This window comes from Mesorhizobium sp. CNPSo 4661, from assembly GCF_057784215.1.
Map to the genome: position 1 here is coordinate 1 of NZ_JBWGIO010000028.1, position 46,255 is coordinate 46,255.

The 46,255-nt window shown below is 59.2% G+C and carries 41 protein-coding genes, 1 tRNA gene and 4 pseudogenes; 19 read left to right on the forward strand and 27 right to left on the reverse strand.

Features of this window, described 5'->3' with window-relative positions; all coding sequences use genetic code 11:
- From AC0YKC_RS30050 to AC0YKC_RS30060, 3 genes are all read left to right on the forward strand, one after another.
- The coding region (locus AC0YKC_RS30050) for a shikimate kinase (RefSeq protein WP_488513658.1) at positions 1 to 2,961 on the forward strand (2,961 nt) is incomplete at its 5' end.
- Between the two features lie 482 nt (positions 2,962 to 3,443).
- Positions 3,444 to 3,519: transfer RNA gene (locus AC0YKC_RS30055), tRNA-Thr, on the forward strand.
- 71 nt (positions 3,520 to 3,590) lie between these two features.
- Positions 3,591 to 3,968, forward strand: coding sequence for a hypothetical protein (locus tag AC0YKC_RS30060; RefSeq protein ID WP_488513659.1), 378 nt, complete (start codon positions 3,591 to 3,593; stop codon positions 3,966 to 3,968).
- 164 nt (positions 3,969 to 4,132) lie between these two features.
- Here the strand turns inward: AC0YKC_RS30060 and AC0YKC_RS30065 are convergent, their stop codons facing one another.
- From AC0YKC_RS30065 to AC0YKC_RS30095, 7 genes are all read right to left on the reverse strand, one after another.
- The gene (locus tag AC0YKC_RS30065) at positions 4,133 to 5,155 is read right to left on the reverse strand and encodes a transketolase family protein (protein WP_488513660.1); all 1,023 of its coding nucleotides are present in this window, start codon (positions 5,153 to 5,155) and stop codon (positions 4,133 to 4,135) included.
- Complete coding sequence (locus AC0YKC_RS30070; protein WP_488513692.1) at positions 5,152 to 5,991, reverse strand: transketolase; 840 nt, start codon at positions 5,989 to 5,991, stop codon at positions 5,152 to 5,154. Before AC0YKC_RS30070 ends, AC0YKC_RS30065 begins: the two co-directional genes overlap by 4 nt.
- A gap of 19 nt (positions 5,992 to 6,010) precedes the next feature.
- Positions 6,011 to 6,763, reverse strand: coding sequence for an SDR family NAD(P)-dependent oxidoreductase (locus tag AC0YKC_RS30075; RefSeq protein ID WP_488513661.1), 753 nt, complete (start codon positions 6,761 to 6,763; stop codon positions 6,011 to 6,013).
- Positions 6,764 to 6,803: 40 nt separating this feature from the next.
- A complete protein-coding gene (locus AC0YKC_RS30080) occupies positions 6,804 to 7,697 on the reverse strand; it encodes an amidohydrolase family protein (protein ID WP_488513662.1) in 894 nt (297 codons plus the stop codon).
- 63 nt (positions 7,698 to 7,760) lie between these two features.
- Positions 7,761 to 8,723 (reverse strand): substrate-binding domain-containing protein, encoded by a 963-nt coding sequence (locus AC0YKC_RS30085; protein WP_488513663.1) that lies wholly within the window; start codon positions 8,721 to 8,723, stop codon positions 7,761 to 7,763.
- A 22-nt stretch (positions 8,724 to 8,745) separates the two neighbouring features.
- Complete coding sequence (locus AC0YKC_RS30090; RefSeq protein WP_488513664.1) at positions 8,746 to 9,750, reverse strand: ABC transporter permease; 1,005 nt, start codon at positions 9,748 to 9,750, stop codon at positions 8,746 to 8,748.
- Entirely contained in the window at positions 9,747 to 11,279 is a 1,533-nt protein-coding gene (locus AC0YKC_RS30095; RefSeq protein WP_488513665.1) for an ATP-binding cassette domain-containing protein, read from the reverse strand. The genes AC0YKC_RS30090 and AC0YKC_RS30095 overlap by 4 nt, the downstream gene beginning before the upstream one ends.
- Positions 11,280 to 11,386: 107 nt before the next feature.
- Between AC0YKC_RS30095 and AC0YKC_RS30100 the strand changes: the two genes are divergently transcribed.
- Positions 11,387 to 12,382: a LysR substrate-binding domain-containing protein gene (locus AC0YKC_RS30100; protein WP_488513666.1), complete on the forward strand. Its 996-nt coding sequence runs from the start codon at positions 11,387 to 11,389 to the stop codon at positions 12,380 to 12,382.
- A gap of 116 nt (positions 12,383 to 12,498) precedes the next feature.
- Here the strand turns inward: AC0YKC_RS30100 and AC0YKC_RS30105 are convergent, their stop codons facing one another.
- From AC0YKC_RS30105 to AC0YKC_RS30115, 3 genes and pseudogenes are all read right to left on the reverse strand, one after another.
- Positions 12,499 to 13,767, reverse strand: a complete 1,269-nt coding sequence (locus AC0YKC_RS30105) for a type II toxin-antitoxin system HipA family toxin (RefSeq protein WP_488513667.1) — start codon at positions 13,765 to 13,767, stop codon at positions 12,499 to 12,501.
- Entirely contained in the window at positions 13,745 to 14,014 is a 270-nt protein-coding gene (locus AC0YKC_RS30110; protein ID WP_488513668.1) for a helix-turn-helix transcriptional regulator, read from the reverse strand. The genes AC0YKC_RS30105 and AC0YKC_RS30110 overlap by 23 nt, the downstream gene beginning before the upstream one ends.
- Before the next feature lie 227 nt (positions 14,015 to 14,241).
- Positions 14,242 to 14,488: pseudogene (locus AC0YKC_RS30115) on the reverse strand (helix-turn-helix transcriptional regulator).
- 183 nt (positions 14,489 to 14,671) lie between these two features.
- Here AC0YKC_RS30115 and AC0YKC_RS30120 point away from each other — a divergent pair.
- Positions 14,672 to 15,044: pseudogene (locus AC0YKC_RS30120) on the forward strand (DUF1403 family protein); the annotation flags it as partial.
- A gap of 2 nt (positions 15,045 to 15,046) precedes the next feature.
- A pseudogene (locus AC0YKC_RS30125) lies at positions 15,047 to 15,400 on the forward strand (SMC-Scp complex subunit ScpB); the annotation flags it as partial.
- A 199-nt stretch (positions 15,401 to 15,599) separates the two neighbouring features.
- Here the strand turns inward: AC0YKC_RS30125 and AC0YKC_RS30130 are convergent.
- Together AC0YKC_RS30130 and AC0YKC_RS30135 are read right to left on the reverse strand one after the other, a co-directional pair.
- On the reverse strand, positions 15,600 to 16,097 hold the full coding sequence (locus AC0YKC_RS30130) for an RES family NAD+ phosphorylase (RefSeq protein ID WP_488513693.1): 498 nt from the start codon (positions 16,095 to 16,097) through the stop codon (positions 15,600 to 15,602).
- 4 nt (positions 16,098 to 16,101) lie between these two features.
- On the reverse strand, positions 16,102 to 16,452 hold the full coding sequence (locus tag AC0YKC_RS30135) for an MbcA/ParS/Xre antitoxin family protein (RefSeq protein WP_488499292.1): 351 nt from the start codon (positions 16,450 to 16,452) through the stop codon (positions 16,102 to 16,104).
- A gap of 401 nt (positions 16,453 to 16,853) precedes the next feature.
- Here AC0YKC_RS30135 and AC0YKC_RS30140 point away from each other — a divergent pair, with 401 nt between their 5' ends.
- Complete coding sequence (locus tag AC0YKC_RS30140) at positions 16,854 to 17,252, forward strand: hypothetical protein (protein WP_488513697.1); 399 nt, start codon at positions 16,854 to 16,856, stop codon at positions 17,250 to 17,252.
- Between the two features lie 200 nt (positions 17,253 to 17,452).
- Here AC0YKC_RS30140 and AC0YKC_RS30145 read toward each other — a convergent pair whose 3' ends face one another.
- The 11 genes from AC0YKC_RS30145 to AC0YKC_RS30195 all read right to left on the reverse strand — a co-directional run bounded on the left by AC0YKC_RS30145 (position 17,453) and on the right by AC0YKC_RS30195 (position 25,833).
- Entirely contained in the window at positions 17,453 to 18,490 is a 1,038-nt protein-coding gene (locus AC0YKC_RS30145) for an EscU/YscU/HrcU family type III secretion system export apparatus switch protein (RefSeq protein ID WP_488513669.1), read from the reverse strand.
- Positions 18,487 to 19,305: a type III secretion system export apparatus subunit SctT gene (sctT, locus tag AC0YKC_RS30150; protein WP_488513670.1), complete on the reverse strand. Its 819-nt coding sequence runs from the start codon at positions 19,303 to 19,305 to the stop codon at positions 18,487 to 18,489. The genes AC0YKC_RS30145 and sctT overlap by 4 nt, the downstream gene beginning before the upstream one ends.
- 6 nt (positions 19,306 to 19,311) lie before the next feature.
- On the reverse strand, positions 19,312 to 19,560 hold the full coding sequence (locus AC0YKC_RS30155) for an EscS/YscS/HrcS family type III secretion system export apparatus protein (protein ID WP_488513671.1): 249 nt from the start codon (positions 19,558 to 19,560) through the stop codon (positions 19,312 to 19,314).
- A gap of 29 nt (positions 19,561 to 19,589) precedes the next feature.
- On the reverse strand, positions 19,590 to 20,255 hold the full coding sequence (sctR, locus tag AC0YKC_RS30160) for a type III secretion system export apparatus subunit SctR (RefSeq protein WP_488513672.1): 666 nt from the start codon (positions 20,253 to 20,255) through the stop codon (positions 19,590 to 19,592).
- Positions 20,248 to 21,264 (reverse strand): type III secretion system cytoplasmic ring protein SctQ, encoded by a 1,017-nt coding sequence (sctQ, locus tag AC0YKC_RS30165; protein ID WP_488513673.1) that lies wholly within the window; start codon positions 21,262 to 21,264, stop codon positions 20,248 to 20,250. The genes sctR and sctQ overlap by 8 nt, the downstream gene beginning before the upstream one ends.
- 87 nt (positions 21,265 to 21,351) lie before the next feature.
- Positions 21,352 to 21,888: a hypothetical protein gene (locus AC0YKC_RS30170; protein ID WP_488513674.1), complete on the reverse strand. Its 537-nt coding sequence runs from the start codon at positions 21,886 to 21,888 to the stop codon at positions 21,352 to 21,354.
- The gene (sctN, locus tag AC0YKC_RS30175; RefSeq protein WP_488513675.1) at positions 21,864 to 23,222 is read right to left on the reverse strand and encodes a type III secretion system ATPase SctN; all 1,359 of its coding nucleotides are present in this window, start codon (positions 23,220 to 23,222) and stop codon (positions 21,864 to 21,866) included. Before sctN ends, AC0YKC_RS30170 begins: the two co-directional genes overlap by 25 nt.
- Positions 23,219 to 23,842 carry a type III secretion system stator protein SctL gene (gene sctL, locus AC0YKC_RS30180; protein ID WP_488513676.1) on the reverse strand — a complete coding sequence of 208 codons (624 nt, stop codon included), beginning with the start codon at positions 23,840 to 23,842 and terminating at the stop codon, positions 23,219 to 23,221. Before sctL ends, sctN begins: the two co-directional genes overlap by 4 nt.
- 1 nt (position 23,843) lies before the next feature.
- A complete protein-coding gene (locus AC0YKC_RS30185; RefSeq protein ID WP_488513677.1) occupies positions 23,844 to 24,452 on the reverse strand; it encodes a nodulation protein NolU in 609 nt (202 codons plus the stop codon).
- A 13-nt stretch (positions 24,453 to 24,465) separates the two neighbouring features.
- Complete coding sequence (sctJ, locus tag AC0YKC_RS30190; protein WP_488513678.1) at positions 24,466 to 25,332, reverse strand: type III secretion system inner membrane ring lipoprotein SctJ; 867 nt, start codon at positions 25,330 to 25,332, stop codon at positions 24,466 to 24,468.
- A 9-nt stretch (positions 25,333 to 25,341) separates the two neighbouring features.
- The gene (locus AC0YKC_RS30195; protein WP_488513679.1) at positions 25,342 to 25,833 is read right to left on the reverse strand and encodes a nodulation protein NolB; all 492 of its coding nucleotides are present in this window, start codon (positions 25,831 to 25,833) and stop codon (positions 25,342 to 25,344) included.
- 188 nt (positions 25,834 to 26,021) lie between these two features.
- On the opposite strand from AC0YKC_RS30195, the gene AC0YKC_RS30200 reads away from it, so the two are divergent.
- Both AC0YKC_RS30200 and AC0YKC_RS30205 read left to right on the forward strand, forming a co-directional pair.
- On the forward strand, positions 26,022 to 26,720 hold the full coding sequence (locus AC0YKC_RS30200) for a secretin N-terminal domain-containing protein (RefSeq protein WP_488513694.1): 699 nt from the start codon (positions 26,022 to 26,024) through the stop codon (positions 26,718 to 26,720).
- A gap of 298 nt (positions 26,721 to 27,018) precedes the next feature.
- A complete protein-coding gene (locus AC0YKC_RS30205; protein WP_488513680.1) occupies positions 27,019 to 28,896 on the forward strand; it encodes an HrpF/NolX family T3SS translocon protein in 1,878 nt (625 codons plus the stop codon).
- Positions 28,897 to 29,866: 970 nt separating this feature from the next.
- Here AC0YKC_RS30205 and AC0YKC_RS30210 read toward each other — a convergent pair.
- Genes AC0YKC_RS30210 through AC0YKC_RS30220 form a run of 3 tightly spaced genes read right to left on the reverse strand, consistent with a single transcriptional unit; the run spans position 29,867 to position 32,617 of the window.
- The gene (locus AC0YKC_RS30210; protein WP_488513681.1) at positions 29,867 to 30,427 is read right to left on the reverse strand and encodes a CpaD family pilus assembly lipoprotein; all 561 of its coding nucleotides are present in this window, start codon (positions 30,425 to 30,427) and stop codon (positions 29,867 to 29,869) included.
- Positions 30,428 to 30,441: 14 nt separating this feature from the next.
- Positions 30,442 to 31,899: a type II and III secretion system protein family protein gene (locus AC0YKC_RS30215; RefSeq protein WP_488513695.1), complete on the reverse strand. Its 1,458-nt coding sequence runs from the start codon at positions 31,897 to 31,899 to the stop codon at positions 30,442 to 30,444.
- 31 nt (positions 31,900 to 31,930) lie between these two features.
- A complete protein-coding gene (locus AC0YKC_RS30220; protein ID WP_488513682.1) occupies positions 31,931 to 32,617 on the reverse strand; it encodes a response regulator in 687 nt (228 codons plus the stop codon).
- A gap of 938 nt (positions 32,618 to 33,555) precedes the next feature.
- Between AC0YKC_RS30220 and AC0YKC_RS30225 the strand changes: the two genes are divergently transcribed.
- The 7 genes from AC0YKC_RS30225 (at position 33,556) to AC0YKC_RS30255 (ending at position 38,327) form a co-directional block, all read left to right on the forward strand.
- Positions 33,556 to 34,041 (forward strand): hypothetical protein, encoded by a 486-nt coding sequence (locus tag AC0YKC_RS30225; RefSeq protein ID WP_488513683.1) that lies wholly within the window; start codon positions 33,556 to 33,558, stop codon positions 34,039 to 34,041.
- Between the two features lie 197 nt (positions 34,042 to 34,238).
- On the forward strand, positions 34,239 to 35,396 hold the full coding sequence (locus AC0YKC_RS30230; protein WP_488513684.1) for a TlpA disulfide reductase family protein: 1,158 nt from the start codon (positions 34,239 to 34,241) through the stop codon (positions 35,394 to 35,396).
- Positions 35,397 to 35,683: 287 nt separating this feature from the next.
- The gene (locus AC0YKC_RS30235) at positions 35,684 to 36,205 is read left to right on the forward strand and encodes a DUF269 domain-containing protein (RefSeq protein ID WP_488513685.1); all 522 of its coding nucleotides are present in this window, start codon (positions 35,684 to 35,686) and stop codon (positions 36,203 to 36,205) included.
- 20 nt (positions 36,206 to 36,225) lie between these two features.
- Positions 36,226 to 36,429: a CCE_0567 family metalloprotein gene (locus AC0YKC_RS30240; RefSeq protein WP_488513686.1), complete on the forward strand. Its 204-nt coding sequence runs from the start codon at positions 36,226 to 36,228 to the stop codon at positions 36,427 to 36,429.
- A complete protein-coding gene (gene fdxB, locus AC0YKC_RS30245) occupies positions 36,426 to 36,743 on the forward strand; it encodes a ferredoxin III, nif-specific (RefSeq protein WP_488513687.1) in 318 nt (105 codons plus the stop codon). Before AC0YKC_RS30240 ends, fdxB begins: the two co-directional genes overlap by 4 nt.
- 120 nt (positions 36,744 to 36,863) lie before the next feature.
- Positions 36,864 to 37,085 carry an exopolysaccharide production repressor protein gene (locus AC0YKC_RS30250; RefSeq protein WP_488513696.1) on the forward strand — a complete coding sequence of 74 codons (222 nt, stop codon included), beginning with the start codon at positions 36,864 to 36,866 and terminating at the stop codon, positions 37,083 to 37,085.
- 228 nt (positions 37,086 to 37,313) lie between these two features.
- Positions 37,314 to 38,327, forward strand: coding sequence for a 1-aminocyclopropane-1-carboxylate deaminase (locus tag AC0YKC_RS30255; protein ID WP_488513688.1), 1,014 nt, complete (start codon positions 37,314 to 37,316; stop codon positions 38,325 to 38,327).
- A 115-nt stretch (positions 38,328 to 38,442) separates the two neighbouring features.
- Here AC0YKC_RS30255 and dcd read toward each other — a convergent pair whose 3' ends face one another.
- On the reverse strand, positions 38,443 to 39,009 hold the full coding sequence (gene dcd, locus AC0YKC_RS30260; RefSeq protein ID WP_488513689.1) for a dCTP deaminase: 567 nt from the start codon (positions 39,007 to 39,009) through the stop codon (positions 38,443 to 38,445).
- 1,020 nt (positions 39,010 to 40,029) lie between these two features.
- Between dcd and AC0YKC_RS30265 the strand changes: the two genes are divergently transcribed.
- The 3 genes and pseudogenes from AC0YKC_RS30265 to AC0YKC_RS30275 all read left to right on the forward strand — a co-directional run.
- Positions 40,030 to 40,224, forward strand: a complete 195-nt coding sequence (locus AC0YKC_RS30265; RefSeq protein WP_488513690.1) for a hypothetical protein — start codon at positions 40,030 to 40,032, stop codon at positions 40,222 to 40,224.
- 46 nt (positions 40,225 to 40,270) lie between these two features.
- Positions 40,271 to 40,405 carry a hypothetical protein gene (locus AC0YKC_RS30270; protein WP_488513691.1) on the forward strand — a complete coding sequence of 45 codons (135 nt, stop codon included), beginning with the start codon at positions 40,271 to 40,273 and terminating at the stop codon, positions 40,403 to 40,405.
- Between the two features lie 646 nt (positions 40,406 to 41,051).
- Positions 41,052 to 46,255, forward strand: a pseudogene (locus AC0YKC_RS30275) (hypothetical protein); the annotation flags it as partial.

Below are 46,255 nucleotides of genomic sequence, written 5' to 3' on the forward strand. Positions count from 1 at the left end.
CTGCAACATTATCCGCGCGGCGAGCAAGTGGCGGATGAGGCGCGAGAGAAAGCCATGACCTGGCTCGAGAGCCGACAAGGCCAAGAGCTGTCGGCTGAAGATCTGTTTCGCACCGTGACCGCCGGACATATCGACGGTCCCGGTGCGGTAGCCGTACCCTCCAGTGATGAGAGTCTCCATGTGCCGACGCTCAAGAGCGAGACCTTGACGGGGACGAGCGGCGTGCTGATCGGGCGCTCGCCCTATGACAAGCCGAATCTGCGCCCGTTTGCGGCCGAACGAGTCAAGTCGGCCGTCGAAGGGGATCCGACCGCTGTGTTTCTCGACAACTGCACGGCCATCCAATACAGCTTCAACGTCGCCCAGAAGCAGGGGAACGAACTGGCGGCCGACGATCCGACCTTTTTTGCCAAAGGCATTCTGATCGTTGTGCCGGATAAGATGTGGCCGGCCACCTACGCCGACCGGGGTCTGGTCCTGTCTGCCGAGGACGTCAAGTCCCATTCGAGCTGGACCTCGGGCAAGGACCGCGTCAAGGAGGACACGCCGCTCGACTGCGTCGGCATCCTGCAGGCGACCGAGGTGTTTGCCCCGGGCTCGCTCATTGCCGTGCCGACCGGTGAACAGAAAAAACTTGACGGCGACTTCGATGGCGACACCGTGGTCATCGTCGGCGATCGGCCGCAGCTTTATGAGCATGTGCGCGACTTTGACCGCAAGGAACAAGCTCTCGGACTTCCGTCGCTGAAGCCGCCAAAGTCGCATACCCCAGCGCTTGAGGGCGACAATTATCAGTTCGGGCGCGTCCGTCAGATCCTCGCCGCCACGCAGGACGTCCTGGAGATCTATAGCTGCTTGCAGCGAAACTTCCTGGCTCAATCGCATGAAGCCCGACGCTGGTTTGCCGAGCGTGCCGTCTTCGGCACCTACGAAGGCGTTCACCACGAACTCCGGCGAGAGATCGGTCAGCTGCTGAACCAGGAAGAGGTGAGGGATCAGGATATCCGGAACATGTTTGCGAGAGCGAGGCGCGATATCGAGGTGGCCAAACATCCGGCCGCACGCGAGATGGCCGAGTTGCTTGTCGCCGAGCTCGAGGCGTGGGCCGCGAGGCTGGATAAGCAAGTCCCGCCCGCAACAGCCGCCAGCGTGAGCAAGTCACAGCTTGAAATGAACCAACCGCTCTGCGAGCTGTTCCCGGACCTGGCCGAAGCCTATCCGGCGGCACCTCAGCCACGAGACCGCATCCAGATTTTGCTCGACCACTATCCTCCGCGTATCGATCCTCGTCCGGATGGTTACAATCCGGACGACCTCGTACAAAGCGCGACCAACTTGCTGAGCCTCGGCATCAAGGTCGGCACCGATGCCTATAAATCCGATACTGGCGCCAACCTCTATTTCAAGAAGAGCAATTACCTTCAGCGGCTTCTCCAACAGACGCCGGGCCTGAAACCAGTACCCTACGTCAAGGCCGTGGCGGCCACCCTCGCCCACGGACGATTTGACGTCGATGCGACATTGCAGGACCTGAAAGACAATCCCACGCTGGCGGCTTCAATCATGGAAGCCTCGATCAAATCCGCCGCGCAGCAGGGTGTTTTGCCCAAACCGTCCGCCCCTTGGTCCGCGGCCGGGAACGCCGACATGATCGCCCTCAGCCGGGAGGAGGCCTTAAGGCGCGCCCAAATCGAGGCCGTTCGCGCCAAAGCCGAAGAGCCCACAATCACCGAGGCTGCAAGGAGCGTTGCCACAAGCCTCGCCGAAGCCGGCATCCAGGTAAAAATGCCCCATATAGAGCACCGCTTGAGGCCGGAATCCTCTATGGCAGATCAGCTCACCGGCATGAGCATCGCTCACGGCAGCGCCCCACAGCTCATCAGCAGTGCCGTACGCCATGTCTTCGAAGTCCCCGACAAGGATTTTACACGCGCCTTCAAGAAAGCCATGCTGGCCTTCGAGGAGCGGGGCTGCCTCGAACGCCAGACAACCAATTGGTTCAGAATGCGCAATCCCACCTTCATCGGCATCAAGACAGTGCTCACTACGCCGGATGCTTATGCCTTTGAGGTCGAGTTCCACACACCAGGCAGCTATCAAGCCAAGCTCGCCAATCATGACACTTATAAAATGCTCGATAAGCTGCGACGACAGTCAAGTGGCGATGATCTGGCGCAAGCAAAAGCCGAGCAACTGGCGCAGCGCGCGAGAGATGTCTGTGCCGCCATTGCGGTCCCCGAAGGCACCCTGGATATACCCCACTGGCAAATCGAAGGCGATCGCAGCGCAGTCGCGGCTGCGCCATCCCGATTACGGGTTGTCGAACCATCAAGAATGCCCCAGCGCGCCAAGTCACCGGAGGCAAGAGAGATTGTCGAGGCCCTCGGCACCCGGCCAGTCGTGCTCGTCGGCATGCCGAGTTCGGGGAAATCCACAATTGGCCCGGCCCTCGCCAAGCGGCTGGGGCTGCCCTTCATCGATACCGACCAAAAGATCCAGAAGGACGCAGGTAGATCGATAAAGAACATATTCGAGACCGATGGCGAGCACTATTTCAGAGTAATCGAGGCGCAGACGATCTCGCGTCTGCTCGAGCAAGGGCCCGCGGTGATCGCGACCGGTGGCGGCTCGCCGGTGAATGACCAGACCCGGCGTCTCATTGGCGAGAAAGCGATCTCGATTTGGCTCGATACCGACCCGGACGTGCTGCGACGCCGCCTCAGGAATGATACCACGCGCCCACTGCTGCAAAACAGCGACCGGGATCAGACGATCGCCCGGTTGATCAGTGAGCGTACGCCGTTTTATGCACAAGCCAATCTCAGGGTCGTCCCGCCTCACAAACAAGACAAAAAGAACGCGCATTCCTGCATGACGGCGCTGCACGACTATCTTTGCAGCAGCCCCTCGAATGTCGTGAATGTCCCACAATCAACCGGTGAGCCAACTCCGCGACATTGAGGCGATCCTCAGCGACCGCTTGGCGTTCGGCGCTGATTGGTCCAAAAGCGAACGGAGATTTCCGGTTCATCGTCGTTTTTCAAAGGAGCGATCCAAGCACCGCTGCCTGCGTGGGAGATCGCCTGGCAGGCGCGGAGCCGCCTGACAGATCAAAGCCGGCTCTCGCGGGGCAGGCGAACCACCGCGGTCTGCACGGCGTCGAAGGTGAACCGTCAGTTTCCTGTGAGCTGTCGCCGGAGAGAGGCGGCCGACGTGATCAGCGCCGCTTCGCAGAGGTTCTCATGAGACCTGGGGATCCCTGCAGGGAATGACCCACACCACCATCGCCCCCCAGTGGGACAAGAGTAAACAGAGGCGCAATCGCGAACAGGGTGGGCAACTGGCGCACAGAATTCGTAATTCGCTGGATCAATCAGTTACCGCCTTGAAAAATCTCGATGTTTTTCAAAGGCGGATTTCAGGGGTATACGTGGGGGTAATGTGCCGCGTTAGCTCAATCGGTAGAGCAGCGCTTTTGTAAAGCGAAGGTTGCGGGTTCGATTCCTGCAAGCGGCACCACTCCAATCCGGCAATTCCCGTCCTGCCTGTGCTTCGATAAAGTGCGATCATTGCAAAAGTGAGTCGCGCCGATGGTCGCACAAAAAATCCAAACCGTGCTCGATAAAGAAAAGCCGTGGTTTGATTTGGCTCGAATGGCGCTTACAGCACTGGGGTTCGCACTTGCTTGCGCTGTAGGCGTTCGATACGTCATTCAGCGTCACGGCGCGGACCACCTAGAGCTTGCGATGTATCTGTGTTTTCTCGTGGGGCCATTTCTCTTTTCAATTTTTCTAATTCTGAAAATGGTATATGTGTTGGATCGAATCGTAGACGTTTCGATCCAACACATCAAACCGAATGATCGCCCGCTATATTCCCGCATTCTCTGGTTTATAATAATGTCATTCGTTACGTTTTCCGGGACCGGTCTGATGTATTTGATCGTTGGGGCGATTCTTCGCCCCTGAATTTTCCTTCCGGCGGGCATCTACGATCAACAAATGCCAAAAGATGTTGATGAGGTCGTCAATTATATATTGCGACGAATCACTGCATTGGCAGGCTCGATGAACTACTCTGTCGGTTCGATTGATTACGGAAATTCACGAAAAAGCAGCTCGGTTCCTCGGTTCTATTTCACCCATCCGCGAATGCGGCGCACAATCTCGGACGTCGAGATCCCGTAGCGATCATGAAGTGTCGGCAACGCGCCGGCATCGAGGAATTCGTCGGGCAGCGCGATCTGGCGAAACGTGGGGGTCACACCATCTCGCAACAGGAGGGCGGCAACGCCTTCACCCAGCCCTCCTATGATCGTGTGGTTCTCGGCCACGACCAGCAGCCGTCCGGGTCGGCGCGCGGCGGCAAGGATGGCCTCCGTGTCGAGCGGCTTGATAGTCGGCACATGCAGCACCGCGCATCCGATGCGGTCAGCTTCGAGAGCCTTTGCCGCCTCCAGCACACGCATGGTCATCAGGCCGCTGGAAATGAACAGCACGTCCGCACCGTCGCGCAGCAATCGCGCCTTGCCGATCTCGAATGTGTAGTCGTACTCGTCGAGCACGACAGGGACCTTGCCGCGCAGCAGCCGCATGTAGACCGGGCCCTTGTAGTCCGCGATCGCCTCGGTCGCCTGTTCGATGTCGAGCGCGTCGCAAGGATCGATGATCGTCAGGTTCGGCATACCACGGAAGATCGCGATGTCCTCCGTCGCCTGGTGGCTGGGACCGTAGCCGGTGGTCAGTCCCGGCAGAGCGCAGACGATCTTGACGTCGAGCTTCTCCTCGGCAATCGCCATGCAGATGAAATCATAAGCCCGCCTAGAAGCGAAGACGGCGTAGGTCGTGGCGAAGGGTGTGAAACCCTCCCGCGCCAGGCCAGCGGCAGCGCTCATCAGCACCTGCTCCGCCATGCCCATCTGGTAGAAGCGGTCCGGATGCTCCTGCGCGAAGACATGTAGGTCGGTGTATTTCGCAAGATCAGCCGTCAAACCCACGATCCCGGGCCGCTGACGGGCTAGCTTTGCAAGCGTGTGTCCGAACGGCGCACTACGCGTGGGAACGCCATCGGGTGCGATCGAGGCGATCATCGCCGAGGTGGTCTTGCGCTCACCCGCGTTGACGGCGTGGCGCGGCGCGAATTTTGACAGCCTCACTGCGCACGTCCCTTTTCCAGAGCCTCGAGCGCCAGCGCCCATTCGTGCGGCTCGACGCGAATGAAATGCGTGATGTCGCGGGCCTCCAGGAACGGCACGCCCTTGGCCATGCGGGTGTCGCAGACGATGACACGCGGGCGCGGCTCCTTGAGGGTCTTGGCGATATCGAACGCCGCACGGACCGCCCCGATGTCATTGCCGTCGACGCGCTGCGCGTGCCAGCCGAACGCTTCAAACTTGTCTGTCACCGGCTCGGACGACAGCATCGCCGTCGACGGCCCGTCAGCCTGCTGGTTGTTGAAGTCGACGATGGCAATGAGGTTGTCGAGCTTGTGGTGGGCGGCCGACATTGCCGCCTCCCAGGTCGAGCCCTCGCCGAGCTCGCCGTCGGACAAGAGATTATAGACGAAACAATCGCTCTGCTTGCGTTTCAGTCCCAGGCACATGCCGACGGCGATGCCGAGCCCGTGACCGAGTGATCCGCCGGTGATCTCCATGCCGGGCGTGTACGCCGCCATGCCCGACATTGGCATGCGGCTGTCGTCGGTACCGTAGGTCCCGAGCTCTTCCTCCGGCAGCACGCCTGCTTCGATCAATGCCGCGTAAAGCGCGATCGCATAATGTCCGATCGACAGCAGAAAGCGGTCGCGCTCCTCCCATTGTGTGTCATCCGGCCGGTAGCGAAGCGCATGGAAATAGGCGACCGCAAGCACATCGGCGACGCCGAGCGCCTGCCCGACATAGCCCTGGCCCTGGACTTCGCCCATGCGCACGGCATGTCGACGGATGCGATAGGCGCGTTCGGCAAGGCTGACATTGCTGCCCGCGCGTGGCATCTCGAATTCCGTTATTCCGTCAGCCATGGATCAGCATCCCGCCATTGACGTCGATCACGGCGCCGGTGATGTAGCTGGCCAGATCGGAGGCAAGGAAGAGGTAGGCGCCCGCCACGTCACGCGCCTCGCCCAGGCGACTGAGCGGGATACCCTTGATGATGTCAGCGCGCATGGCATCGGTCAGTTTGCCGCCGGTGATGTCGGTCTGGATCAGGCCAGGCGTGACGCAGTTGATGCGGATGCCGTCAGGCCCGAATTCGCGTGCCATGGCCTTGGCAAGCCCGAGCACGCCCGCCTTGGCGGCTGAATAATGCGGGCCACCGAAAATGCCGCCGCCGCGTTGCGCGGAAACCGACGACATGCAGATGATCGAGCCGCCGCCATTTTCACGCATATGCGGGATGAAGGCCTGGCTGAGATAGAGCACGCCGCGCAGATTGACATCGAGGATGCGGTCCCAGTCGGCCGGACCGATGTCGAGTGTCTTTACGGGTTGCGTGATCCCGGCAATGTTGCACAACACCTCAACCCTTCCGAACGCTTCGGTCACTTCTTCAGCAGCCCTCTTGCAGGCATCGAGGTCGGCGACATTGCAGGCGAGGCCGATATGCTCGGGTCCAAGCGACGCGGCGGCGTCACGGGCTTGTTCCTTATCAAGGTCAAGAATAGCAATGCGCGCGCCTTGCTCTGCCATCAGCGTTGCCGTGGAGCGGCCAATTCCCCGGGGGCTCGCGGCACCCGAAATGACCACGGCCTTGCCCTTCAGCAACATGTCAAAGTCTCCTGCTATTTCCAATCTTTTGGCGGATGATCTAAAGCCGGTAGAACCGGGCGGCGTTGTCATGGAACAGCGCAAGCCGCTCTTCATGCGGATAATGTCGCGTGATCTCCTTGAAGGCGTTCACGATGGCGTCGAAGCTCGAGAACAGCTTGTCGACCGGGAAGTTCGTCGCGAACATCGATCGGTTGATGCCGAAGGCGGCGATCGCCTCCTCGACATAGGGACGGATCGACGCCGTGGTCCATGTCCAGTCGCCCATGCCGAGACCCGAGATCTTGCAGGCGACGTTCGGCGCCTGTGCGAGCTGGCGCATGCCCTTCTTCCAGGCGTCGAAATGCTCGGGTCCGTCGACCTGCATGCCAGTGTGGTTGAGGATGATCTGCACATCAGGAAAGGCGCGCGCCAATTCAAGAAACTCGCCCATCTGCGGATAGTAGAGCTGCAGATCAAAACTCAGCCCGCGCTTCGCCAACTCTCGGAAGCCACGCCGCCATTCGGGTGTCCGGCTGACTTCCGGCCGCGTCAGGTAGGTCTTGGCGGGGTCGGCATGATAGTTCATCGACTGTCGGATGCCGCGGAAGTTCGGATACTCCATGTGCCGGTCGAGGAGGTCGCCGACATCGGGTTTGGACAGGTCGGCATAGCCGATGATGCCTTGGGGAAAGCCCCGCTTGTCCGCGATACTTTGCAGCCAGCGCGTCTCCCCGACCGTATCGGCGGGATCGAACCCGACGTCCAGGTGGACCGATTTCACCAGGTTCTGGTTCCTGGCGTCTTCTAGATAGTCGTCGATCAGATAGCTCTTGCGGATCGCCTCATAGTCGCCGAAGGCGGCCGGTTTAACGCCATCGGTCAGCCATGGATAATAGTGGGTCTCCAGATCCCAAAGGTGATGATGCGGATCGATGAAAGGCAGTTCGGCCACGGCCAGTTTCCTTGCGCTTGGTCTGGACCCGCCGGCCTCGCCGGCGGGTCCGTTCAATGACGGTCAGTTGCTGGGCGGGAAGACGCGGGCGATAACTTTCTTCGCCTCGGGACTGTCGACCTTGTCGGCGGTGACCAGCGGCATCACCAGGGCCAGATCCTGGGTCACCTTGCCTCCCGTCAAGGCATTGTAGACTTGCTGGGTGCCGTCGATGCCTTGGCCGACCGCTTCCTGGAAGAAGATGCCCTGGATCGCGCCCTTCTTGAGCAGTGCGATCGTTGTCGGCGAGCCGTCCGCAACGGTAATGCCGATCTTGCCGGTCAGGCCGCGGGTCTCGGCAACCTTGGCGGCGCCGGTGCCGGCTTCGTCATACATGCCGTAAATGGCCTTGACGTCGGGATTGGCGGTCAAGAGGTCGTTTGCCTGGGTGACGGCTTCGTTGATGGTGAGGCCGCGTGTTTCCAGTATCTGGACGAGATCGCAGCCGTTGGCGGCGAAGGCTTCCTTGGCGCCCTTGAGATATTTCTGCGCATTCTCCCGATCCTGCGGCAAGGACAGCATGCCAACCTTGTTGCCGCCACGCTCCTTGGCGAGCTCGCAGGTGAATTTGCCTTGCGCTTTGCCGGTCTCATAGTTGTTGGCGGTGACCGAGGATGTGTAGTTGGTGAGGCCTGGCTGCGGCCCGATGCCGGCGAACGCGATCGGCACTTTCTGCTTCGCCAGATAGTCGAGCAGCGGCGGCGTCGATGTCGAGCTGACGGGGCCGATCACGATGGCCGAGACGCCTTTGGTCACCGCGGTCCTGGCATTGTCCATCTGCTTGGCGGGTGAGTTTTCCGACGTGTACTCGACATAGTCCATGCCGAGGTCCTTGGCCTTCTCCTTCACGCCGTAGCCGACCCATTGCCAATAGGAGATGTCGAGCGATGGGGCGATGTATGCGACGGTCTTCTTGTCTTCAGCGTACGATGCGCTTGACAAGGCGGCCGTCGCCAAAGCTGCGATCAGGATGCTCTTCGACTTCATCTTGGTTCCTCCCGTTGATGATCTAGATGCGGTTCTTGTTGCTGAAGCGGTCGATCAAAACCGCAAGCAGGATTGCGGCGCCTGTGACGGAGCCTTGCCAGAAGCTGTTCACGCCGATGAGGTTCACACCGTTCTGGATGCAGGTGATCATCAGCGCGCCCAGGACGGCGCCGATCGCGCTGCCGGTTCCGCCAAAAAGGCTGGCCCCGCCGATGACCACAGCGGCAATCGCCTGCAGCATCAGGCTCGCCCCTGCCGTGGCTTCGGCGTTGAGGATGTAGCTGACCGTCAGCAGCCCCGCGAAAGAGGCAAGCAGGCCCGAAGCGACATAGGCCGCGAACTTGATGCGCAGAACCGGGATGCCAAGCAGCCGTGCCGCAATTGCCGACGAGCCGACGGCATAGAACCAGCGTCCGACCACGACCTTGCGCAGCACATACTCCAGCGCGACCATCAGTATGATGCAGAACAGGAGATGGTTGGGCATGCTGGGAACGATCTCGCCGGAATTCAGGAGCCAGAAATCCGGTGCGCCGATCGGCATCGAACGTCCGTTGGTGACGATGAAGGCCAGGCTGCCCGCTACCGCGTAGGTGATGAGCGTGACGACGAACGGCGCGAGCCCGACGACCGTGACCAGAAGACCATTGATTGCGCCAAACCCCAGGCCGACCGCCAGGCCAGCGGCGCTGGCGGTCAGTCCGTCAGCGCCATTGGCCATCGCCAGCGCGGTCACCATCCCGGTCAGGGAAAAGACTGAACCGACCGAAAGATCGATGCCGCCGGTGACCACGACCAGCAAAACACCGAGTGACATGATGATGAGAGGCGCGGCGGCCTGGACGATGTTTTGCAAATTGCCCATGCTGAGTGCGGCGGGCACGAACATGCCAACGGCCAGCAGCAGCACGACGATTGCCGCAGCAATCGCGGCTTCCGTGCGGTAGGACAAAAAAACGGCTGGGACGCGTGACGTGGCGGTCCGGAGTTTGTTGGTGGTCGTGTTGCCGTTGGTCGCGTCGGTCATGCCGCCATCCCCGTCAGTTCGGCGAGCCCGTCTTCGGTATAGTGCTCTTCAGGCAGGAATCCCTTTGGCTGCCCATCGGTGTCGAAGGCGAAAATGGCGTCGCAAAGCTCGAGCAGTTCGACATTCTCGGTCGACCACCAGATGATGATCGCGCCGGCGTCGGCCATCTCCCGGATCAAGCCATAAATGTCATGCTTGGTGCCGATGTCGACGCCTCGCGTCGGCTCTTCCAGCACCACGATTTTGAGCGGCAATCCAAGCCAGCGTGCGACGAGAAGCTTTTGCTGGTTGCCGCCGGACAGCGAAGCCGGCAGGTCCCAGATCGAACCGGCTTTCAACTTCAGCGCCGAAACGAGATCGCGACATTCCTGCCTCTCGGTCGCGGCAACGATCCGCCGCCTCTCGCGCACCCTGCGTGCTGCAAGCACGTTGTCGACGATGGGAAGCTGAGAAAGGATGCCCTTGGTTGCCCGGTCGCCCGAGACGAAGCCAATGCCATCGCGCGCCGCTGCCGCTGGAGAAGAGAACCGGTCCGCAAAACCCGCTCCGGAAAGGCGCCAGCCAGCCCCAGGCCCGGCGCCCACAAGGGGAGCTATGAGACCGGTCGGACCCGCGGGTGCGCCGGCCAGTCCCAGGATGGTGCCAGACGAAATCGCGATCCTGACATCTCCGGGGCCAAGGAGTTCGACGGGTGCGCCCTGTCGGAGGCGTTTTTGCGGGTCGCGGCGCATTGCCGGACGCTGCGCGGGTTGCCCCATCTGCTGGACGATCTCGGCGTCGCTGAGCAGGGCAAGCGGCGTGGCATTGGCGATCGTGACGCCATCGCGCAAAATCGTGCAGACATCGCAGAGCGTGCGGATTTCCCGCATGCGGTGAGAAACAAAGACGATGCCGATGCCTTCCTCGTGCACCAACCGCTTCAGCACCGAGAAGAGTTTGGCCGTCTCGCCGGCGGTGAGGTTGGCCGTGGGCTCGTCGAGAAGCAGCACCTCGGCTCCAGTGGAAAGTGCACGAGCGATCTCGACGATCTGGCCTTCGTGGAGGGACAATTTGCGTGCCGGCAGATCGATGATCTCTTCGCCGATCGCTGGGTCGATCAGCCGGAGCGCTCCAAGGGCAATTTCGCGCATGCGGCGACGGCTGATCTGCGACCAGCCCGACCTTGCATGTACGATGCCGATGTTTTCCGCGACCGACAACTCGGGCAACAGCGCCAGCTCCTGATGCACCACCGCGATGATCGGGCTGGTGCGGCCGGCCTTCGACGAGGCGACGTTAATTTCGCCGGCATCGCGTGATGTCAGCCCCGTGATGATGCGGATGAGAGTACTTTTGCCGGCGCCGTTACCGCCCAGGAGCGCGTGGATTTCGCCAGCCCGGACCTGAAAGCTCACACCCCGAAGGACACGGGTTGCGCCATAACTCTTTTCGACATTGGCAGCTTCGATCAGGGGCTTCCTGGTCGATACCTGTCCAACTCCCGGCACATTGCCTGCGCTACCCAAACTTTGGGTTGAACCCGGTTCCATCCTGTATCTCCTCCCGAGACAACAGGATCATGCGACTGATTGACATTCGGCTCAATTCTCGTTTCTTAACATTCTGTGTAGCTGAACTTAACTGACTGACCAGAACGATGTCGGATCTCAAGTTCAATTCGATGACCCATTTCGAGGCCGTCGCGCGGCTCGGCGGCGTGGCAAAGGCCGCGCAGGAATTGCAGGTGACACCTTCGGCAGTCAGCCAGCAACTGCGGCTGCTCGAACACCAACTAGGCGTGCGGCTTTTTCAGCGGGAAAAGCGCCATCTCTCGCTGACCATCGACGGCGAACGACTTTTCCAGACCACGACCCAGGCCTTCGAATCCATTCGTGAGGTGCGAAACGCCATTGTTCGGCAGCGCGAAAGCTTCCAGCTCAGCCTTCGCGTCAGTCCTTCTTTCGGCGAGAAGTGGTTGGCGCCCCGGTTGGCTGAATTCAGCAAGGACTATCCGAGCTGGAACCTGCGAGTGGATGCGACGCCCAATTTCTCGGACTTCGAAACCGAGGTCATCGATCTCGATCTACGCTATGGCGACGGCGGCTGGGCCGGCCTTTATTCGGATTGCGTCGTCAACGACCTCATCCTTCCGATGTGCTCGCCATCCTATCTGGCCGAGCTTCGCGCGATCTCACCGGATCCGCGCGAGCAGCTTCGGCATGCGCGGTTGATCGACAGTGTAAAGGCCTACTTCCGCTGGGATTATTGGCTGCCGCGCAATGGCGTCCAAGGCGCCCGCATGACCTATCCTTATCGTTTCGACCGTTCGTCAATGTCGGTTCAATTGGCCAAGGACGGAGCAGGCGTGGTCCTGGAAAGCACATCCATAGCATTCGAGGACCTGGTGTCGGGCGCCTTGGTGCCCGTCTCGACCGAGTTCGAGGTCATCGAGTTTCCCGGATACTGGTTGGTCTGCCCGTCACGGTACATGAACCGGCGCGCAGTTCGCCTGTTTTCGGAATGGGTCTCACGGATCGGCAAGCGCGATACCGATCTGGCTCGTCAATTTCTGTCGGATAAGGAACTTCGCATATCCTTCGAACGCCGGCCGCATTTCGGCACGCAGGATGACAGAACGGCGCCGATGGCGTGATCTGGAAATCTTGCTAGCGCCGCGCATCACTCGACGTGAAGGTTGGCGGAGTCGACAGCACCTGGGTGCTAATAGCTTAAATACTGGCTGTTATGTTCAAGGCGCCCCAAAATAGCTTATATTCTAGCCGTTTTGTGTTGCAGTTCGTCCGGAACCTCTATCAAGTGGATCGCCTTTCCTTGGCAAAGCGAGCCCACTCCGGCTTGCCATTCCCTGAGCATCCTTTCACCGACCTGCGGGAAGCGGGACTCTTCAAAATAGGCCTTCGCCCGTCTCGAAACGTCTGAGATCGTGTCGCAGGTCTGCTCTACTATCTCCGCTACGCGCCCCGGTCGGAGGTTCGCCCGGGTAACGCCAAGCCGATCGAGCCTCTTTCGGTCGGGCCAGGCAGTGGAGCCGTCGAGGGTAAGCGCCATGGCATCGTTCTTAATGTAGGCCCTGGTCGTGATGAGGTCATACACGGGAGCCAGCCTTACCGGACTTTCCGCGTCTTTGTAGACGATGCCAAAATTCTTCAGGTGGGCATCGCCATTGCGGATGGCGCAATTAATCACAAACAGGCGGAAAGCGACTTCCAATGACAGGACGGCATTTTCGGGAGAGACGAACTCCTTGATCCGCTTGAAGAGCTTTGTTTCGTATCCTCCGTTGTACTTGTCCTTGCTGGTTACGCCGTTCAGCACGCAGAAGTCCTCATATCCGAGGTATAAGCCGTCGGTTAGGTCGAATCTCTCGACCACGAGGGCGAGACCATCCTCGGATAGCCGGAAGTCCGGCACGTCGAGACCGACTTCCTGGGCTGCCATAAGGCAGAAGAATTCGTTTGCCGCCAATTCCGGATACTCGTCGGGGTCCCACATTTTGACGATGTGGGTAGCTCCGCGGACGCTGAGGGACTCACGTCCGTCTGACTGCTCATCATCCCTGGCTCGCACCAGTACCTTCGGCTGCACTCCGGCCACCCCTGAATGGACTGCGTATGTTTCCAGGAGCTCGTTATAGAGATCGCCCGCCCGACGGGCGCGCAGCAGGTCGTCAATGCTTCGGAAAGGGACATCCTCTACCAGTTCCTCTTCCATGCCAGTGAAGCGGATGCGGCCGATTTGCGACCGACCGACGACGGCCAGCAGGTCGATGTCGTCGAAGCGGCCCAATGCTTTCGCGAAGGCCGTCCGGATCTTCCCTTCAAGGGCTCCCTCCGGCAGGTTCATGTCGAAAATGGGAAGGAGGCCGAACTCCGAATTCCACGATTCAGTCCGCTTGGGCATCGTGAGCGACACGGCGTCGCGGTCGTCGGCCTTTACGTCGTACACGAAAGTCGAACCACGCTTGCCGGACCTGTCCAACACGCCGACTGGCTTGCTACCTACCCATACGCGGAGCATCGTCTTCCTCCATGATGTCTTCGAGCGTGGGCCGCTTGTTGTTGAAGGTCGTCAGCCGGAAATCGAGCCCTACAATGTTCATGAGCGTGAGCACGCCTTTGAAACCCATGTCGGATACCCTGCCGTTCTCAAGCGCCTCGATCCTCGCCCGACTGACTCCAGAAAGTTCGGCGAGCTTTTCCCGTGTCAGCTTACGTTGTCTTCTGGCATTCTTGATCTCGTTGCCAAGGTCGATCAGGTCGATCATTTCGCCTCACAAAATAGCTGTTTTGCAAATTTTGTGGGAGAATAGCTTACATATTGGCTGTTTTCAAGATTGCATCGGCCTAAAACTCGGGCCGCGGCATCACGCCGATCATGATCAGCATGTCGAACATTCTCGTCCCATCATCGGCATGCCGCTCAAGGATGCCTGGCTCGATGGTAAGGACGTTCCAGTGCTGGTCGTGCCATCTATGCCGTTCGTATGCAGCGTTATCCAAGGTCTTTGACGGGACGGGGTCTGCGCTGCTTCACGTCAGGATTTGGTGCGCGAAGCATGGGTTTCGAGCGGCGTGCCAACAGCCATGCCTGAACCTTCGACGTCCCAAACCACACATCTTGAGGTCAAGGCGAAGCGCGGCGGAAATTCGCCCCGCTGCTCCATTTCGTAGATCGTGCTGTCTGCAAGCGGCACCAGTTCACGCAGCTGTTGTCTCCGGATGGTGCCCGATCTAACCATGATCCAGGCTATCGGCTTTACGCGCGATCTCGGTCATCCGTCCTTTGGCCATGGTGGCGAGGTCGCGTTGTACTACTGCATGCGGCACCACGGCGGCTTTGAAGGTACCCGAGAGGCGATGTCAGGTTCTGTGTCGCAACTGCCCTGTTGGGTTTCGCCTGGCCGTCATGGTTCCGGGCGATACTAGCGATGGCGCAAGCCTTTGGCCCGTCCTTCCGCGCCGAGGCCGGCGGCGGCAAGCGCATCCGACCCGCGGACAGTGATTTTGAGCGCGCGTTGCGTGGCGTTTGTTCAAGCGGCGGCGCAGGCCTGCTGCCGGCTGGCTGACGAGTTGTCGCGCCGCGCCGCAAAACTCCTGGCGGTAGCGCCGAAATTGCGCGCCAAGGGTGCCGGCGAGGTGATCTTCCTGCTGCTCAACGAAGACGCCGTCTCTGGATCGCTGACGACGAAGGATCTGTCGCGCTTTGCATCGCGGCGGCTGTTCGAGCGGCTGCAGCAACTGGAGGCCGTGCGCGAGCTCTCCGGCCGTCCCACCTTCCGGCTGTTTGGACTCTAGCGATGAGCGAAGCCTCTGCCCGCCACAAGCCGAACGATCAGCCGGCGCTGCTTGACACCGAGCTCGATCACCTGCCGCCAGAACTGCGCTGGCGTGAGTGGATGGGCCGGGTAGAGGCGGTGATCTTTGCGGCAAATGAACCGGTGCCGCGCGAGGTGCTGGCGCGCGTCGTCAGCAAAAGCTGCAATCTCGACCTGGTCATCGACGACATCCGTGCCGAGCTCGCAGGCCGCCCCTACGAGCTGGTGCCCGTCGCCGGCGGCTGGCAGCACCGGACTAAAAAGGCCTTTGGAGACATCATCCACGCCGCCTTTGGCACGGCCGGGAAGGGGAAAAAACGAAAGCGAGCAGGAGAACTATCGCCGACGCCTCGCCGGTGCGCAAAAGCGCCTCGCCTCTTACAGGCCGCGGGGTTGGCGAAGCCTTCACCTTCGAAGCCGAATTGACGCTGAAGCGCGAGCAACTGGCCGAGGTCGAGGCTGATCTCGCCAGCGACAAGGACGACGCCGACAACGGAAGTGGCGGTGCGGCTGATCGGAAAGCAGCATAGGCTTTCTATCTCGACAGGCGGTTCTCGTCGTCGATCAGGATCACGCGGGCCGGGGCTGCATCGCCCCATTTCCAAAGCACCAGGTTAAGATCGTCGGCGGCAGCACCGGAGGCGAAGCTCCTTACCAGCAAGCCATGATAGCCGCCGGCGATCAGCCGTCGGGCGAAGGCCTGCGTTCGTGCTTCCCCGCTCGCCTTCATCTGGTCGCGCCATGTTTTGTCGGCGAGTGCGGCAGCATCCATGCCCTCTGCCTCGAGCGCGAGATCATCCCGACAATCGAACACACCATCGATCTCAGCGTCGTAGGAGACGAGCGTCGTCGGCTGGAGATTGCCGACCTGGTTGGCTTCGCGTAGCGCCGTCATCACCGACAGCGACGCATAGAGCGCGGGCAGGCCCTTCGGATTGAATCGTCCACCGTAGAGTTCCGCGCCCCGCCCCGACAGCGGCTCGCGCGCATAGATCGGATTCAGCGCCCGATAGAGCTTTCGACGATACAGCACCGTTTCAGGCGTGCACGCCGGCGTCGACCGCGTCGACATAGTCCAGCACATCGTCGGCGCGGCCGCTGCGCACGAGCTGCATGGCCGTCTGACCCGAGAAGCCAGGCAGTGGCTCGGAGCGATACCAGGCATAAGCCATTAACTGCGAACCGAAACGCGGCTCGACCTTGTTGATCACCTCAACCATCTCGCGCAGCCGGCGCTGGGTCTTGTCCGACCGGATGCGATCCTTGCGCTGGACCGCGTCCTTGCCAAGCCCCGCGGTTCGGGCGACTTCCTCGCTGGTCGTGCGGAATGCTTCCGCGATTTTGCGCGGCGCGAAGAGGCCGTTGTCGGAATACTGGACGAGACCCATAGCCATCTCCTGCGGTTGTCGATGCCAATTTCTGTGACGCAATATAGCGTCGGTCGGAGCGGCATTCAATGGAAATAGTGAGACTGGGACGGGAGGGAAGGAAGGGAAGGAAGGGAAGGAAGGGAAGGAAGGAAGGGAAGGGAGGGAGAAATCTGGTTCGCCGATCGGCCGACCCGGTGGCGCTGAAGCTCACACGGCGCCTCTCGCGAACCCGGCCGCGGCGTCCCGCGCAGGGCTGTGAGCCCCCGCTTGGCCGGCCGGGCAGGGATGCTCGCCCGCAGTTGCACCGTCTCGTCCGCTCCGCGTGCCGGGGGGTGTCTTCGAGATGAAGACGAGGAGATCGCCAGGTCGCAGGACAGACGAACCAGCCCTGGTCGAAGGGCTCGCGGGCGAATGTGCTGATGCAGCTTCGCCAGATGATCGACTGGACGAAGCGCCGGCATCCGTCCCGGCTGCCGTCGCGGATCGACTTCCCCTGGCGGGTCTGGCCGAACCGTAGTGCTGATCCCCGGGCTCGTCTCGGCGGCGATGACCTCAAGGCAATCCTTCGCGCGTGCTATGAGGAAATTGACGAGGCGTGGGATCGCTTCGATGAGGGTCGGACCATCCTCGCCACGAGCGGCCCGGTCGATGGCGTCGATCCCGAACTTTGTGGGCTTGTCCGGGCGCGCATCCGGATTGCCCGCCGTCTGGATCGAAAGCGCGATGAAGAATGCGACGACGGTTTCGCCGGTCAGGTGAAGATAGCCGCCAAAATGACGAAGCCCGCCATGTCGCTCGACGAAAAACGTATTGGCTAGCAACGTCTGCAGTGCGAGAGGCTCGGGTCGATACGAAGTCGGAATACACTTGTGGATTACCAGAAATGTGCTTGCGCTTAGTTGACGACTAGCTGACGATGGATTGCCCGGCTGCAGAAAAACGAATCAGACTGACTTGAGACTCGTCGACGGTAATTTAAATCTACTACGGCTGACGGCGGTCGAGTGATGCGCCAAACCTATACTAGGCCGGCGGCGATAAGTGTTTTTGCGACAGGCGCGAAGAATTGTTTAGGGACGGCGTCGCTCAGCTTCATCGTGCTGATGAGCTGATGGGCAAGCACATGATCATCGACAATGTGGACACGTAGTGCCCGCGCTTCATTTAACATGTCTGAAGCAGCATCGCCCTCTGCGCGGCAAACCAAGATCGGTATCCCGATCTCGTCGCGAACGTAACGCAGACCGACCAATATCCCACTCCCTTTGAAGACCAAGTTGGCCCGGTGCACCCCAAGCGGAGGTTCGCCAGCAGACTCGTCGCGGACGCGACGCCGCTCACTCTTCAACTCGGGCGCGCCTTGTTGTTCCTTCACCTCGCGCATCACCTCGGTCTTGGTCATGCGCATTTCGCGCATAAACAACGCACGCTGGACCAGAAGATCGATGAGTCCGCCGATAAGAAGTGCACCAGCGCCAATCTCGCTCAGCAGCTTCGCCTGTGTAAACACGAGGCCGACGCAGCCCATGCCACAGACCGGCAAATAGACCATCGTCTTCCACGTGCCGAGAAGGAAGAGGAGGAAGATTGCGCTGAGAACCATGAATTTGAAAAATGTCTTGCCAACCTCCACTGCAGAGCGCGCAGACGCCATGCGCTTCAGCCCTTGAAACGGGTCAATCTTGTCGAAGTTGAAGTTCATAGACTCTAGTGAGAAGACAAAGCCACCATTGGCTACCAATCCAGCCAGAATTACGGCGGCGACCAGGCTTCCAAGCAGCGGACCAACAGTATTCAGCATAAGTTCTGCCAGCAGGACCAATGCGTGCCGCACCGCGAGATCAAAAGGCAGATTCTGCAGATTGTCGGCTAACAGTAGCGCTTCCTGACATTTGTCTTGGATCACATGCCCCCTTAGCCAGATATAGCCGAACCCAACGCAAGTGGCGGCAGCGCGGGCGAAATCTGCGCTGCGTGGAATCTGCCCCTTTTTTCGCGCTTCGCTCAGCTTCTTCGGGGTGGCGGGGTATGTCTTCTCTTCACTCGCATCGCTCATTTTAGCAGCCCGTCGAGCCACTCAAGCGTGCCATTCGCTTGTGTAATCTCCAGTTTCATCCCCTCGATGAGAAAGGTAGTATATGTAACCATGATGATCGGAAAACCGATATTCTTGATCGTCGGGGATAGTTGGCTCGACTTGAACTGCGGTGCAAAACGCCGCAGTATCATCATTGATATGTCAACAAGCAGCAGAAAGGACACCACAGGCCCGGAGACCAACAATGTCGTGCGCATGATGTGGTCGAGGAGACTTAGTACCTGCATTGCTCCTTGCGCGCTCATCGTAGGGTGAAACCGATACACGGGCCAGATCTGGAAGCTGCCGTAAAGGGCGCTGATCACGGCCTCCAGGCCTCCTGATGCGACGAAGATGGTAATTGCAGTGATTCCGAGGAAAACCCCCATAGCGGAAGCCTGGCTGTTCGTCGCTGGGTCGGACGGAGCGGATGGGCTGGTAATCCCACGCTGGTTGTCGATAAACTCGCCCGCCGCTTGAAGGCTCCATAACGGGATGCCGAGAAAAGTGCCAAGCAGCAGGCCGACAAATACCTCCTTCAATCCGAGCAGAGCCACCTGGAGGATGCGTGTTTCAGGATCGAGTGCCTGCAGCCCATCCCTGACGTGTACGATGCATGGTAGTGCGAAGGAAACAGCCAGGCAGCCCCGGACCAGTCCGCCGATCTGCGCCCGTGCAAACAACGGAAGAACCATCATAATGCTTATCGTGCGGGCCGTACCGAGGCCGCCTGCAACGACAACTTCGATCGCCGCATGGATCAGGACTTGTATGTCTGCCGATGACGGATACATGTGGGGCTAATAGCCAGGTGTCATTGTGGGAAAGCCGGTAAAGATCTGGTCGGCCAGCCCAATGAGCGGTGCGCTTAGCACAGGGGCAGACAGGCTAATCACCCCGACCACGACTAAAAGCTTCACGGTGAGCGGCAAGCTCTCGTCCTGGATCTGCGTTGCCGCCTGGATGATGCCAATGACGAGGCCAACGATCACGGATGCAATGAGCGGCGGCAGAATCCAGATCATGAAAACCACCAAGGACTGGCTCATAAAAGTGACAATACTGGATTGAGTGATAATCAACCTCCCGGTGTGGCGTAACTCAACACAAGTCCGTGCATCAATCTCGACCAGCCATCAATTGCAACAAACAAGAAGAGTTTGAACGGAACAGATATGACTGTCGGCGATACCATCGACATGCCCATCGCCATCAAAATCGTCGTTACGACAAGGTCGATGACGATAAAAGGAAGATAGAGAAGGAAGCCTATTTCAAACGCACGCTTGAGTTCGGATATTAGAAAAGATGGTATGAGAATGGCAAAATCATCAGGTGTGGTTTTGGCACGCATTTCCTCGGGCCAGAGCTTCTCGGTCGAGGAGAGGAAAAAACGGCGCTGCTCATCATTTGTGAACTTCTTGAGATATTCGTGCATGGGCTCGCTCCCCGCTTTAGCGGCGTTGACCCAGTCATCCAACGTTTGATAGCGGAACTTCGGATCGGTCATCCGATCATAGGTCTGTTGAATAACAGGCGCGCTGACGAAAATGGTGAGGATGAATGCCGCAGCATACAACACTATGTTCGGCGGTATCGTCTGAGTACCGAGCGCATTGCGGACGAGAAACAGAACAACCGAGACCTTTACAAACGCCGTGGTTGTGACGACTACTAAAACCAGCAGGCCAAGTCCCGCTGTAATGGCAAGAAGCGACAGAATCGCCGGCTGAACCTCAGTCATTGCATGCCAACCTGTCGCGTAGTCTGACGCCGAGCTGATCTCCGATCCGCACGATGTCGCCACGCCCGATACGCCGACCATTGGCAAGTATGTCGACCGGACCCTCGATCGGTCGACCGAGTTCGAAAATATGCCCTTCGCCGGCGCTCCGCAATTCGCCAAGAGGCATCGGCCAGCGGCCGCATTCAAAGACAAGCACGACCTCGACATCGTCGAGATCAGCTTCCGACGGTTCTTGCTGCAATTCGAATTGTGTCGTCATATGCATATTCTCCAAGGGCCAAGATTGCGGACAAAAGGGCCCCCGCAGGATCAGGTGGTCGCCCTCAATATCTGCCTCGGCCAATAACCGGCCCACGGATAGTGCAATCTGGCCGCGGCCGAACGGCGACTCGTCTGGCAACAGAGCATCACCGACGCTTGCCTTGCGAAGAAGCGCCGCCGGAACGCAAAGCGTGCCGATCCGTCCTGCAACTATGACCGGCAGCTCTGGAGCTAGTTCGCGTGGCTGTCTCGATAACCGGCCAACCAGTTTGCCGAACGCGCGGAAAGCTGATGGCACCGAGCCATCCAGAGGCGAGAACAAGAACAGCCGGCCCTTGCCATTGACCGGCCCGAAGGTGATATCAAGTCCTAGATGAGGAGCCAGTGTCATCGCTTCGCGAACATGCAAGAGCTGCACGTTTGCTTGCGTCTGCTCCTCCAGTCGGGCGACAAGCGGCTCGAGTGCAAATTCGAGAATGAGCGAAGCAGTAGGCTCCGAAGGGAAAGCAAGGCCGCTCTGCACAGTCGTGACGAGCGCCTCTATAAGCCGTCGCGACAACGACAACACGATCGTTTCAGCTCCCACGCGCCACACGCAGTCAAGCATTGGAATGGCGGAGGCTGGTTCCTGCCGCCAGACAATCCCATCCATGCGAACCGACAGCGGCTGGTCGCCGATGCGGCTCTGAAAGGGCTTACGGGTGGTCGCTATATCGTTGACCCACGAGACAACCTCGTGGGACACCGTTAGGGCCGGTTCGAATATAGTAGGTGTGACCACGGGGGCTACCAAGGCGGTTCTAAGCTGCTCAATCGCGTCATCCTCAGCTTCCTATCGGATTTCGTTGTCCGACATTCGGGCCAGCGAATCCCGCCCGTATCGAAGTGACATCTCATCATCAGCCTCTATTTCGCCTGCGGCCTCCGAATGAATATCAACGGCGCGCCGGACGTCATCCTCGATTTGTTGCCACTTGCGCGTTGCCGCCGAACGTCTGACCCACAAGGCCCTCGTCTCTGACGCCGCTGTCTCGGCCTTTGCTTGGATGGCGCGCGCATCATCAAGCGTCTGGCGTCTGGTGTTGACCTCAGCCGCAAGCCGCTCAATGCGAAGGTGGTGATGGTCGAGTGCTGCGCTCGACAAGGTGTCGAGCGACATCAGCTCCTGGTAGTGCTCCGCTTCGGCCCTTGCGCAATGCTGCTGTGCGATTGCGAGCCCCTGGGAGGCATTCCGTACGGCCAAGGTGGCGCTACGGCACTCGGCTTCCTTCTCGGACAGCTCCCTAAGGGCACTACGCTCTTGCATATCCTTCAGAAGCCGTAACCTCGAAGCGTGAATACGATTCACGCGGTCAGACGCGACATCCATGCCACCGTTTCCTCAAAATCCGACGCTTCGCCTTCGCCCTGCCGCAAAAACTCCCTCAGTTCGCCAATCGAGGCGACAGCCCGGTCCGTTAGCGGATCGCCGCCTTGCTTATATTCGCCGACGTTGATCAAAAATTCGGTCTCGGCATAGCGCGAGAGGAGCTCACGGAAGAAGGATGCTGCCTCGCGATGTGCCCCGGACACGACCGCATCCATCACGCGGCTGCGACTCTGCAGGATATCGATAGCGGGAAAATGCGATCGCGCCGCGATAGCGCGTGACAGCACGACGTGGCCGTCGAGAATGCCGCGCGATTCCTCCGCGATGGGATCGCCTGTGCCATCGCCTTCGACAAGCACAGTGTAGAAGGCCGTGATTGAGCCGCGCTCACCCATGCCGGCACGCTCCAGCAGGCCTGGCAACATGGCAAAAACGGAAGGCGGAAAGCCACGCCGGGTCGGAGGCTCGCCCGCAGCAAGGCCTATTTCGCGCATGGCGCGGCAGAAGCGCGTCAGCGAGTCCAACATGAGCGCAACACGTAGCCCTTGTTCGCGAAAGTACTCCGCTAGTGCGGTTGCCATAGGGGCACATTGTGCCCGCTCCACAGCAGAGCGGTCGGAGGTTTCTACGACAACGACCGTACGGCGCAGACCCTCCTCCCCAAGATGCCGTTCGATGAACTCACGAACTTCACGTCCCCGCTCTCCTATGAGCGCGACTATGATAACGTCGGCGGCAGCGCCTTTTACGATCTGCGACAATAAGGTCGACTTGCCACAGCCAGGCTCGCCATAAATCCCGATCCGCTGGCCCTCGCCGCATGTGAGGAGACCATCCAGTGCACGCACCCCGAGCGGGAACGGCAACTCGACGATACGCCTTGTCATCGGATTGGGCGCCCTGCCGTGCAGCGGGCGCGTTTCGGCGGTCCTGAGTTCGCCTTTGCCGTCAAGCGGGCGGCAACGGCTGTCAACCACACGGCCAAGCAAATCCGGGCCCACTGGCACTTCACGCATACGTCCAGTGGATATGACCTCTGCGCGGCTGGACAGGCCAATCAAGTCACCGATCGGCGTGAGCAACACCCCATTGTCCAACAAGCCGATCACCTCGGCTTCGAGCGACAGGCCGGTCCGCGTATCCTGGAGCAAACAAAGTTCCCCAATCCGCGTGTCTGGCAAGACGGCATGGACGAGTGTACCGACAGCCCGCGTGATCCGCCCGCGTACGACACGCGTGTCGATTTGCTTTGCTGTAGACCTCAAAGACGCGATCGCCGGATCGGGAACCCGGCTGCCGGCGACATTATCATGCTGCGGAACGGGCGTGATCACGCTTCGCCTTCTTCGTAATGCAACCCGAAGCCAGTGCGCAGTGCGCGCACCTGTGCATCAAGTCCAAGATCGACATTGCCATACTCGCTCCACAGCACGCACTGTTGCGGCGACAGGGCCGGATCCGGATCGATGCGAACCCTCGGCCGACCCTCCCGCCCGTCGCATTCAACAAACGCACGCGCAAGCAAATCGACTTGTGTGGGACACACATGAAGGCAAACTTCAGCGCCGCCATATTTGCTCTCAATCGCGTGGCGAACCGCTTTCATCAACAGCTCCCCCGGATCGAATGCGCCCAGGAGATCGCTTAGGATCTCTATCACCAGCTGTGGCAATTCCTGCTCCAGAACCGCCTTTCGTTGCGCCACTTCGGAGGCTGCCCGCGCAACCAGCCTTGCCATTTCTTCCGCGCCTGCATGCAAGCCCTCGGTATGGCCGCGCGCCCGCTCCCGCTCGTAAGCTGCGCGTACATGGCTGCGAACCCGCTGTTGATACCGTTTTGCTGCGTCAAGTGCCTCCGTGGCGCTGTGCCAGATATCGAGTTCACGCGCCGCTATGAGTGGTCCGACTGGGCGCATCTGCGGCGCGCCGCGTGCTGCTGAAACATCGGGTGTCATATCACCTGGACTCCGTCTCAAGATGGGCCAAGACAAGCGAAAACACCTGGCCCGAGGCACTCCTGTGTTCGGGCGCTGGGTTCTCGGCGGCGGTCCCGACGGGCAACCGCAGAAGCACGCGTTTACGCTCACGCGCCGAACTGTCATCGAGCCAAGCGCCAAGGCAGGCATGTCCATCGTGCTCAATTTGCTGCGCGAGTTTTTCCGGATCAGCAATCAAGCTGGTCTCAATCGCGTGCTCCAGATGTCGGATGCCAAACGCGTGGGCATCCTCGCCGATATGTCCAACAAGCGCGGTGAGGTGAGGCTTTGAAACGAGCTTCAGCAGCGAACGGGCATGCCAGATACTCCCGGCAAGGAGGGCAGCCCGACGCGGATCATATCCGCGCAGAAGATCCGGCCCCCAGCCGCTTCCGTTCGATTCCATTCCATTGTCAAGCAGCAGTTCTGCCAGTCTTGGTTGCAGCCTGGGACACTTTTGCAACTGCACCAATGTCGCAGCCGACAACGCCGGATCAAGACATGCCGCAAGACGAGTTGGATGCGCCGAAGCAGCAAGATTGCTCAGGCGTACGTGATCACGCTCGGCGGTCTCTATCGCTGTCGGCATCTGGGTATATTACCTATGCCCTATGGCCGATGAGCTTTTTGCGAATAGCCTCGACGGCTGACCCACCGGGGCGGCCCTCGACCTTGGCTAGTTCGCCCGATGACTGCCTGCGCCGACGCCTTAGAACACTGGCCAGAAGATAGCACGCCACTGCGAACACAGCCGCGGCAACACCCGTCACGATTGCCAGAAGTGGCGCTGGATCGGATCTCGGTGCTTGGGCCGAAACAGTCGGTTGTGGAGGCTTTTGCTCATGTATGGACGGTTCCACCGGCACCAGAACTACTTCGACCTTTTCGTAGGACAGGCCTTCGATGCTGTCAGCGACGAGCATCTTTATCTGGGGCAGCAGAGCTGAGATGTTTGCTTTCGCGTCATGCCGGATGAAAACCGAGGCCGAGGATGGCGTGCCGCCCGATCGTAACAGGTCGTTGTTCGGCAGAACGACATGAACACGCACCGAGAAGACGCCATCGATATCGCTGATCGTTCGCGACAACTCTTCGCTCAGGGCATAGACGTAGCGGGCACGCTCCTCGGTCGGCGAGGCAATCAGGCCTGATCCGCTGAAAATCTCGCCGAGGTTCTTGAAAGATTGGCGGGGCAAGCCCTTGGCATTCAGCAGGTTGATTGAGCGCGCAAGCAGCTTCTCGTCGACCTGGATCGTGCTGGTCCCATCTTTGGCGGCAACTCGGACCGCATCAACCCCATTGTCAATCAGAAGAGCGACCATCTCATTCGCCTCGCGCTCCTGTAATTGCGTGTAGAGGTCGACCTTGCACCCACTCAGGGCGAAGAGAAGTGGCAGCACGACAAAATGAAGCGATCGCCAACCAGGCGGGCGACTACGCATGATCTCGCCATGGGCCAAGCCAGTCATGCGGGCCGTTCATCCCTCTTTCAAGAGCTTGTTCACAGATGAGGTGATGCCGCTGACACCTTTGGATATAAGGGAAACTTGGGTGACGCCATTATAGACATCGCGCAGATCAGCAATCATCGATTCGAAATCATGTCCTGGCTGCGTTCCGGGTCCCCCACTTTCGACGGGGAGCTTCTGTGTCGGCTGAGCGAGAGCGTCCTTCTGCAGGGCGACGTGATGGTCAAGCGCTGCAGGCGTAACTGCGCTGACACGGTACATTGAAGAAATCGTCTCGAGCACGCGGTCGCCCAGTGGGCTTGTCGGTGCAGCCGCGCGTTGCACATCCAACTGCGCGACAACTGGCGCCGCTCTCGCTTGCTCAGAAACGGTATCGTCTTTCATCGAGGCTGCCGCCTGCGTTAGCGCGCGATCGAACTGCGCCTGTTCGCCCAATGACGGTGACGCGGCCCGGGGAAGAAAATCCGTCAGACTGGCAGCGATCGAAGTGACAGGCGTCATTATGCAATACCCGATTGTTTTCTCTCCCACGCAGGATGAGCCCAGCCGGTTGTTACCCGCTGTTGTGTCGATGCCTACAGAGGCAAGCTGACGACAAGCTGACGAAGGCCATGGTTGATCATTTAAAAAGTCACATGCCGGCCTTTAGAGACTTGTGAGAGTTTCAGCCTTTGGTTTATCACGACAACATGTCAAGAACGCTCATCCGATCCACGATCCTGAACAGCTTGAAGAGACTTCTCTGCCTGGGGTTTCTTTTCTCCATCGGAATTCACACAACTCTCGCCGTCCCTCTGTCGCTGCCCTCCACACCCTATAGGTACACGGTTCTGGATCAGGATCTCTCTGCCGCGTTGCAGGACTTCGGCGACAACCTGAACATCACGATCAACATCAGCCCCGAGGTGAAGGGGCGGATTCGCGGGCGCATGCCAGATTTGCCACCGCGCGAGTTCCTCGACCGGTTGACCAAGGTGTACGATCTCCAATGGTACTATGATGGGCTTGTGCTCTATGTAACTGCCGCACATGAGGCGCAAACGCGGATGCTTGTGTTGACTTCGATTCGCTTCGAAGCGTTCAAGGCGGCTCTCGATAAATTTGGCATCTCCGATAACCGCTATGTCGTGAGACCCGCGCCGGGAAATGGCCTCGTCTTGGTTTCCGGTCCGCCGCGCTTCATCGCTCTCGTGGAACAGACGTTCAATGGCCTCGTGGCGGAGGCGCAGGCGCATCCTCGCGTCGCACCGGCGCCGACGAGGGAATCTACGATGATATTGTTTCGCGGCTCCTCCACCATGGTCGTCCGCGATGGGCAGCCAGAAGCCTCGTATTCTTCTGACGTGCCACAGCAAGATGGCGCGAAGCCCCAGCTGAGTCAGAAATGATACCTATGGATCGCCGCAGTTGGCCGGAGAAGGCATCAACAGCAACCGCATCCTAATTGAGCATTTCTTTCCAATTCGTCAGGTTCTCGAAAGCTAAACGGCTCATCGTGGGATTCATGATCTCAAACGATCACTGGCCGTTGTGCCGGAGTTGAACCTTCGAGCCATCAAGGAGCGGAGCAATCAAAGTGGGCAAGGGGCGAGTTGGCGTCCCGGCCAATGCCTGGAATTGTTAAAGTTCATGAACACGTTGGCGTCGCCCTCCTAGGGGATTGCAGTCACGTCTAAGGAGCCAAAAATGTCGATCAATAGCGCCACAAACGTTTACAGCAGCACGGATCTCTCGCTGGACAAAAGCCTGAACCCCTCGCAGTTTGCACAGCTCTGGTCGAGCTCGGCATCTGCATTAGACAGGACTCAGCAAAGAGCGCCGTCCTTTGACGGGATGCTGTCTAGTTACCTGCTCGAAACAAAGGATGGTCCCTTCGCGCTTCGGGATGCGCTGTCGCGGAATGTTGACTTGCCTGAAGGATTGTACCGGCCCTCATCGGAACCGGTGTCGGATGCCGCGTCCTCCCTGGAAGAGTTGAGCCGGCACCCACTGGACCTTCTGCCGCCACATATGAGGGCGGCAATCGAAGCAATGGATCAGCAGCCTCAGCCCACTGCGACCGATCCCCAGGCCACTGCGACCGATCCCCAGCCCGTGGCGCCCGCGCCTATAAGGAGCGACAGAATCACGTGGAACGGAGGCTCGCTGACCGATCGGGAGTTGCAGATCGTGGCGGTGCTGAACCGTCACAAGGACCTAATGCCCCTTGATTGGAAATCGTTGGGGGAGAAAGCCAATGATCCCTCCACGCCACCGGACTTGAAAGCGGCGATCGAGGCCTTGCAGCAGGATCCAGAGCTCTTTTACGCGATCGGCTCGCAGGGCGATGGCCGCTGCGGCGGAAAGATCAAGGCGAAGGATCTGGCCGGATTCTCCAACGGTCACCCACAAGTTGCGGCGTTTCAGGAGCAGCAGGCGCAAAACTACACAAAGAACTACATTCCATCCGACAGCACTGAAAATGCACAGCCGTCGGTCATGACGGCGAGCGATGCGATGCGCGAGCTTTACCGATACTCCGAAAACCTGCCGAAGAATCTCAGTGTGGCTGATTTCAAGCAGATCGTTTCAGGCGAAGCCAAAACCGGCAAATGTCCGCCCCAGGTCATTGCTGCGGCCCAGTACTTCGTCGATCACCCATCTGAGTGGAAGCAGTTGTACGGTGGTGAGATAGACAAGGTTCATAAAGAAGATTTCCTGCAGGTCGCTTCATCAGCGATGAGCCTCACTCGAACCGAGCTGGATACTATCGAAACGATCAAGGGCAACCAGGACGCCTTCTTTGGGAGCGGTGTCCTGACTCGTGATAAGCTCGAGAAGATGGCAGCGGACAAGAGCCTGGATCCAAAAGTGCAGCAAGCGGCCTCACAGCTACTCGCGGATCCTCTACTGTTCAGCCTGCTCAACAATTCGATCACAGGCTACAAGACCCACCATCGTTTCTTCGACTTCGGCGGCGGGCATACGGTCGATTCCGGAAACATCAGCAAAAACGATTTTGCCCACTTCTACGACGGTATGTCGTCTGCGAATCGCGCCGTTCAGCAGCCAAAGACCCATGTGCCTGAAACCGCTGCGGAGCAGGAAGCCACTTCGGACATGATGGCGGGCCTGACGGACCAGCCTGATACCAAGTCAGCCAAAAAGAACGGCGGAGCTTTCATGCATGCGGTAGCCGGAGTGCTCAAAATTCACTCTCAAATTCTTGACTGGGCTGCAACGGCGGTGGGCTTGCTTAGCTTCGTCCCCGGCATCGGACAAATAGCCGATGTTGCATCGATGGCGCTTGCATCAGAGGCGCAAGCGGAAAATCTTGTCCGTACAGCCATTACCGGAGGCAATATGAAGCATGCCCTGGAAGAAGCTGGCATCGCTATCGGATCACAGGCGCTCGGCCTCATTGCGGGGCCTGAGGTCAAACTGGCAATTCGCAACGGACTCGTGAAGAAGGCGCTCGAAGAGGCCGCCACGGCCGGGATCAATCTGCCGATTACCGTGGCTCAAACCTATGCGGAAGGTTATTTGAATAACCTGCACGCACGCCTTAACTCCGCGCCTGCATAAGCCGGTGGTGTTCCCAACCGGGTCGGCACAACGGCTTTGTCTCAATATTGCCTGACGTGCGCTTTCCTGCGCGTACCTTGTCCATGCGGTCGATCGGCCGCCGCGCAGGCTTTGCCTCCAGCTCGCCGATCTGATCGGCGGCTGGAAAATCGGAAGTTCGAGATCCGGTCCGGAGCAGGTCCAGCTTGATCCGGTGGATCTACTTTTGCACTTGGCCGATGAGAAGGTGAGTACAGCTCGAAAAGGCAACCCCGCAGGAATTCTGCGCGCCAAGCAGAGAGCAACACCAAGGCCTCATAGGAGGTGGATTTTCAAAAGGATTGCCGCACAAAGTGGAGCCTAGCTCCGGTCAGCCCGGCCGCAACCCGAACATCGGTCGCGACCCTGGCCGGGTGTCAATGATGACGATGCTATCCGTCTTGTCTAGCTGGATATAGCAAGGAAACCGCGCCGATCCGCATCATCAGCTGCGGACGGCTAACATGCTGATAGGTGCGGCGTCCGCGAAGACGGGACCTCCGATAGCCCGGGGCCCATGGTTGCGTAACGGCCCCGCCTGGCTCACGGCCAGGCAGCCGCGCTGACTTGCTCGACACGGCCCGGCCCCGGTGGAGGCGCCTCGCCATTAAACCAAGTCGTTCGCCGGCGATAAAGGCGGCGCGGAGCTTCGGATCCCGACAACGATAGTCGCTCAGTGCTGTTGCTGTGGTCCGTGGCCAGAGGGTGCTGGGGGAATTGTCGACCCTGTCGCGGTGACAGTTACCGCTGTATCCCAAGCAACTGGTCAGCTCAGCCCGCCGTCGTGAGGTGAGGGGCAGCCTGTACCCATCCGGGTTGTCCAATGACCACGATAAGGCGACGATCGAGCATTTAAACAAGTTTGCGTCAGCCATAGCGAATTCGAGGAATCCTCGATCGTACCTCCTGGAGCAGGTGCCGACTCTATCGGGCGAAGAGGAAGGACACGAAATTACTCACCATTTTTGTCCGCGGTGAATGTCCTATACTTGGCAACCGGGATGGCCGCACGATCACCCTTGCTTGGTGTGACAGCCTTGTTGTCGAACAAGTCGCGCGGATCGTTGATCATTACCGCGAGATTGTGGCGTGTGGAACAGCCAAGTGTCTGGTCGAAGGTTTCATCGTTGAGTCCCGTACTGGAAAACGACGGACAGACAGGAGGGCGGGCCTGATAGACAATCGCCTCTATTCGCGCTGCGCGGCCGTCGTGTTGGTCCAGCAAGTGGATGTTGGAAGCGCCGATGCCCATCAGCTTCGCCTGATGGACTGCCTCTGCGCGGAGCAGGGGCGACCCGCTGATAAGAAGACGAAGCGCATCGCGCCGACCCCTGCTGGCCCTCTCGAGGAAAAGGCGCAGACGCTGCAGTTCTGAAGCGCGAAGGCTTTCCAATATGAAGACGGAGCTCTCTTGCCGGATGAGAATCGGTGTCGATGGCTCGACGTAGATCGGTGAGCTTACGCAGCCACCTAAGCTTGTCGTCAGGGCGACCAGGAGAAGTTTGATCCGCAACGTTACAATACCTACTATTCGATAATAAAGCCGTCACTGCTCTTGGCATCTGGCGCGCCGGTGCGCACAGCAGCGCGGCCTCGCGGCGCAGTTGCCAACGAATTGGTCACAGTAACACCCCTGTCCGAGTGCAAAGCCTTGCGGTCCGTTGGCGCGCTCATCTGGTCGGGGCTCGATCCCGGTCTTACGATGTAAGGCGTAACCAAAATAACCAATTCCGACTCATCCTTTTGAAACGAGGACGAACGGAACAGCGCGCCAAGGACCGGGACTTCGGCGAGCCCTGGGAAAGCACTGATGCTATTGCTGGCGTTACGCCGGATCAGCCCACCAATCGCAAAGCTTTGCCCGCTGGCGAGTTCGACGACTGTGTCGGCACGGCGCGTGGAAATTGCCGGCACTGAGATGCCGTTGATTTGAACGGCGCCTTGTGACGTGAGTTCACTCACTTCCGGCTTTACGCGAATATTGATCTGGTCGTTGCTGAGAACTGTGGGTAAGAACTCGAGGCTGACGCCGAAGCGACGGAATTCAATCGAAACTTGCCCATTTTGCTGAGGGACAGGGATAGGAAATTCCCCTCCTGCGAGGAAGCTAGCGGTCTGACCGGACATCGCAGTGAGATTCGGCTCAGCCAAGACGGAAGCAATGTGCTCCTTGGCGAGAGCATCGAGCACCGCTCCGATGCTGACATTGCCATCGTCGTATCCGATTTCTGCTGTACCACCACCACCGGCCGCACCAGAGCCAGCACCTTTGTCGCCGCTTAACAAACCAACTTTGAAGTTGCCGAATTGTCCGAAGGCCGACAGGTTAATACCCAGTTGCTTCATGGCACCCCGGGAGACCTCCGCAACGCGCACACTCAAATTGACCTGCAAGGAACCAGCGACCTTGATGTTATTGACGACCTGCGCACCGTCACCGAGAAATTGCTCAGTGACGCTTTTCGCGGTGTCGACGGCTGCTGCGTCGGGCGCTGTACCGCTAAGGATTGCGCCGCGCGGCGTATACTTGACGCGGATCGGATAGTCGCCGACCTGCTCCCTCAACATGGCCCGCAGATCGCCAATCGGTTGCGTGACGACAATATGCAGCTCGGCCAGAGCCTCGCCCCTATCATCCAAGGCGAACAGGCTGGTCCGCCCGGTTTTCTTGCCGAAGACGAAGACGGTCTTGTTCGAGGGTGCCTGATAATCGGCGATCGTAGGGTCGGCAACAAAGATGGTAGCGGCTGGGCCGGGCAGATGGATTGTCTTGCCGAGCGAAGAGGAAAGGTTCAGCGTGGCATGGATGCTATTGGAAGCGGCAGCCGGCTTCACGTCATCCCCGTTTTCTTGAGCCGCGGCAGAAAGCGGCGATAACAGCATGAGTGCGCACAGGAGAGGGCCCAAGTAAGGACAGCCAGTAGCTCTCAAATCGTCGATGAGGGTTGGCCGCCGATTGGTGCCAGGATGACGAGTTCGAACCATTTTCAAGACATTCTTTTTGTCACATGACCAACTATGCGGATGCCGCATCAGGCAATTCAAGAATGTAACCAATGCCCCGCACGGTCTTGATCAGTGGCGTTGCACCTGACCTCTTTAGATGTCCACGTAGGCGATAGATTCCGACTTCGAGCGCGTTGGTAGATACTTCTTCGTTGAACGAATAGAGATGGCCTTCCAGCTGCTCACGCGGCACGATGCGGCCTGCACGATTAAGCAGATGCTCAAGAATACATAGTTCGCGGCGTGCGATCGTCAGGGGACGACCTGCAACGCAAATCTCTCGGCTGATCGGGTCGAAGTTGAGATTGCCAAATACAAGGATGGGGTCAGTCATCCATGTCGACCGGCGCTGAATGGCTCTCATTCTGGCGATGAGCTCTTCAGGACTGACCGGCTTGAGTAGAAAATCGTCCGCGCCACCATTGAAAATGGCGATTCGCTTCTCGCGATCGCCAAGACTGCTCATAATGATGGCAGGAACTGAATGGCCCCCGCTCCTTAGCTCCTTCAGCCAGCCCAAGCCATCGCCATCGGGCAGACCCAACTCCAGCAGGAGAATTTCATAGCTCGCGCAATGAAATGCACTCGAGGCCTGTTCCAGAGTGCAAGCTACGTCAACGGCAAAACCGCTATCCACGAGCGCAACGCGCACAGCGCGCACGAAAGCCGTATGATGATCAACGATCAACGTTCGCATGTCACCTCACAATCGATGCAGGAAAATCAATTAAGCGTCACCGTCAGCCAGGACCCGGGGTAACAGCAGAAGTCGCGCGGAGCGCAGTCGTGGCCACTCTTTCGCATGAGTAATTGCTGAAGCATGCAAGCCGCATGCCGGCAGCCGCGGATAAGATCATGTGAATACCTGTTTGCGGACCGAAACCGACGGTCGGCCGGCACAAAATGCCACCAACCTCGCCTGCGATTTCTCTGCGCATCGACCCTCCTGCATGTACCGCCCTGCTTTCATCAGCCCAGCGTTGCCCGGAGCCCATGATTCGATGACTAAAGGTGTTAGCTTTGAAGGACCAATCGATTGTTCTGCTCGGAGGCATCCACGCGGTGGATGCATTCCGGTTATCCCGATGCCGTTCAAGGAACCGACATTCGAAATGACCTCGATCGGTGTACAGGCTGACTAAGCCTTCGACATTGGGTGTACCCGAGCGCAGATGCGCATAGGGATTTGACGAGGCTGTCACGACATAGGTGCCGCTGTCAGTGCGTGTGGGTGAGACCAAGTGTCTGAAGCGAGCGCGGCGCTTCGCCGACGATGGCCTGCTCACCCCATATCGACTGGCCAGTTGAGCTTCCCCTGGCAATGCCGACAGAGAGACGCCGTGACGTGATGCCCGAGCGGAGACCATGCGTTCCGCTGCGTTTTGTCGACTGATCGAAGCTAAAGCGCGACGCGGACTATCGGAAGGTCCTCCAGGAGCGTCTCGATCGTGTCGCCGGTGGAGAGGCGGCCATGGATCGCGCTGGCGGCGAGCCGCGAACCTTCCTTTATCGCTAGAGGACCCCTCTGATCGCTTGGCTGCCCGCGTTGCGCACCGTGCGCAGTCTCAATTCAGGTATCGTGGTCGGGGCATAACTGTCGGCGCGCTCGACCGTGTCCCGAGCCACGGACCCAGCATGCAGGACGACGGCAGGGCTCACTTTATTCTCGCTGTCTTGAGGTTCGCCGCGGACATCCCCGACAGTTTGCGCCCAACGAATTTCCTGTCGTCGACGGTCATGCAGATCGGAGAAATAAATGGAGCCTGTCGTCGTCAATTTGAGAATGGCGGTATTGACGAGCCGCCGCTGTGGCGTCGCCGTCGTAAGGACACCCACGTCGCCAACTCGTGGGTTCAATGTCCCAGCAGGCGAGGGGCACTGGAGTTACGCGGACGGAACGGCCCCTTACAATTGCAAATGGCGAGATCCGCCGCCACAGGGTCCAGAAGCCAGCGCGCGAAGCAGACGATGATGACCAGTCTGGCCAAATCCAACGGCGGCGCTGAGCGCGTGATGCATGTCCGAAACCTGACAACGACAGAAAACATGTCGGGTTCAATACAAGGCGTATCTTGGGATGGTGGCGGCTTTCAAGCGAAGTCATCCCGCACTGCGCGCTGAGCGAGTTGGCACGACCTTTGCTCGTTGAAATCCGGCAACAATGAATGCGGCAACACACACTGAGTTAATGGAGGATGCACCAGACGGGCGAGACGAGCGATGGTCTCCTTCCTTGAACCTGTGTGCCCCTCGCTAAGACGCAAACAAGCTCGCGCATAAAGTCGCGCTGCCTCGCCGCAATAGCCTTGGAGAGCAATATGGCATTTCGGATCGACTCACCGGCTCCTTCGATCAAGGCGAAGACCTGGGTGTGTGGTGAGCCCCTCACCAGCTTCCAATCCGGCAAAGTGTACGTCTTCGCGTTTTGGGCAACTTGGTGCGGATCATGCGCAGCGGCGGCGTCCCAATTGGTGCAACTGCAAGAGAAATATAAGGACGGCGGACTTGAGGTCGTCGGAACCGCTGCCGATGATTACGCTCTCTCGCCTGTTGAGGCCCGAGCCAAGCTGGACGCATGGCTAACCGAAAAGTTCTCGGGTCTGAACTATCCGGTCGCATTCGATTCCTCAGGGGATAGGAACAGGCTTTGGAGGGAGCCCAACTTTTCTGTCGGGCTGCCCACCTCGTTCGTGGTCGACCGGGACGGTAACATCGCCTTCATCGGGCATCCGAGGCAACTCGAAGAGGTGTTGCCGAAAGTCCTTAACGGCAACTGGCGCGCCAACGACGAAGCGAAAGCGGCCGATATGGAGAAGATCGCCAGAAACGATGCAATAGCGCGCGTAGAGGCGTTGAAGAAGCCGATCAAGGACAGATTCTGTGCGGCGATAAGGAAAGAGGATTGGAAGGCGGCGCTCTCGGTAATCGAACAGGGCGTCGCCTTGATGCCGGACGATATCCATTTCCGCTTGGCTCATGTGCATTTGGTGCTTCACAAAATGCATGACATGTGGACCGGCGTGCCCCTCATGCGCGAATTGGTTCGCGATGCGATCGACAGAAACTCCGAGAACTGGATGCTTGCAGCCCTGGACCAACTCTTCGGTCCCGCACATGACCATTCGCGCTTCCCGTCCGCCGAGCGCTTCGCGATCGGCAAAGAGTTGTCCGAACACATACTCGCACTCAATCCCGCGCAAGGCGCCCGCCCAAAGTTCCAGTCCTATCCTGCGGTCGCCAGGTACTATTACGAGAGTGGCAACAAGGATTGCGCGATCGAGTTGCTGAAGCTGGCACTGAAGTCGCTCGATGCCCCGGAGCCTGTCCCGGACGGCTTGAGACGACATCTCCTGCCAGATTTGCTGCAGGCCTTGGCCAACTACAAGGCTGGGAGGACTGTGACAGCGCTCTCTGCGCGTCTGCGCAGAACATTTTCCAAAAATACCAAAGTGCGGCCGGCCGGACAAAATAGGTAAAAAGGCGCGTCAGTTTGCATGTTTACTGGTCAATTCGTCCAGCTACTTGGCGTGGCCGCAGCAAATAGGCCCGATGCGGTGCCAGGTAAATCGTTTGCGGGAGTTTCAAGGGGACTCCAATCTTGCGACGACCTGCGGTCACATCGCGATGCAGTTGATGTTGCACGGATATCGGCGAAGGCCCTGCACTCGAAGACGCCTCCAAGGTTGGCCACCGGCCCATCGATTTCGTGGAATTGCGCGCCCCGGACTGGGCGCCGACCGCGCAAGTGTGCCCGAAGTAGGCGTTGCCGAAGAAAGAAATCGTCCTTCAAGGAAGAGGAATGGGGAAATTGAAATGTGTGACGCCGCGATTAGCCCCTGCGGTCGACGAGGACGAAGCGGCCCTTGCCACCCCGTTCGTCAGATGTCTCGTGCGGGTGATCCGTGCCCAGGAAGCCTACTGCTTGTGGGAAGGCAAATCGGACGCCGCGCTGCTGGCGGACTTCATCGTCACCAAAAAACAGTGCCGTGCGATTCCTGGCATCGGCTATCCCGATCCGGACGTGCTGTGGAGGCTCGACATGTTTTACACCGCCGTCGGGCTTGCGATCGCGGAGCGTTTTCGCCCGGTGACATCGCCAATCATGGAGATGAGAACCGTAAGGCCTCCGGGCGCGTGCGCTTCGGGGCCAGGCGTTTGCTCGTTCTGTCCTGATGTCGATCGGTTCGGCTTCGAGACTTTCCGGCAACTCGCGGAAGCCGGTAGCAAACTGGTCGACGATGCGACAGCAGACACTGAGCCCTGTGCCGGCGTGGCGATGGCGTGATGAAAACCGGAGACGGATTAATGTCAGATCTCGAGGAGTTGCAGAAGAAGGTCCGCAGGCTGCAATCGCGTGCGGGAACTGCGAAGATGGAGCTGCACGATCTTGCCGAGGACCTCCCGGTCAACTGGACTGAGATCAAGGCGGTTGCCGCAAAAACGTTCGCCGTTTTTGCCGAGTGGGACGCTGCCAAGAGGGACCTCGCTGCGCGGGAGAATTCGCGATGACGAACGCTTTCGTCACCCGCGACGGATCCGCCTGGATGCCGCAGTATCTCACCGCTATCGACGGCACGACCTGCATCGGCTGCGGCCGTTGCTTCAAGGTCTGCTCGCGCGAGGTCATGCACCTTTACGGCGTCGATGACGCTGGTGAAATCCTCGGCCGCTGCGACGGCGAAGACGACGATTTCGATGGCGAGCTCAATCGCATGATCATGGTCGTCGACCATGCTGGCCGCTGTGTCGGCTGCGGAGCCTGCGCACGCGTCTGCCCGAAGAACTGCCAGACACATGTTGCGGCCGACAAGATCACTGCGTGACATGGCCGACAAACCAGGAGAACGGAGTTGCCCTATAGAACCTTCTGTCTCGTCCTGTGGCTGGTGCTGTGTGCCGTCGCCTCGAGCGTCTACGTCGCTTCGCATTCCATCCGCGCAGTGGTGGTCACGACACTTGCTTGTTCGTTGCTCCTTCAGCTGACCTATTTCGCAAGCGTGCTCTTTCTGGTCTGGCGATCCGGCTGCGCTAGCAGGGGCTGCAAGAACGGAACATTTCGGTCGTTGCAAGAAAATCCGATTGCGCCGAACGACAATGAGGTGGCCGATGGATCCTCAGACATGCCTCAGCGTCTTGCAATTGGCCGCATGTCGCGATTTCGTTGAGGCGCGGTGGCAAGACCAACATTTCAGTCATCCAGTCCCCGCAGAATGCAACTCTTCAGTTCGACCTGCAGTGGGAGTCGATCGTAGCAGGTTGCATCCCCGACCGCTTGATTGTGAGACGCTGGATATAATGATCGGCCTTCCTTGAGCATCGGACAACGCCGCGTGCCGCAAAAGCAAACCCGCCTCTTAGCCGACCCTGCAAGCTAGGTTTTTGCCGGAGACAACATGCTTCAAAAGTTCGAGCGCTACCCGCTCACCTTTGGACCGACGCCCATCGAGAAACTCGACCGCCTTGGCAGGCATCTGGGGGGAAAGGTGGAAATCTACGCTAAACGTGAGGACTGCAACTCCGGACTCGCATTTGGCGGAAACAAGTTGCGCAAGCTCGAATACATCATCCCAGACGCCATCGCCTCAGACGCCGATACGCTTGTTTCCATCGGCGGCGTGCAGTCCAACCACACGCGCATCGTGGCCTCGGTCGCCGCCAGGATTGGCATGAAATGCCTCCTGGTTCAGGAGAGCTGGGTCCCACACGAGGATGCCGTTTATGACCGTGTCGGCAACATTCTTCTGAGCCGCATCATGGGAGCAGAGGTGCATTTGGTCGACGAGGGCTTTGACATCGGGATTCGCCGCAGTTGGGAAAATGCGCTCGATGAGGTCAAGGCGAGGGGCGGCAGACCCTATGCAATACCAGCTGGCGCGTCCGTCCACCCATATGGTGGTCTCGGCTACGTGGGGTTCGCGGAGGAGGTGCGCGCTCAGGAGAAACAGCTTGGGTTCGCATTTGACTTTATCGTGGTTTGCACCGTCACGGGCTCGACACATGCCGGCATGCTCGTCGGATTTGCCAACGATGGTCGACATCGCAATGTCATCGGTATCGATGCCTCTGCCACTCCAGCGCAAACCAAGGCGCAAGTGCTGTCAATTGCCGAACATACAGCGGAGCTCGTCGATCTCAAAATGGGACTGGTCGAGGAAGATGTGGTGTTGCTCGAGGAGTACGCTCACCCCTGTTACGGCATTCCCTCATCGCAAACCAAGGATGCTATTCGTCTGTGCGCGCGGCTCGAGGGTATAATTACCGATCCCGTTTACGAGGGAAAATCGATGCAAGGGATGATCGACCTGGTCCAGAAAGGCTTTTTTGCCGAAGGTTCGAGGGTCCTTTTCGCGCATCTCGGCGGTGCGCCGGCGATCAACGGCTATAGCTACAGCTTTCGCAACGGCTGAGCCGTACGGACCGTGTCAGAAATGACCCGGCTGGGCGTTAGACATCGACTCAGAAAAATCAGACGTATGCAAACAATGTTGCGTAGCTAACCGCCTGCCCTGAACGCTCGACATGTTAGCCTTTTTTTGTTGTAGTTTGACCCGCGAAGCGGCCTTCATACCCACGAACCGGCGTGCCCAGAGTTTGCTCAAAAATCAGCTGGCAAATTTTCATCCCAGTCCGCAGCTTGACCGGTACTTTATTGTGATTGACCATTTCGAGCCGGATCTGGCCGGCGAAGCCTGCATGGATGGTCGGGGCGGTTAGATGAATTCCGATCCCTAATCTGGCAAGAGAGCTTTTCCCCTCAACGCGAGCAGCTATCCGAGACTGGAACTTCAATTCCACGAACTCGCGCGTCCAAGCCAGGATCATGTGGTGGGGCGGAAATTCAAACCCGTGATCTTCATCGATATCGACGGGCGTCGTGATTTCCGCCATTACCTCTTCGTGATTGTATCCCTTCTGCGAAGGATCAATAGAGAGGTTAATGCCTGTCTTCTGGTCTTTGAAAAGGGTCAGACGTCGATCAAGCGTTAGATCGAGGCTGGTCGAGCTGTAGAAGGAGATGTCAGGGGCGGGGTCGATAATGATCGCTTCGTTTTGCAAAGCGATCTGGATTTCCCTGTCAGTCAGTATCATCCCGCCCCTCCATGTCTATTCTACCGATGCTTGTGGCACCCATACTCTCCATGATCCGTTGATGGTTTCACGCGGAAGCTCAACAAGCAGGTTCGAATCATGGCTATTTATCGGATAGCCAATCTCCAATTTATTGTCCTTAAGTGAACGTTGATTCACAACCAAATGTTCAGCGCCGGTAGTGGTGTCCACAGAAACGACTACCTCACTAGGGTGCGTCGCAGGACCTACGTGCCTAACCCGAACCTTCATTGATTTAACCTCCTCAGCCAGGCTGCGTATGATTTTTGAACCCAAGTTGATCTAGGGCGGGTGATTTGCCTATCCATCGCACTTGTTTTCAACAGTTTCCTTGCCCCAGGCTTGCACCGGAACAAAGTGAGAACAAAATGCCAGTTTTTGGCCAACTGGTCGAATCACGTTTTGTTCTGAGTGTCGAAGGACGGGCGTTAACAGCCCGTTAACCCAATGCGAACGGCCCACCTTGTGGAGGGGCGGGCCGCTCTTGGGTTCTGTGTTTTCAGCTTGTCTTCTATGGGGTGCCAATGTCTCTACGAGACTACATGTTGACCCGATATCGGTGTCAGGCACAAGCGCTACGCCCGTTCGTCGGGTTTGTCAAATATAGGCGCCCCCGGCTAGGAGCCGCCGCAACGGCTGCCGGCCGGGAAATTAACGCGCAAGGATTCCGCACTGTTTTTCCCACTCGTCACGCCCCCACGAGGGCGCCAAGATCCTCACTTGAAAATCGCGACTTTGCCCAATGGGCCGAGGTCTTCGGCGTCGCAACCTCACTTCTCGATTGCCTGCTTCCACCACGCGGTTGTCTTCCAGATCGAAGGATAGTGCTATCGGCTCCGGCAGCAAGCCGAGTTCTTGTCCCAACACACGCGATAAAAAGCTTCCATCACGCTGCCGACAATAAATCCACGATGGCGGCCGTGCAGCCGGCCACCGAAAGTGGACACCACTCCACGATAGCCTGAGCGGCGAAACTGGGGAACTTCGGCACTTCCTTGAATGATCCGCGTCGTCTACCAGGCGCTCGGCGTCGATGTTAAAGGCCGAAAACTGGCGGTCGAGATGGATGCAAAGCTGAAGGCAGCCGAAAAGCAGGCCGCAGCGATCAAGGAACGCGAGCATGTTCGTGCTGCCGGCACAAGACGGCAAGATCTTTGCCGCGGGCAGCGACACCGCAGGCGACGGTATCATTAGCCTGTCAATGCGGTAGAGGGGTTCTCCAGCTACAAGCAGATGTCCGATGAGGCGATCGTCACTGCCAGCGGATGTGATCCTGCCGATGAAGAATGCCGGGCCGCCGATCTCGCAGGACGAGCTGTTCGCGAACCGCTCCATCGCCTCGAACCACTGGCATAGCCCGCACGAAAGAGGCTGAACACAATACGATCCCAGGATCTAGGTCAGGCTTACGTCAGGTGCAGGGGGTATGTTCGGCGTCGAAGCGCGCACTGTTGTGCAATAACGACAATCCGCACTTGCTCAGCGGCGAACTGGTTCGTCGCCGCGCAGTGTGATGAGTTCCGCCCTGCTGCGTCGAAACAAAGCGGTGCGGCCGTCGCGGCGGTACCGTGTGTGCCAAGCGTTGTAACCGACATTGTCGCCTACAGAGGAGACGAATTTTGACGGGAGTTGGCCGACGTTTGAATGCGCCCAGCGGATCAGGCACGCACTGGTCCCGTGCTGAATCAGATCAGGGCAGTGGAAAGGATGGCTCGGCGTTCGGTTCTGTCGTGCAGGGCTTGCGCTCCCGCGATCGAGAGTCAGGATCGTCCTCCGTTCAACGGCCGCCTTCGACCACCGATGTCGGGCGCCGCACGTCAGCCGATTCCTCCGTTAACGCGCGTGATGGCCGGCCCCTCGACTTGCCGCAACGGGAAGAAAGTTCGGCGCGTTGGAGTACCGAGGGCCGCGGTGCCGACCCGTCCAGGAGTTCACAACCACGTCTCCCTTCGTCGCGCAGGCAACCCGTATCCGGCCTGGAGCGCAGACCTAAACGAAGGCGCCTGGATGATGTTGCCACCTTGGGCGAGCAAACCGCAATCTCAGAGGTACAATCGAACGAAGCTCTACACGCGATTTACTACGCCCACGACATCGTGGGATTCTCATGCGCAGTGGTGGAGCATGACAGACGGCTGCAGGAGGCGGGCGACGAGATCCATGCAGCCTTCCTGCAAAAGGCCGCCGCACAGTTCAAAAATCAATTCGTCCCTCGCTTCGACGACGATATCCGCCGCGGGAAATCGTGGGGCTACGCCACGGCATGCAACGCGGTGAGTCGCGAGACCGGAGGTCAGGAAGGTATCGAAGCTTGCAAGGCGATGGCAGCTCGGGTGTCGCAGCTTCGTAATGCATCATTACGTGAAGTCGACCCCAAGGCCCTTTCGCTCTTGGCGGCATCATTTAGTCGGAATCCGCAGTCGAAAACATGCCGCAACGGAACAATCAGAATCGCCGAATTTTGCCGCGATGATGGCAGGGCACTGGGGGCGCTGAATAGTCAAAGTCTATCGTTGCTGGTGAACGGTTTCAGCAAGTGGCCGGAATGTCCGGAAACTCGTGCCGGCACTGAAGCCGTGGCCGGTGAGGTCCGTCGCCGCACCGACCGGCGTTTCCGGCTCGCTGATTTTAAGCAGCAGCATCTTGCGAACCTCGTAAACGGTTTTAGCAAGTGGCCGGAAGAGGAGTGGTCTCGCCAGGCCTCCGGAGCGATTGCCGGTGAGGTTGTTCGCCGCACTCGCGATGACTTCGGGCTCTCTGCTTTTAATCACCAGGACTTGGCGAACCTCGTGAACGGTTTCGGCAAGTGCCCTGAACAGGAGGTCTTTTGCAAAGCCACAGTTGACATCGCGGGCGAGGTTCTTCGCCGAGACCGCCGTGCCGGGCTCTCTGAATTCACTAACCAGGAACTGGCGAACCTGGTGCAGGGTTTCAGCAAGTGGCCAGAAGAGGCGGCTTTTCGCCAAGCCGCAGGCGCGATAGCCGGCGAGGTCCTGCGTCGTGACCACCGTGCCCGGCTGTCTGATTTTACTCCGCAGCATCTTGCGCTGTTTGTGAACGGTTTCAGCAAGTGGCCGGAAGAGCAGTGGTCTCGCCAAGCCATCGGGGCGATCGCCGGTGAGGTCGGCCGCGCCGCCGCCCATGGCGGGTCCGGGCTCTCTGCTTTTAATCACCAGGACCTGGCGAACCTGGTGAACGGTTTTAGCAAATGGCCGGACGGGGATGTCTATCGCCAAGCCACAGTCGCAATCTCTACAGAACTCTCTCGCCGCGCCGGCGAGCAAGGGCTCTCTCATTTTACCCCACAGGAGCTGGCCAACCTGGTGAACGGGTTCAGCAAAATCCCGCACGATGCGGACTATCGCCAAGCCACAGCCGCAATCGCCAGTGAGGTTATTCGCCGCGGCGTCCAAATTTCTGATTTTAATCACCACGACTTGACCAACCTGGTGAACGGTTTCAGCAAGTGGCCACAACAGGCGGACTGTCGCGATGCGACACGCGCGATCGCAAGTGACGTGTTTCGCCGCGCCGACCAGTTGCCTCATCTTACTCAGCAGGCGCTGGCGACATTCGTGAACGGTTTCAGCAAGTGGCCGGAAGAGGCGGCGTCTCGCCAAGCCGCAGTCGCGATCGCCGGCGAGGTCAGTCGCCGTGCCGAGCGCGGCGAGTTCGAGCTCTCTGAGTCTGATCCCCAGGACCTGGTGCACCTGGTGAACGGCTTCAGCAAATGGCCGCACGAGGCGGGCTGTGGCAGCGCCACTGCGGCAATCGCCGGTGAGGTCCGTCGCCGCCCCGACCGGCTCTCTGCTTTTGATCACCAGGGTCTGGCAAACCTTGTGAACGGCTTCAGCAAGTGGCCGCAAGAGGCGGCATCTCGCCGAGCCACCAGCGCGATCGCCAGCGAGATTCTTCGCCGCGGCGCCCGCCTCCGTGACTTTGCCCACCAGCACCTGGCTAATCTGGTCAATGGTTTCAGCAAGTGGCCGGAGCGGGCGGACTGTCGCGATGCAATGCGCGCGATCGCCGGTGAGGTCTTTCGCCGCGCCGACCAGTTCCCTCATCTTGCTCAGCAGGCGCTGGCGACATTGGTGAATGGTTTCAGCAAGTGGCCGGAAGAGGCCGCCTCTCGCCATGCCACAGTCGCGATCGCCGGTGAGGTTAGTCGTCGCGCCGCGCGCGGCGACGTCGGACTCGCTGATTTTAATCGCCAGGACTTGGTGCACCTGGCGAACGGTTTCAGCAAATGGCCGCAAGACGCGGGCAATCAGCAAGCAACGGACGCGATAGCGCATGAGGTCCTTGCCCGCCGCGCCCGACTGTCTGATTTTACGCCCTCGCACCTGGCGAATCTGGCGAACGCTTTTAGCAAGTGGCCGAACGGGGCGTATTGTCGCGAGGCGACAGCCACAGTCGCGGAGGAAATCCGCCAACGCCAGGTCTCCGATTTTGCTCCGCACGAGCTGGCGAACCTGGTCAACGGTTTCAGCAAGTTGCCGGAAGTGGCGGCATCTCGCCAAGCCACCGCCGCGATAGCAAGCGAGGTCCTTCGCAGCCCCCGGCTCAAGGACTTTAATCAACAAGATCTGGCTAATTTGGTGAACGGTTTCAGCAAATGGCGGGAAGAGCCGAACTGTCGCGACGCCACGGTTGCGGTCGCCGACGAGGTCCGTCGCCGCCAGCTCTTTGACTTTGCCCCGCAGGGGCTAGCGAACCTGGTGAACGGTTTCAGCAAATGGCCGGAGGCGCCGGACTGTCGCGACGCCGCGGTCGCGGTCGCCAATGAGCTCGTTCGCCGCGGCGCCCAGCTCTCTGATTTTACCCATCAGCACTTGGCTAATCTGGCGAATGGATTCAGCAAATGGCCGGAGGCACCCGACTGTCGCGACGCCACCGTCGCAATCGGACGAGAAGTTCTTGACCGTGATATCCGGCTTTCTCCTTCGCAGGAGCTAGCGAACCTGGTGAACGCGTTCAGCAAGTGGCCAGATCAGGCGAAGTGCCAGCAAGCCACGATCGCGATCGCGCATGAGGTCTTTCTCCGCGCCTCTTTGCTCTCTGGGGTTGACCCGCTGGAGCTGGCAAATCTGGTGAATGGCTTCAGCAAATGGCCTGAAGCGCCGGAATGCCGCGATGCCACGTTTGCGATTGCGGGTGAACTCCTTCGCCGCGGCGCCCAACTTTCCAATTTTGCCCACCAGCACTTGGCTAATCTGGTGAATGGTTTCAGCAAGTGGCCGGACGGGGCGGACTGTCGCGATGCAACACGCGCGATTGCCGGTGAGGTCTCTCGCCGAGCCGAACTCTCTGATTTTTCCCCGCTGGGACTGGCGAACCTGTTGAACGGCTTCAGCAAGTGGCCGGATGAAGAGGGCTGTCGCAAAGCCGCGATCGTGATCGCCGGGGAAGCGCGTAAGCGCCAGTTCGCCGATTTCGCTCCTCAGGTCGTGGCGACCTTGATGAACGGATTCACCAAGTGGCCGGAAGAGGAGGCGTGCCGGCAGTCCACGATGGACATTGCGCGCGCATTGGGCACGCGAGGGCAACGATTCGGTGTGTTCACCACCCCCCAACTGACTATTCTCGCCAATGCTCTGTCACGAATGATCATGAGGGCAGAGGACAGCGGGGACATTCCGGACGCTGCTCTGCCGAAGGATCGTTTACATAAGCTCGCCCACCACCTGCACTACGACAGTGACCGCCTGGCACAGGCTGGCGTTCTGCACATCACAACCATTTTCAAGGCGCTGGGTAAGGCTCGGCTGTCTGATGATTTCGGTTTGCTAGCACCGACAGGCTTGAACCGGCTCGCGGAATTGCGTCAAGCCCCTGAATTTACGGCCCAGAACGATCTGGAAACCATGGGTAATCTGTGTGCTGCTCTGCTGCCGCTGGCGCGCAGCCCGCAAAAGGCTCTGCGCTGGCACCGCACGCAGGCCCTCAATCTGCTCAACGACCTCCAACCCGTGGTCGAGCAGAAGATCGAGGCGCATCTGAGCGCAAGCGATGCGGAACGGACCCGCGGGCCGCTCGCCAGCCGCTGCCCCGCCTTGTCGATCTATCAGACGCTTAAGGCCCGCGCGGTCCTGGAGAGATTGTTCAGGCCACCGTATGTCGAGGGCAAGAAGTCCGATTTGCGGGTGAGGCAGCAAGAGCTTGAGTTCAAGACCAAGGAGATCCTGGACAGCACGCGCGGCCTCATAGAAGGCGACCTGTCCAGCATGAGCTGGAACCTGATCGCGCAGATCGAGGCGGAAAGTCCAGTTGACGCGCTCGACTTATTCATGGAGCAGGATGCGGCGGCGATCCAGGCCCAACATCCTGCGTCGGTGTTCGACGTGCATCAGGTCTTGCGAAGCATGGATCACGAACCCAGACCGCCGCAGGGTGAGGCGGGACTGATGCAACTGCCTGTGGTGGACATGCAGGGCCGGCCTCTGGCCACGGAACCGGAGAAACGGTATTCGATTTTTCATCGGCTGACCTCGGGAGCTTTGCCGGTCGTTGCGGTGCAGCTGCCAGGAACCCCGAGCGCCTTCATGCTGGCGCGCACGGTGAACGTCAACGGTGTGCCATACCGCATGGACCTGTTCGGCGGCAGCAAGTTGAAGCCACCGCGATTGACCGTGTCTCAGATCGCAGCCCGTGCTCCAGGCGACGCAGCAAAACCTTCCGGGGGAAAGCTGCTGGCCATTCCCTATGCCGATACCGCACCGGGCACCGCCTTCGAGCAGCTGTCGCGTGCCTGGGCTCCTTTCAAGGAGGCATATTATTACACTCAGCGCAGGGGTTTTGCCGCGCCGCCGGCAATCAAGGGCCTGGGGGTTCACGACTACGCGCTGGAAGGCGCCTTCAAACTGTCGCTGCTGCCGGATCGCCCCGCCAACCAGGAGCATCCCTTCAGGCTGACTGGGCCGGAGGGCCCGATCGCCTTGCGACCACATGACGGCTGCGGCTTCATCAGGGCCTCGCTGGCCGAACGTATGCCGGCTGTTCGTCGCGCCGGCGAGCAGGAAGGTCCTGATCGCGTGCCTGCCTATGGTGAGGGAAGGAAATCATGCCTGCCAGTCTCGGCGCTGCAACATTATCCGCGCGGCGAGCAAGTGGCGGATGAGGCGCGAGAGAAAGCCATGACCTGGCTCGAGAGCCGACAAGGCCAAGAGCTGTCGGCTGAAGATCTGTTTCGCACCGTGACCGCCGGACATATCGACGGTCCCGGTGC

Bases quoted from the DNA above. Each gene is read 5' to 3' on its own strand.
- sctJ (WP_488513678.1), bottom strand. From the start codon at position 25,332: ATGACTGGCTTGGCCCATGGCGAGATCATGCGTAGTCGCCCGCCTGGT.
- AC0YKC_RS30185 (WP_488513677.1), bottom strand. From the start codon at position 24,452: ATGCCGACAGCGATAGAGACCGCCGAGCGTGATCACGTACGCCTGAGC.
- AC0YKC_RS30255 (WP_488513688.1), top strand. From the start codon at position 37,314: ATGCTTCAAAAGTTCGAGCGCTACCCGCTCACCTTTGGACCGACGCCC.
- AC0YKC_RS30105 (WP_488513667.1), bottom strand. From the start codon at position 13,767: ATGCTCCGCGTATGGGTAGGTAGCAAGCCAGTCGGCGTGTTGGACAGG.
- AC0YKC_RS30240 (WP_488513686.1), top strand. From the start codon at position 36,226: ATGTCAGATCTCGAGGAGTTGCAGAAGAAGGTCCGCAGGCTGCAATCG.
- fdxB (WP_488513687.1), top strand. From the start codon at position 36,426: ATGACGAACGCTTTCGTCACCCGCGACGGATCCGCCTGGATGCCGCAG.
- AC0YKC_RS30220 (WP_488513682.1), bottom strand. From the start codon at position 32,617: ATGCGAACGTTGATCGTTGATCATCATACGGCTTTCGTGCGCGCTGTG.
- AC0YKC_RS30100 (WP_488513666.1), top strand. From the start codon at position 11,387: ATGTCGGATCTCAAGTTCAATTCGATGACCCATTTCGAGGCCGTCGCG.
- sctT (WP_488513670.1), bottom strand. From the start codon at position 19,305: ATGTATCCGTCATCGGCAGACATACAAGTCCTGATCCATGCGGCGATC.
- sctL (WP_488513676.1), bottom strand. From the start codon at position 23,842: ATGACACCCGATGTTTCAGCAGCACGCGGCGCGCCGCAGATGCGCCCA.
- AC0YKC_RS30265 (WP_488513690.1), top strand. From the start codon at position 40,030: ATGATCCGCGTCGTCTACCAGGCGCTCGGCGTCGATGTTAAAGGCCGA.
- AC0YKC_RS30085 (WP_488513663.1), bottom strand. From the start codon at position 8,723: ATGAAGTCGAAGAGCATCCTGATCGCAGCTTTGGCGACGGCCGCCTTG.
- AC0YKC_RS30075 (WP_488513661.1), bottom strand. From the start codon at position 6,763: ATGTTGCTGAAGGGCAAGGCCGTGGTCATTTCGGGTGCCGCGAGCCCC.
- AC0YKC_RS30205 (WP_488513680.1), top strand. From the start codon at position 27,019: ATGTCGATCAATAGCGCCACAAACGTTTACAGCAGCACGGATCTCTCG.
- dcd (WP_488513689.1), bottom strand. From the start codon at position 39,009: ATGATACTGACTGACAGGGAAATCCAGATCGCTTTGCAAAACGAAGCG.
- sctR (WP_488513672.1), bottom strand. From the start codon at position 20,255: ATGACTGAGGTTCAGCCGGCGATTCTGTCGCTTCTTGCCATTACAGCG.
- AC0YKC_RS30170 (WP_488513674.1), bottom strand. From the start codon at position 21,888: ATGGATGTCGCGTCTGACCGCGTGAATCGTATTCACGCTTCGAGGTTA.
- AC0YKC_RS30215 (WP_488513695.1), bottom strand. From the start codon at position 31,899: ATGGTTCGAACTCGTCATCCTGGCACCAATCGGCGGCCAACCCTCATC.
- AC0YKC_RS30060 (WP_488513659.1), top strand. From the start codon at position 3,591: ATGGTCGCACAAAAAATCCAAACCGTGCTCGATAAAGAAAAGCCGTGG.
- AC0YKC_RS30225 (WP_488513683.1), top strand. From the start codon at position 33,556: ATGCAGGACGACGGCAGGGCTCACTTTATTCTCGCTGTCTTGAGGTTC.
- AC0YKC_RS30195 (WP_488513679.1), bottom strand. From the start codon at position 25,833: ATGACGCCTGTCACTTCGATCGCTGCCAGTCTGACGGATTTTCTTCCC.
- AC0YKC_RS30200 (WP_488513694.1), top strand. From the start codon at position 26,022: ATGTCAAGAACGCTCATCCGATCCACGATCCTGAACAGCTTGAAGAGA.
- AC0YKC_RS30155 (WP_488513671.1), bottom strand. From the start codon at position 19,560: ATGAGCCAGTCCTTGGTGGTTTTCATGATCTGGATTCTGCCGCCGCTC.
- AC0YKC_RS30090 (WP_488513664.1), bottom strand. From the start codon at position 9,750: ATGACCGACGCGACCAACGGCAACACGACCACCAACAAACTCCGGACC.
- AC0YKC_RS30070 (WP_488513692.1), bottom strand. From the start codon at position 5,991: ATGCCACGCGCGGGCAGCAATGTCAGCCTTGCCGAACGCGCCTATCGC.
- AC0YKC_RS30230 (WP_488513684.1), top strand. From the start codon at position 34,239: ATGGCATTTCGGATCGACTCACCGGCTCCTTCGATCAAGGCGAAGACC.
- AC0YKC_RS30095 (WP_488513665.1), bottom strand. From the start codon at position 11,279: ATGGAACCGGGTTCAACCCAAAGTTTGGGTAGCGCAGGCAATGTGCCG.
- AC0YKC_RS30110 (WP_488513668.1), bottom strand. From the start codon at position 14,014: ATGATCGACCTGATCGACCTTGGCAACGAGATCAAGAATGCCAGAAGA.
- AC0YKC_RS30135 (WP_488499292.1), bottom strand. From the start codon at position 16,452: ATGGGTCTCGTCCAGTATTCCGACAACGGCCTCTTCGCGCCGCGCAAA.
- AC0YKC_RS30140 (WP_488513697.1), top strand. From the start codon at position 16,854: ATGCAGCTTCGCCAGATGATCGACTGGACGAAGCGCCGGCATCCGTCC.
- AC0YKC_RS30270 (WP_488513691.1), top strand. From the start codon at position 40,271: ATGAGGCGATCGTCACTGCCAGCGGATGTGATCCTGCCGATGAAGAAT.
- AC0YKC_RS30145 (WP_488513669.1), bottom strand. From the start codon at position 18,490: ATGAGCGATGCGAGTGAAGAGAAGACATACCCCGCCACCCCGAAGAAG.